This is a genomic window from Micromonospora sp. NPDC048898 (genome assembly GCF_043198035.1).
Classification (GTDB): Bacteria; Actinomycetota; Actinomycetes; order Mycobacteriales; family Micromonosporaceae; genus Micromonospora.
Genome location: NZ_JBICUF010000010.1, coordinates 173015 through 230559 on the forward strand (window position 1 = coordinate 173015; position 57545 = coordinate 230559).

Consider the following 57545-nt stretch of genomic DNA (forward strand, 5'->3'; position numbering starts at 1 on the left):
AACAGGTGCAGCTGTTTCACCACGAAGAAGAGCGGCACCAGGGCCAGGAAGACCGGGAAGGCCAGCCCGGAGACGAACAGGTAGTAGACCGCCCGGTTGCCCCAGAACCGGTAGCGGGCCAGCACGTACGCGGCCATCGAGCCGAGCAGCATGGTGAGGAACGTGCCGCCACCGACCACGATGACGCTGTTGAGGAAGTACCGGCCGACGTTCGCCTTGGTCCAGGCCCGGCCGAAGTTCTCCCAGCGCAGCTCCGCCGGGAGCGTCCACGGGCTGCTGAAGATCTCGCTGGTGTTCTTGAACGCGGCGAGGAAGGTCCAGAGGATCGGCACGATCACGATCACCGCCCACACGGCGAGCGCGATGTGCCCCAGGCCCGCGAAGAGCCGCACCTCCGAGCGGGGGCTCCGGCCTCCCCGCCCACCGGTGGCCTTCGGGTCGCCGGTCTTCGGCGGTAGCGCCGCCGGTGTCGGCGGCAGCGTCGACTGCGGGTTCATCAGTACTCCACGCTTTCCCGCTTGGTGAGCCGCAGCGTCAGCGCCGCGAACGTGATGGTGAGGAAGAACAGCGCCACGCCCATCGCCGAGGCGTAGCCGTACTTCGAGTAGACGAACGCGTTGCGGTAGATCTCCATCGCCAGGACGGTGGTGGCGCCGTCCGGGCCGCCACCGTCCACCGAGAGCACCGCCACGATGGCGAACGCGTCGAACGCGGCGATGCCGAGGTACACCCAGGCCACCTGGAGGGTGTCCCAGAGCAGCGGCAGGGTGACCCGGAAGAACAGCGTCACCCGGCTCGCCCCGTCCATCTCGGCGGCCTCGTAGATCTCACCCGGAATGGAGGCCATCCCGGCCGAGAACAGCACCACGTAGAAGCCGACCGCCTGCCAGACCAGCACCGCGATGATCGACCAGAGGGCCAGGCTCGGCTTGACCAGGAAGAACACCGGGTCCAGGCCGAACTTCATCAACACGCCGTTGATCAGGCCGGACTCGTTCGGCCGGTACACCATCTGGAACAGCACCGCGATGATGGCCACCGCCAGGACCTGGGGGAAGAAGAACACCACCCGGTAGAACTTCGCCCCCCAGACTCCCTGACGTTGGCCGCCACTGCTCTTGCCACCCACGTTGAGCAGGAAGGCGAAGAACAGCGCGATCGCGATGGTGATCAGCGGCAGGGCAAGCAGCAGTACGCCGTGGTGCTGGACCGCCTTCCAGAAGGTGCCGTCGTCGAGCAACCTCCGGTAGTTGTCGAAGCCCACCCACTGCGGGGCCGACAGCCCCCGCCAGTTGGTCATCGAGATCTGGAAGGCCTGCGCGTACGGCCAGATCACGAAGGTCACGTACAGCGTGACCGGGAGAAAGAGGAACCCGATCACGAATGGGTACTTGCCGTGCCGCATGACCCCTACGCTCCGATCAGCGCTTGAACTTGGTGACGGAGGAATCCTTCTTGATGGCGTCGGCGCGCTTCTGGATCCGCTCCACGAAGGCGTCGGCGTTGATCCGGCCGAACATCAGCTCGTTGGTGGCGGCCCGCGCCTCCGTGTCGAGCTCCTTGTACCAGCCGTCGAAGTACAGGTTGAACACGTCCTGGCCGGCGGCCTTGAGCGCGGCCTGCGAGCTGGCCACACCGGGCGGGAAGGCGAAGCCCTCCGAGCCGGCGGTGACCACGGTCGGGGCCTTGACCACCTCGGTGAAGCCCTTCGCGCCCGCCTTGGACAGCATCTGACGCATGTACTCCAGGCCGCCCCTGGGGTTCTTGCTCTTCGCCGAGACGAAGTAGCCCTCACCCGCGGTGGCCCGCAGTGCGGTCGCCGGCAGCTTGTCCGACGCGGTCAGGCTCGGCACCGGCATGAGCTGGTACTCGAAGCCGGCCGGGGTGTCCTGCTTCTGCTCGCCCTCCAGCCAGTCACCGCTGGGGTACAGGGCAACCTTGTTCTGGTTCTGGCGCAGCTGCACGTCGGTGTGCTTGAGACCCTCGAAGCTCTTGTCGCTGAACTTCGCCCCGACCTCGGCCCACGCCGTGGCGGCCTGCTTGATCGCGTCCTGCTTCCAGGCGCCGTCCTCCAGGTTGTCGATGTTCTTCAGTACATCGGTGCCGCCGATCTTGGCAGCCTGGGTGAGGATGACGTTCCACTGGTAGTAGGCCGCGTTCGCCCCGGCGTAGCCGTACGGGGTGATGCCCTTGGCCTTGATCTTGGTGAGCAGGGCGATGAAGTCGTCCCAGGTCTTCGCCGGCGCCCAGCCGTTGTCCTTGAACAGCTTGCCCGAGTACCAGATGCCGAAGACGGTGGAGACGTAGTACAGGACGTACGGCTTGCCGTTGAACGAGCCCGCCTCGATGGTGCCCGGCACGACCGTGTCGCGGACCTTCTTGGCCGGGTCGTCGACCGACGGGGCGTCCCACAGCTCGGTGAGGTCCTGGAGCTGGCCGTCGGCGACGAGCGCACCGAAGTCCATCAGCTTCTCGCCGGAGTTGTTCACGAACTCCGGCGGGTTGCCGGACGCGAACCGGGGCTGGAGCACCGTGGAGATGGCCTGCGTGGCCTGGTGCTTGACCTCCGCCTTGGGGAACGCGGTCTTGTAGAGCGGCTCGTGCACGTCGGTGGCGTACTTCTCGCCGTAACCACCGTTGAAGATGATCACCTCGATCGCGGCGTCCTCCTTGACGCCGAACGGGTTCTTCTCGCTCTTGGTGCCACCGGCGACCTGCTCGGTCTCCTTGTCGCCGCCGCTCGTCGCGCAGGCGCTGAGCAGGCCGATGGCCGGAGTGGCGAGCATGCCCACGGCGGCGGCGCGACGCAGCACCGTGCGACGGTCGAGTGCGGCCGGGTGTTCGGGGGTAATCGACATCGTCGTCTCTCCTTGGGAAATTCGGGTCAGGCGGTACGCCGGAGACGCCCGGCGTACCGCGACTCGAGGGCGATGTTGTGCTCGTCCCCGCCGGGGACGTTGGCGGAGAGGTAGATAGGGGGCACCTCTCCGGCCTGGTGGAACCGTCGTACGACCTCCGCGGTCAGCAACTGCGCCAGCAGCGCCGTGGTGACCGAGGAGACCGCACAGACCGCGCCGCCGCCCTCGAGCGGCAGCAGTGCATCGCCGTACGGCGCGCCGTTGTCCAGCACGACGTCGGCGAGGTCGGCGAGCCGCTGACCGGACGGGTGCCGAGGAACGACCCGTGCCGTGTGCTCGACCGAGGTGACCGCGATCAACGGATGACCGCGCTCGGTGACCAGCGCCGCCAGCTCGACCACCGAGCCGTTGATGCCGGACTGGGACGCCACCACGAACACGTCGCGCGGCTGGGGCGCCGCGAGCGCGTAGATCTGGTGGGCGATGGAGGGGTCGCGTTCCAGCTTCGGGTCGGCGAGCACGTCACGCGGGGCGTCACCGTGCAGCACCAGGTCCCGTACCGAGAGCCGGTTGGCGGGGACCAGCCCACCGGCCCGGGCCACCAGCTCGGCGGCGAACGCCTCGGAGTGCCCGGCGCCGAACGCCTGGAGCACCCCGCCGTCGCGCAGGCTGTCGGCGATCAGGTCGGCGGCCCGGGTGATCCCGTCGGCCTCCGAGTCGAGCAGTCGGTCGAGCACCGGGCGGACGGCGTCCGCGTACCCCTGGGCACTGATCATGACAGGACCCCCTTCGCGGCCTTGTGCCCGTCGACGGCCTGCGCGGTGCGCCGGAAGGCCGCGTGGGCGCGGTCGTGCGTACGTTGGGCGACGGCGATGTAGAGCAGGTCGAGCACCACCAACTGGGGGTGTCGGGCGGAGAGCGCGTCCGGCCGGAAGGTGGTCGCCTGGCTGGCCGTGAGCAGCACGATGTCGGCAAGCTCGGCCAGCGGTGAGCGCGGGAACCCGGTGAGCGCGAGCGTGGTCGCGCCCCGGCTGCCCGCCTCGGCGAGCATCTCGATCGTCTCCCGGGTCTGCCCGGTGTGCGAGATGCCGAGCGCCACGTCCCCGGCGCGCAGCAACGCGGCGCTGGCCAGCCCCTCGTGCACGTCGTTCCACGCCCACGCGGCCACGCCGATGCGGTGCAGGCTGAACTGCATCTCCTCGCCGACGAGGGCGCTGCCGCTGGCGCCGAAGATGTTCACCCGGCTGGCCCCGGCGATCGCCACGGCCGCGCGCTCCACCTCGCCGAGGTCGAGCAGGGTGGCGGTGTCGTGCATGGCCCGGGTGTCGGCGGCCATGATCTGGTCGAGCACCCGGGCGAGCGGGTCGCTCGGCTGGATCTCGCGTCCGATGTCGACGGTCCAACCGGCGGAGCGGGCCCGACCGGTCTCGGAGGCGATGCCCAGCCGCAGGTCGGCGTACCCCTCGAAACCCATCGCCCGGCAGAAGCGGGTGATGGTCGCCGGTGAGGTGCCGCTGCGCTCGGCCAGCTCGACGATTGTGGATCGGGCAGCGGCCTCCGGGTCGCTCAGCACGTGCTCGGCGACCCGCCGCAGGGCGCCGGTCAACTCGCCGAGCCCGTTGCGGACCCGGGCCAGCACCCCGTCGGAGGCGGAGTTTCGTCGATCGATCGCGTCGGCGTCGACCACCGCGGTCCCCGCGGCGGTGTCCACCTCGTGATCAACCATCTGTCGGCTCACCTTTCCGAAAAGCTTGTTAACTGTTAGTGGTAAAAGTTCTTACTGAACGCCCCTCCGTGTCAAGACTGTGGGCGAAGTTTTCAAACTGTTACCTGGCGCACAACCCGCTGCGCCCGCCGAAACTTGCCCCGCAACACGTCGCCGACCAGCATGAACAGGCCCAATCGCCGTACCAACCAAGGAGGCCCCGTGCCGATGCCCGACACCCTCGTGATCGGTCTCGATGTCGGCGGCACGTCCACCCGGGCGACCGCCCTGACCCTCACCGGGCACCGTGTCGGCACCGGCCGGGCCGGCGGTGGCAACCCCACGAGTCACGGCGCCGAACGGGCCGCCGCCGAGCTGTTGACCGCGCTCCGCGAGGCGCTCGCCGACCTCGACCCGACACGCGTGGTCGCCGGCACCATCGGGCTGGCCGGAGCCGGCCGGCTGCTCGCCGACCCCGCCGGCCGCGCCGCCTTCGACCGGGCCTGGCACGACGCCGGCCTACGCTGCCCGTACGCGGTCCACGGCGACGCCCTGGTCGCCTACGCCTCCGGCAGCGCCGCACCGGACGGCACCGTGCTCATCGCCGGCACCGGCGCGATCACCGCACAGGTCCACGACCTGCGGCTCGACCGGATCGCCGACGGCCACGGCTGGCTCCTCGGCGACACCGGCTCGGGCTTCTGGCTCGGTCGCGAGGGGGTACGCCGACTACTCGCCGACCTGGACGTCGGACGTCCGCCCGGGGCACTGGCCACGGCGGTGCTCACCAACCTGCTGGGCAGCGCCGAGATCGCCGCCCGCCCCCGAGACACAGTCGACGCCGTCATCCAGACCGTCACCCGACGAGCACCCATCGAGCTGGCCCAACTCGCACCACTCGTCGTCACCGCCGCCGGCCAGGGCGAACCCGTCGCCGTCGCCCTGATCGGCGAGGCCGCGACCCACCTCGCCGAGAGCGTGAGCCGAATCCGCCCCGCCGACGCGGCGACACCCCTCGTGCTCGGCGGCGGACTCCTCACCGCGGACACCCCGCTGGCCACCGCCGTCCGCGCCGAGGTCGCCCGACACTGGCCGGACGCGCCCCTGCGTACCGCAGGCGACGGTGCTGCCGCCGCGGCCTGGCTCGCCGCCCGCGACCTGCCCGAGGTCACCGACCCGGCGGCCCTCCACGCCCGCCTGTTCCCCACCACCTGACCGCCGCCCCTGCCACCACGCCCGGCAAGGCGAACCCGAACCCGCGACGCCGAGAGCCCTGGGCTCCGAGACGCCGGGACGTGATCACGCTCGATCGTGGATGTCAACGCCGTTGCGTTAGGCGGAATGACTGTCCGTCAACGCGCACTGCCTCGCCGATCATGGACCGTGACGGAAGACAAAGCGCCCGCAGAACGCCAAACCAGGCACCACAACTCCATGATCGCCAAGCCCGTCTCTCGATCTTGCACTTTCTGCCCCGACATTAGGGGCATTACCACTGAAGTCGGCGACAGAAGATGCAAGATCGACGCGATTCTCCTGCTCGACGCGGTCTTGATCTACAAGCCCCGATAGTCAGCAGCGGGTTGACCCGTCGGCCACCGCCCTAACGCAACGGCGTTGTCGTGGATGTCAGCGCCGTTGCGCTAGGTGGAACGGCCGTTCGTCGACCAGCACTGCCTCGCCGATCATGGAGTTGTGGTGGGTAACAGAACGCCCGCAAAACCCCCAAAGTCGGCACCACAACTCCATGATCGCCACGCCGGGCCCAACCCGCTCCCCGATCGGGCACTTCCTGTCCCGGGTTGACCCGCCGGCTACAGCCCTAACGCAACGGCGTTGTCGTGGATGTAGTCCCCAACTCACGCCGCGAGGCCATTACATCCGGGATCGAGCACGATCAAGGCATGCGCGGTCGCCCCCGCCCTCGCCGCACTGACACCCGCCGCTCGACCACCCACGAGCGATGCTGAAGATCTGCGCGGATCTTGGGCGCGCAACGGTGCGCGGGCGGGGCGGCGCCGGCGGGGCGGGGCGGGGCGGGCGGGCGGGCGGGCGAGGCAATCGGCCGCCGTGATGGTCATTATCGGACAGGCAGTTCGCGCGCCCACCGCCGGCCGATCCGGACGGACGGCCCCGCGCCGTGTCCGGTGGGTCGCTCAGCCGGCAGCCGGCAGCGCCGCGCGACGCCGGGCCGCGCCGCTGGCGATCGCCGCGTGCAGCGCCACCGCCAGCACCGCGAAAGCCACCCAGCCGGCCGCCAGCGCGGCGGCCGTCGAGGTGTCCTGCCAGACGTGGTACGCCGCCAGGAAGCCGACAAGCGCCAGGCTGTTGCGGGCGAAGTGCCGGGTGAACGCCACCAGGTCGCGGCGGCTTTCGATGGCCACCAGCACCCCGGAGTACGGGAATGTCACCACCATCGCGCGCAGCAGTTCGCCGAGCAGCCCGGTGAGCGTCGCACCCAGCAGGATCACCAGCAGTTTGACCGCCGCCGGCAGCCGGGTTCGCGGCCCCGCCTCCCCCACCGGCAGCCCGAGCGGCGACGGCGGCCCAGCCCCGACCGGCGGCACGGCCGGCGACGGCGGCACGGTCGGCGGCACGGCCGGCGACGGCGGCACGGTCGGCGGCACGGTCGGTGCGGGGTGTTGTCGGCGCAGCAGCAGCATCGTCACCGTCCAGAGCGCCACGGTGCCGGCCAGCGCGGGCCAGAAGGGCACCGGCACGGCGAGCAGACCTGCGCTGAGCGCCACGTACCCGATGATCCCGGCGGCGTCGGCGATCAGAATCGGCCAGCGCAACCGGTGGTGCGTGACCGCCACGATGACGAAGAACAGGTTGAGGCCGAGCACCCCGAGCAGTTGCGCGCCCTGCACCCGGTGCCCGGTGCTGACCAGGGCCAGCGTCATCGGCAGCGGGAGACTGTAGACAAGTGCGCGCATCCGCACCGACCGGATCAGGCTGACCGCCCAGACCACCGCGGTCACCAGCAGTACGGCTTGCACGGTCATCGGTGGCCCGCCCTCCCGTCGCGGTCAGTCGACGTCGTCGTCAGTCGACGAAGGTCTCAGTCGAGGAAGGTCGCCGCCTCGACGCAGACCTCGAAGACGTCGGTCAGCCGGGCCAGGTCGCCGGCGTTCACCGAGAACTGGTTCTCGGTGATCTCGCCGTGCGCGCTCATCCGGCCCTCCCAGCACGCCGTGTCGTCCCACAGGGTCAGGTTGACGTGGCGCGAGGCATCGACCACGCCCCACGGCAGCAGACCCACCCGTACCCCGGCCTCATGTTGGGCCCGCACCAACGCGGTCAGCTCGTCGGTCAGGCCGGCGTGCAGGAACACCCGGGTGATCCGTACGCCCCGGGCCAACGCCTCGGTGTTCGCCGCCCAGTAGTGCCGGCCGATCTCGCCACGCCACCAGCTCAGTTCGCCGCTGGCCCTCGGCATCACGTTCGTCACCGCGTCCAGTCGCCGTACGCAGTCGCGGGTGCCGCCGAGCAGGTCCTGGCAGTCGCCGCCGGGTCGGATGATCCGCCCGACGCGCAGCTGGTCGGTGTCGGCCCGAAACCGTTCGAAGCGACGCCGGGCCTCGTCGGCGACCCGGGTGTTGGGATGCCGCTCGACCGCCTCCCGGGTGCCGGTGACCACCTCCGGCACCGCGTGCACCAGCCAGTGTGGCCCCTCCAGCAGGGTGCGTAGGTGGAAGCGGCGCTCGGCGCGGGCCAGCGAGTCGACAAGCAGCGAGATGGTGGTGCCCATCAGCCCGGCGAGCAGCGACTCCACCCCGGTCGCCGCGTTGGTCAGGTCCAACGTCACGGAGAGCGAGATCGAGATCAGGATGCCGACGAGCGCGACCGGGTCGGTGTGTGCCAGCAGCCGGACGAAGCCACCCGCGGCGGCGATCCGGCCGGCGCGGGGTCGGCGGAGCAGATCGGACATCGACGTACCTCCCGGGCACCGGCTGAGGCCAGCGTACGACGGGACGACAACAGTGCCCCGGTACGATCCTGCGGTGCCCGAGCTGCCCGTACCGCTGCCCGTGGGTGCGCCGGACGACCCGGCGGCCGGCGTCGCCCGGTGGGTGGGCGCGGACCCGGTCCGCGGCCTGGTCGCCCGTTTCGGCGGCACCTGGCCCGACGGTGACCTGACCGAGGTGCTGCGGTTCCTCGACGAGTTCTCGGCGACACACTGGGACTTCCGGGGCGGCCGGGAACGGCCCGAGGCCCGGGAGCCGGACCTCGACCCCGACACCGCCGAGCTGGTGCTCGCCGCGGCGGCCGCGCTCGGCCTGGTCCGGCCGGTGCTGCCGACCCGATCGACGTACGCCCACCTGGTCGTCCTCGGCGGTCTCGGGCACGCCTGCGTGCGCCGGGTCGCCTATGCCGCGCACCTGCTGCGCACCGGCCTGCGGGTGACCGGCGAGGTCGCCGTGCTGGGCAGTTTCCGGCCGCTGTCGGACTGGGAGCGGCGCACGCTGGCCGGCGCTGGCCTGCCCGCCGACGACACCGAGGTGGACGTGCTGGACTCGGCGGTCCGTCGGGTGTTCGGGGCGACCGCCCCGGCGGAGCGGGCCGGCGTCGACGCCGGCCACCCGCACCACTCCTGGTCGTCGCGGACCTACCGGCCGGCGGGCCTGCCACCGGTACGGGTGCTGGCCGCGCCGTCGGGCGAACCGGATCGGCGGCGCGCCCACACCGCCGACACGCAACGGTTCTGGGCCGAGCACGCACGGGTCGCACCGGGTGACGAGATCCTGATGGTCACCGCGCCGATCTACGTGCCGTTCCAGCACTGCGACGCGCTGCGTACCCTGGCCCTGCCGTACGGGTGTGGCATCGACACGGTCGGCGTGGACCCGGCGCTGGCCGACCTGGCGGTGCTACCCGAGCAGACGCTCACCCCGGGGCGCTACCTCCAGGAGATCCGCTCGGCAATCCGCTCGATGCGCGCCCTGCACTCCCGGCTGCCCGCACGCTGACCGCGCCCGCCCGCCGGCGATGCCCGCCGCGCCGGGCTCAACCGGCGATGCCCGCCGCGCCGGGCTCAACCGGCGGTGCCCGCTGCGCCGGGCTCAACCGGCGGTGCCCGCGCGCCGGGCTCAACCGGCGGTGTCGGCGACGGCCTGGGCGAAGACCTCGGAGCGGTGCTCGAAGTTGCGGAACCGGCCGTAGCTGGGCGCGGCCGGAGACAGCAGCACCACCCCGCCGGACGGGGTCACCTCGCGGGACAGCCGGACCGCGTCCACCAGGTCGTCGACCAGTTCGGTACGCACCTTGGGCAGGCCGGCGAGCACCTCGACGATGCGCGGCCCGCTGTCCGGAATGCCGATCACGGTCAGCTCCCGCTCGGCCAGGTGCTCGGCCAGCGGCGTGTAGTCCAGACCCCGGTCGTTGCCCCCGACGATCACCGTCAGCGGCCGCCCGTCGTACGCGTCGATGGCGTGCATGGCCGCGTAGGGGCTGGTGGCCAGGGTGTCGTCGACGAACGTCAGCCCGGACGGGTCGGTGATCTCGGTGAGCCGGTGGGCCAGCCCCTGGAACTCGGCGACCGCGACGGCGAGGTGGTCCTTGCCGGCCACCACGTCGATGCCGAGCGCGTCGAGCACCGCGAGGGCGACGCACAGGTTGCCCTCGTTGTGCCGGCCGACCAGGGGCAGCACGGCGCGCGGAAAGAGCGGCTGGTCGCCGAGGTGGAACCAGGGCGTACCGTCGATGCCGGCCGCGACGTGGCTGCTGTCGGGCTGGCCGGCGCGCACCGCCGGCAACTCCCCCAGTTCGGCGGCGAGCCGGGGATCGCCGCCGTTGACCACGATCGTCTGCGGGTCGTGGGCCAGCAGGTTGAGCTTGTCCCGGTAGTACTCCCGCTCCCCGCCGTGCGCGTCCAGGTGCTCGGGGAAGAGCGCGGTGACCACCGCCACCCGCGGCGAGTCGGTGAGGTCGCTGCACTGGTAGCTGGACAGCTCCAGCACGTACAACTCCGCATCCGGCAGGTCGAGGGTCGGCACCCCGATGTTGCCGCCGAAGACGTTCGGCCGGCCCATCGCGGTGAGCAGGTGGCTGATCAGGCTGGAGGTGGTGCTCTTGCCCTTGCTGCCGGTGACCCCGACGGTGCGCGCGGCGTGGTCGGCCATCCACAGCGCGGTGCCCTGGGTGACCAGGACCCCGCGTCGGCGCAGTTCGACGAGCCACGGGTGGGTCTGCGGCACGCCGGGCGAGCGGACCACCACGTCGGCGGCGGCCAGCCGCTCGAATCCCGCCTCACCGGTGACCAGCGGTGCCGCCTCGGCCAGCGGCCCGTCCCAGGGCAGCGACAGGAAGTTGGCGCTGTCGTCGACGGCGACCAGCTCGGCGGGGCCGTGCGCGGCGATCGCCGTCACAGCGGCCCGGCCCTCCCGGCCGGTGCCCCAGACGGCGACGGTACGTCCGCGCAGGTCAGACAGGCGCACTGGGCTCTCCTCGGAGGTCGCGGCGGCGGCAGGGCGGGGCCCGGTCCGGACACGGCCGGACGAACCAGGGCCTAGTATGGCGTGTGCCCAACGAGCAGCTCCGGCGGATGGACGCCTTCACCTTCCCGTCCTACTCGATCGACTTCGCCACCGGCGAGGTGTTGTTCGACTACGCCCTGACCGGCCCGGCCGGTGAGCAGCGGTTCACCGAGGTGATCACCCTCCCGCTGCCGGCGGAGCCGCCCTCGGACGAGACGGTGGCGACCCTCGGCCGGGTGCTGGAGGTCCTGCACCTGGTCGCCGGGGTCAGCTACTACAAGGCCGCCGCGCCGCCGCGCCTCGTGCTGCCGGCGCCGCTGGGCGCGGCCACCGTCGACTACGTCACGGCCGTCTACACCAAGGGCCTCGCCGAGTACGCGTACCGCAACCAGCTGCCGCACGTGCTCCAGCTGCGTCCGGAGGTGCCGGCCGGCTCGCCGGACGCACCCCGGGTGTACGACGACTCGGAGCGTCGCCCGCTCTCGGCGGTCGGCGGCGGTAAGGACTCGATCGTCAGCCTGGAGGCGCTGCGCCGCGCCGAGCTGGACCCGGTGCCGTTCTCGGTCAACCCGAACCACGTGATCGTCTCCGTGAACGAGGCGTCCGGGTTGGTCCCGCTCGCCGCCCGCCGACGGCTCGACCCGGTGCTGTTCGACCTGAACGCGGCCGGCGCGCTGAACGGGCACATCCCGGTCACCGCGATCAACTCGCTGATCGCGGTGGCCACCGCGGTGCTGCACGGGCTCGGCCCGGTGGTGATGTCCAACGAGCGCTCGGCGTCCGACCCGAACCTGATCTGGAACGGTCACGAGATCAACCACCAGTGGTCCAAGGGCGTCGAGGCGGAGGGGCTGCTACGGGCGTCGCTGGCCGAGCACGCCGGCCTGACCGATCCGTATTTCTCGCTGCTGCGCTCGCTGTCCGAGCTGCACATCGCCCGACTGTTCGCCGAGTTCACCCGCTACGACGACGTGGTGACCAGCTGCAACGCCGCGTTCAAGCTGCGCGACGCGAGTGAGCGCTGGTGCCGCGACTGCCCGAAGTGCCGGTTCGTGTTCCTGGCCATGGCACCCTTCATGCCGCGGGAGCGGGTGGTGGGCATCTTCGGCGGTGACCTGCTCGCCGACGAGTCGCAGATCCCCGGCTACCGCGAGTTGCTGGGCGTGGACGGGCACAAGCCGTTCGAGTGCGTGGGCGAGGTCGAGGAGTCGGTGGTGGCTCTCGGCCTGCTCGCCGAACAGGCGCAGTGGCGCGACGCCCCGGTGATCCGAGCACTGGTCGACGCCGTCCCGGAGACAGCCTGGTCCGCCGTGGCCCACTCGGACGTCTTCACCCCAGGCGGCCCCAACCACATCCCCCCCACCTACGCCAAAGCCCTAAACGCCCTCACCTAACCGCGCCCACCTCACCCCTGACCGCGCCCGCGCCCGCGCCCGCCCACCCCCGCCCGCGGCGCACCCCCTGCCCCGCGCGCACCCCCGCCCGCGTCGATCATGGAGTTGTGGTGGGCGTAATGGGCGGCCTTGCGGCTTTTGTGAGGCACCACAACTCCATGATCGCCGGCGAGGGCGGGGCGGGGTTGGGGTTTAGGGGGTTCGGACTGCTTCCAGGGCCAGTAGGGCTACGTGTAGGGACAGGGAGGCCTCTACCGAGTCGAGGTCCACGTCGAGGATGCGGGCGATGCGGGCCAGGCGCTCGTAGAACGCCGGCCGGGACAGGTGCGCGGCGGCGGCGCCCGCGGTCTTGTTGCGCCCCTGTTCCAGGTACGCGCGCAGAGTGTCGAGCAACTGCTCCCGGGGGTGGCGGGCGTCGTACTCCAGCAGGGCGCCGAGTTCGCGTTCGACGAAGGTCTGCAACCGGGGCTCGTCGCGCAGCAGGTGCAGCAGGCCGGCCAGGCCGACGTGGGGCAACCGGAATACCGCCAGGTCACGCCGGTCCCGGGTGGCCGCCTCGGCGATCTGCCGCGCCTCGACGAGCGACCGGCGGGCCTCCCGCAACGTGCCCACCCCCGATCCAGCGGCCACGATCACGGCACCGGGGCCAACACCCCGGGCCCTCTCGACACCCGCCCGCACGGCCTCCACCCCGAACGCCGGACGGGACGGATCGGCACCGGGAGCCACGCGGGAGGACTCCGCGCCGGACGCGGAGCGGGACGCATCGGGGCCGGGGGTGGCCCGAGCCGGTTCGACACCGAGCCCCGGTCGGCCGGTGCCGGCGTCGAGGCGTACCCGACGAAGAGCGCTGGCGAACGCGGACAGCGCGCGGTCCTCGGCGGCCGGGTCGGTCAGCGCCAGCAGCGCACCCACCGAACTGTCGTCGACCGCGCTGGTCAGCGCGGTCAGCTTCGCCTCGCGCAGCGCCTGGCCGACGGCCTCGGACAGGTCCCGCAGCCGGGCCTGAGCAGCCTCCGGGCCCGTCTCCCCGACCGGGTCCTCAGGCCGGTGTCGGACCATGACGCCGACCAGGTGCCGACGGTCGAGCACCACGCCGAGCGCCTTGGCCCGCAGCGCGACCTCGTCCACCGGCCGGGAGTGGTCGAGGAGTGCGGTGAGCAGGGTGCGGTGGATCTGCCGTTCCAGCCCTTCGGCGTCGCGGCGGATCAGTCGGCCCAGCGCGAGGGTGGACGCGGCCCGCTCGATCAGGATCGTCAACCGGGTGGGCGGGCCGGCGGTCGGCCCGCTGGGTTGGGCGCTGGGCACGTCGCCGCTGGCCGGCCAGCGCAGCAACAGTCGCCCCCAGTCCTGTCCCCGCGCGCCCACGGCGGTGACCAGCCACCCGTTGTCCGGGTCGTACGCGGTGCGCCCGGTCGGCCGGACCCGCCGGGAGTGCTGCTCCCAGCCGTCGAGCAGCAGCTCGGCGCTCTCGCCCGCCGGGTCGTACCCGAGCACCTGGCGGGACAGGTTCTCCAACACCACCGGGCAGCCGGACAGCTCGGCGGCCTGCCGGATCACCTCGGCGGCGTCGCCGCCCTCGACGGACAGGTCGTTGAAGCGTTGGTGGATTTCCTCGGTGGCGCGCAGCTCGGTGAGCTGCGCGTCGACGATCAGCGCGTGCACCGCCTCGGTGATCCGCACGAACGGGGTGGCGCGGCGCAGCTCCACCAGGGGCAGGCCGCGCCGCTCGGCGGCGGCGGCCATCACCCGGGGTACGCCGCTGACGTAGCGGCGGCCCAACTCGACGACGAGCCCGGAGACACCCACGTCGGCGAGGTCCCCGATGAACGCGCGGAGCCCGGCGTCGTCGCCGGGGAGCCCGATGCCGGTGGTGAGCACCAACTCGCCGCCACCGAGCAGGGTGGCGATGTCCGGCACCTCGGCGACGTGCACCCAGCGGACCGGCCGGTCCAGCCCGGCGTCCCCGGCGACCATGCGCGGTGCGCCGTGGCGGACCGGGCCCAGGGCGAGGACCTCACGCACGGTAGGGAACACGGCCGACACGCTACCCTCCGTGACGCCGGATCTCGACATTCGCCGGGCGACGTCACGGAGGGGCCATGGGGGTCGCTCAGTCGACGCCGAACTCCATCGCGGCCCGGTCGAGCGCCTCGTCGTCGCCGGAGGAGACACCCCGGGAGGCGATCGCCTCCGCGCCGCCCTGCGGCATCGCGCCGATCAGACCGGTGGAGGCCGCCTGCGCGGCACCGACCATCCGCTGCGGGCTCGCCCCGCCGACCATGCCGAGGTTGGCGTACTGCTCCAGCTTCGCCCGCGAGTCGGCGATGTCCAGGTTGCGCATGGTGAGCTGGCCGATCCGGTCCGACGGGCCGAACGCCGAGTCCTCGGTACGCTCCATCGACAGCTTGTCGGGGTGGTAGCTGAAGGCCGGGCCGGTGGTGTCGAGGATCGAGTAGTCCTCGCCCCGGCGCAGTCGCAGCGTCACCTCGCCGGTGACCGCCGTGCCGACCCAGCGCTGCAACGACTCGCGCAGCATCAGTGCCTGCGGGTCCAGCCAGCGGCCCTCGTACATCAGCCGGCCCAGTCGGCGGCCCTCGTTGTGGTAGTTGGCCAGCGTGTCCTCGTTGTGGATGGCGTTGACCAACCGCTCGTACGCGGCGTGCAGCAGCGCCATCCCGGGTGCCTCGTAGACGCCCCGGCTCTTGGCCTCGATGATCCGGTTCTCGATCTGGTCGGACATGCCGAGGCCGTGCCGGCCGCCGATCGCGTTGGCCTCCAGCACCAGGTCGACGGGGCTGCCGAACTCCTTGCCGTTGATCGTCACCGGGCGACCCTGGTCGAAGCCGATCGTGACGTCCTCGGTCGGGATCTCCACCGCCGGGTCCCAGAACCGGACGCCCATGATCGGGTTGACCGTCTCGATGCCGGTGTCGAGGTGCTCCAGGGTCTTCGCCTCGTGCGTGGCGCCCCAGATGTTGGCGTCGGTGGAGTACGCCTTCTCGGTGCTGTCCCGGTAGGGCAGCCCGCGTTCGAGCAGCCACTCCGACATCTCCTTACGCCCACCCAGTTCGGTGACGAAGTCGGTGTCGAGCCACGGCTTGTAGATGCGCAGCATCGGGTTGGCCAGCAGGCCGTACCGGTAGAACCGCTCGATGTCGTTGCCCTTGAAGGTGGAGCCGTCGCCCCAGATCTGGACATCGTCGGAGATCATCGCCCGCACCAGCAGGGTCCCGGTGACCGCCCGGCCGAGCGGGGTGGTGTTGAAGTACGCCCGTCCGCCCGAGCGGATGTGGAACGCCCCGCAGGTCAACGCCGCCAGGCCCTCCTCGACGAGGGCGGCGCGGCAGTCGACGACCCGGGCGAGCTCGGCGCCGTAGCTGAGGGCGCGGCCGGGCACCGAGCCGATGTCGGGCTCGTCGTACTGGCCGATGTCGGCGGTGTAGGCGCAGGGGACGGCGCCCTTGTCGCGCATCCACGCGACCGCGACCGAGGTGTCGAGGCCGCCGGAGAAGGCGATGCCGACACGTTCGCCGGAGGGCAGGGAGGTGAGAACCTTGGACACGGGGAAAATTATGCAACAGACCGCATGGGCATGCAAGCTGAAGCGATCTACTCTCCGTCGAACGCCGGATCATCGCGACCCAGCTCCCAGAAGGCGACAGCCGCGGCGGCGGCGACGTTCAACGAATCCACCCCGCGGCGCATCGGAAGCCGCACCCGTACGTCACTGGCGCTCTGCGCGGCTCCGGTCAACCCGGGGCCCTCGGCACCGAACAGCAACGCCGCCCGCGCCCGCTGGTCCGGGGAGAGCCGCTGCATCGGCAACGCGTCCGCCGCCGGGGTCAACGCCAGCACCGTGAAGCCGGCCTCCCGCACCTGCTCCAGACCCGCCGGCCAGTGGCTGAACTTCGCGTACGGCACCGCGAAGACCTCACCCATGCTGACCCGGACGCTGCGCCGGTAGAGCGGGTCGGCGCAGGTCGGCGACAACAACACTCCGTCGATGCCGAGCGCGGCGGCGCCCCGGAAGATCGCACCGAGATTGGTGTGGTTGTTGATGTCCTCCAGGATCACCACCCGGCGCGCGGCGGCGAGCACCTCGGCCGCCGTCGGCAGCGGCCGGCGGTGGAACGACGCCAGCACCCCCCGGTGTACGTGGAAACCGGTGGCCCGTTGCAGCACGTCCTGCGTCGCGGCGTACACCGGTGCGTCCCCGGTGTCCAGGTCGGCGAGCTGGTCGATGCGCTTGGCGTCGACCAGGTACGACCGGGCCGGGTAGCCGGCACGCAGCGCCCGGCGCAGCACCAGCTCACCCTCGGCGATGAACAGGCCGTGCGGCGGCTCCCAGCGGGTGCGCAGCTCCACGTCGGTGAGCGCGCGGTAGTCGGCGATGCGGTCGTCGTCAGGGTCGGTGATCTCGTGGACGGGCACCCGACGATTCTGCCGGACGGCGCACCTCGCCCACCGATGCCCACCCGTGGGGTGTTTTGTCCGGAGGAGAAGGGGAACGACCGGTGGACTACCGGACCCGACGGGAAGGACCAGCCAGGTGAGCGCAGACCACACCGGAGCGGGCGAAGCCGGCGCTCTCCCCCGGCACCCCACCGTCGCGGACCACATCGTGTCGCGACTGCTGAGCTGGGGCGTGCACCGCTACTTCGGCTACCCCGGAGACGGCATCAACGGCCTCACGTCCGCGCTGCAACGCACCAACGGGCGCACCCAGTTCATCCAGGTACGCCACGAGGAGACCGCGGGCTTCGCCGCGTCGGCGCACGTCAAGTACGGCGGCGGGCCGCTGGGCTGCGCCCTGGTGACCAGCGGGCCGGGCGCGATCCACCTGCTCAACGGCCTGTACGACGCCAAGCTCGACCACCAGCCGGTGATCGCCCTGGTCGGGCACACCGCGACCACCGCCGAGGGCGGCGGCTACTACCAGGAGGTCGACCTGCTCGCCCTCTACAAGGACGTGGCGGCGGCGTTCCTCGCCCAGCTCGACCACCCCGCGCAGGTACGCCACCTGGTCGACCGCGCGTGTCGCACCGCGTTGGCCCGACGTACCGTCACCGCCCTGATCCTCCCCCTGGACATCCAGGACGAGCCGGCCATCCCGGACCCGCCCCACGCGCACGGCTACTACCAGACCAGCAACGTGCCGAGCAGCACCCCCACCGTGCCGCCGGCGGCCGACCTGCGGCGGGCCGCCGAGGTGCTCAGCGGTGGAAAGCGGGTGGCCATGCTTGTCGGGCAGGGTGCGCTGGGCGCGCAGGAGGAGGTCCGCGAGATCGCCCATCGACTCGGCGCCGGGGTGGCCACCGCCCTGCTCGGTTTCACTGTCGTCGACCACCGCGAACCATGGGTCACCGGGGCGATCGGTCTGCTCGGCACCCGGCCCAGCTGGCAGTTGATGACCGGCTGCGACAGGCTGCTGATCGTGGGCAGCAACATGCCGTACTCGGAGTTCTATCCCCCACCCGGGCAGGCCCGCGCGGTGCAGATCGACCTGGACGGCACGCAGCTCGGGCTGCGGTACCCGACCGAGGTGAACCTGACCGGGGACGCCCGCCCCACGTTGCGGGCGTTGCTGAACGAACTGGGCCCCGGCCCCGGGCCGACCGCCTGGCGGGCGGAGATCGCCGAGGCCACCTCGGCGTGGCGTCGTGTGCAACGCGACCTGGCCGAGCAGACCGCCGACCCGGTCAACCCGCAACTGCTCTTCCACACCCTCAACGAGCGCCTGCCCGACGACGTGCTGCTCGCCGTCGACTGCGGCACCACCACCGCCTGGTACGCCCGCCACCTCCAGGTCCGCCCCGGGATGCTCGCCAGCCTGTCCGGCACCCTGCTGTCCATGGGCGGTGCCATGCCGTACGCGCTGAGCGCCAAGTTCGCCCACCCGGACCGGCCGCTCGTCGCGCTGATCGGCGACGGCGCCATGCAGATGAACGGCGTCAACGAGCTGATCACGGTGGCCAAGTACTGGCGCAGCTGGGCCGACCCACGATTCGTGGTGCTGGTGCTCAACAACCGGGACCTGGCGTTCGTCAGCTGGGAACAGCGCTCCACCGAGGGGACGCCGATGTTCCCGGACAGCCAGCAGTTGCCGGACATCGCCTACCACCAGTGGGCGGAGGTGCTCGGGCTGCACGGTGAGCTGGTCGACGCGCCGGAGCAGGTGCCCGGCGTCTGGGAGCGGGCCCTCGCCGCCGACCGGCCGGTGGTCATCAACGCCCTGGTCGACCCGGCCGAGCTGATGCTGCCACCGCACTTCACCGTCGAACAGGCCCGCAACACCGCGGCGGCGGTGCTGCGCGGCGACACCGACTGGGCCGGCATCATCCGCCGCGGCCTCCCCGCAACCCTGGCAAGCTACCGCCCCCGCCGTCGCGAACGCTGACCCCGCCCCGGCGGTTAGCCTCGCCGGTTCAGCCAGCGGTCCAGCGGCGAGAGGCGGTTGTCGTTCTGGTTTTGCGGGCTCTGCGGGACCGTCGGGCGCTCTACTGGGCGGCGGGGGTCGCCGGCCAACTCGTGGCTGGGTGCGGCGAACGCCTTCTCCGGCTGGCCCTTGACGGCGGTGGCGATGACCCGGGCAACCGCGTCGATCACCTTGCTCTGCACCGCCGAGCCCACCGCGTCGGCCGGGTCGTCCGGGTTGGCGGCGATGCCGGCCACCGCGACCTGCGGGGTGAAGCCGACGAACGTCTCGGTGGAGTTCTGCTCCGAGCTACCCGTCTTACCGGCCACCGGCCGGCCGTCGAGGATGTCGTTCACGCCGGTGGCGGTGCCGCCGTTGCACTGCCCGAACGCCGACTGCTGGCCCACCGGGCAGCGCGCCGCGTCGGTCGCGGCACGGGCGACGTCCGGATCGAGGACCCGCTTGCAGGACGGCTCCCCGACCGGCACCTTCTCGCCGTTCGCGGCGGTCACCGAGCGCACCGGCACCGGCGTGCAGTAGGTGCCCTCGGCGGCCACCGTGGCGTACGCGTTGGCCAGGTCGAGCGGGGTGGTGGCGGCCACGCCGAGGGTGAACGAACCCCAGTTCGCGGAGTTGTTCTTCGCGAAGGCGGCGTCCGAGTCGGCCCGGAAGGTGATGCCGAGCCGCTGCGCCATCTCGACCACCTTGTCCTGCCCGACCTGTTCGGCCAACCAGACGAAGTAGGTGTTCACCGAGCGGCCGAAGCCGTCCCACATCATCCGGTACCCGTCCATCCAGTCCGGGTTGGCGTTGGCCGGGCACCAGTGGCCGTCGCAACTGCCCGGCCCCTCGGCGGCGTACCGGGTGGGCAGCTTGGCGGGCGCGTCGAAGCCGGTGGAGAGGGTACGGCCCGACTCCAGTGCGGCGAGCATGGTGAACAGCTTGAACGTGGAACCGGCCTGGTACCCGTCGACGCTGGCCCCGCCGGAGATCAGCGGGTTGACGGTGTTCGGATAGTTCGGCTGCCCGGCCGGGTTGTCGGCCAGGCTGTAGTGCCGGTTGACCGCCATCGCCAACACCTGCCCGGTGCCCGGCTGCACCGCCGCGATCGGCAGGGCGTGCTTGCTGCCGTAGGAGTAGACCTTGGTGGCCTGCTGCTGCGCGGTGGCCTGGATCTTCGGGTCCAGCGAGGTGACCACGGTGTAGCCACCCGAGCGCAGGGCCTGCTCGCGCTCCGCGACGGTGGCCCCGAACGCCGGCTGGGCGACCCACCAGCGCCGCAGGTAGTCGCAGAAGTAACCCCAGTCGTCGTGCCCCTGGGAGACGGCGGTGCAGCCGTTGGGCTGGGCGGTGGGGTGCAGGGCCAGCGGCTCCGCCTTGGCCTGGGCGGCCTGCGCGGCGGTGATCGCACCGGTGGCGACCATCGAGTCCAGCACGTACGACCGGCGGGCCAGGGCGTCGTTCTTGTTCCCGTCGATCGGGCTGTACGCGTCCGGGGACTGCACCAGGCCGGCGAGCAGGGCCGACTCGGCGAGGGTCAACTGCGCCGGAGGCTTGCCGAAGTAACGCTGGCTGGCCGCCGCGACCCCGTACGCACCGGAGCCGAAGTAGGCGATGTTCAGGTACCGGTCGAGGATCTCGTCCTTGCCGAGGTTCTTGTCCAGGGCACTCGCGTACCGGATCTCCTGGATCTTGCGCCCGACGGTGGGGTCCGTGGCGGCGGCGCGTTCCTCGGCGGTGCGGGTGGGGTCGGTCTTGAGGACGTTACGGACGTACTGCATGGTGAGCGTGGAGCCGCCCTGTTCGGTGCCGCCGCCCTTGACGTTGGCCACCAGCGCCCGGGCGAGGCCGCGCAGATCCGCGCCACCGTGGTCGTAGAAGCGCCGGTCCTCGGCCGCCACGATCGCCTGCCGCATCACCGGGGCGATCTCCGACAACGGCACGTCGGTGCGGTTCACGTCGTAGAACGTGGTGATCAGCGTCTTGCCGTCGTTGGCGTAGAGGTAGGAGCGCTGCGGAGTGGCCGGGGTCTTCAGCGAGGCCGGCAACGCGGCGTACGACCCGAGCGCGGAGCGGGCGGTGAGCCCGAGCAGCAGGTTGCCCGGCAGCGCGGCGACTGCCAGGGCAAGCCCGGCCAACACGCCGGCGAGCAGCACGGTGAACAGCCGCGACAGCGGCGAGCGGGAGGCGGCCATGCTCCCCAGGATTGCCACGAAGTGTGGAAATCGGCCAGCCTGGGCGGCAATTGTCAGGCAATTCACCGACAACCGGGGCAGCAGCCCGGCCGTCAACCACTCAGTACGCCGCTCCAGCGGATGAAGCCGGGCAACAGGAGCACGGCGCACACCAGCGCCAGAACCGTCATCGCCAACGGCAGCCGTGCGCGCCGCAACGCCCGGCGCAGGTACTCCTGGCGGATCTCCTGCTTCTCGGGCTCGCTGAAGTCACGGTCGATGTAGAGGTCGGCGTCCCGCTCGGCCGCCTGGAACAGGTGCGCCGCCCAGGTCAGGAAGCCGGCGGCGACCACCCAGAGCGCCGAATCCAGCGCGATCTTGCCGGTGGAGACGTCCGTGCCCGCCGGGCCGGTGGAGACGGACGTGAGCATGTTGATCCCGGCGCCGGCGAAGAGCCCGGCCAGGAAGTTCAGCGTCGACGGCGCGGGAACCGCGATGCTCACGAGCCTGCCTCCGATCCCGCGTCCGGCCACGGCAGGTCCGGCCAGGCGACGCCGCAGACCTGGCGCCCGAGCGCGTCGATCCGCTCCAGCAACTCTCGATCGGCATGCTCGTCAAGTCGGCCGGTCAGCTCCGCGAGGTGGGCTCGGTAGTCCAACTGCTCATTGATCACCTTTTCCACCGCCGGCGTCCGCATCGGCCCGTCGCGCTTGGCGATCCGTTCGCGGATCGTCCCCTCGATCTGCTCGCACCCCCGCTGCCAGGCACGCAGATTGCGCCGGGACAGGGACGCCCCGTTGGCGGACGACGTGACGGTCTGCGGCACCACGGCCACCTCCGAAGGCTCGGACGGCTCGGGCCGACCCTGGTTGATGACATGACCGAACAGTTTCAGGCTCTCCAGCTGCACGATCCGCCACACGATGTCGGCGAGTTGGGCTGCCACGAACGGAATGCGCAGCCGCTCCTCGGGCGCGGTGGACAGCAGTGTCGGGTTCTTCTCGGTGGCGATCCGCTGGAACAGCGCCCTGAGGTGTTCCTGGGTGCCGTTGGCGGCTCCGGTGCAGAGCAGCGTCGCCTCCAGCGCCTGCGCCATGTCGATCTCCCGCCCCGGGGTGGTCCACTCCCTCTCGCGCCCCATCAGCCAGGCGTGCGCGGTCTCCAACTCCGGCCGCGTCGGCGACACACCGGCGCGCACCAGCGCGCTGAGGCACATGGCGGTGGTGGCCTCGTCGCGGTTCCACGTGCCGGTGCCGCTGCGCCACCAGTTGTCGAACGGCCCGCCCGCGGACACCTGCCGCAGAAGCCAGTTGCAGGCGTCCCGGACCACCGGGTGGTCCATGCGCAGGTTGGCCTGCGTGAGACCGAGGACCACCCGCGCGGTCACCCACGGCACCCGCGCCGGGTAGAAGTAGCCGTCCTCGTGCTGGGCCTCGCGGGCCACCCCGATGAGGAGGTCGATGCGTTCCTGGTCCTGGTGGACGGCGGGCGCGGAACCCTCGAAGCCGAGCAGGAGACCGAGCACCCAGTTGCGGTACATCTGGTCGGTGTCCAACTCCTCGGCGCGCATCCCGGCCAGGTGCGGTGCCGCGCCGAGGAGGGCGTCCTCGGTGGCCATCGACTGCTGGATCTCCTCGAAGTCCTCGTAGTCGGCGGTCACACCACCCACCGGCACGGGCAGCTTGCAGCCGGGCGCCGCGTAGCTCCACCGGGGCCGCACCACACCGGCGATCTCCCACCAGGAGTCGACGTGGTTGAGCTGGTTCAGCGCGCTCGCGGCGAAGACGGCGGCACCGGAATTGTCCCCCCAGGACCTGTCGTCGCCGCTGCGCTTGCGCATCGTCCTGCCGAGCCGGATCAGCGTCTCCCAGGTGCTGAGCAGGTGCAGGGTGTCGGTGCGCGCCGCGTCCGGCGGGACCAACTGGTCGAGCCGGCTCAGTGTCGCCTTCATCAGGCGCTCCCCGCCGCGCTGCAGATGCAGCCACACGTTGCGCTCCGGGCTCTTCCACCGGCGATCGGCGTCCCAGTGCCGACGGGCGTGGTTCATCACCAGTTGCGCCCGACGGCGGGAGCCGATCAGGTAGGCGCCGTCGATCTGGTAGATGAGGCCGTCGTCGCGCAACCGCACGAGCGCCTGCCGCAACGGACCCGCCTCCCGGGTGGCCATCTGCAGCTCCAGCACGCCCAGGCAGGCCACCCGGTAGAGCACCTCCCGCTGGTCGTCGCTTGTCACCTGCCGGGTGTAATACGCCTCCAGGTCCGCCTCGGTGGGCACGGTGCCGTGCCGCCCGTAGAGGTGGATCGCCGTCAACGCGATGTGCACGTCGTCCTGTGCCAGTCGCCGGATCGTCTGCCAGTGCGCCTCGTCGATGCCACTGTCGACGAGCAGTTGGGTGACCAGCGGCCGGCCCTCGGCGAGAACCTGTCGCAGCTCACGAGTGGGTTCGCCACCGGCGAGGGTGGGGCCCGCCACCTTGTAGCTCGTCGCGAGCACCTGCACTTCGAGGCCGAAGTCCGAGCGCAGCCGGGTCACGCAGTCGAACAACTCGTTGAGCACCAGCGGGTTCGCGTGCAGGTTCTCCAGGACGACCAGGTAACGGCCGGAGCGACTCCGCTCCTGCTCCAGCAGGGCCAGCACGATCGACTCTGGACCGTCCGCCGGATCGGCGAGGTTGAGCCACACGACACCGTCGTCGGCGCGCCGCTTGTCGGCGATGTTGGCCACCAGCGCCGACTTCCCGCAGCCGTGCTCGCCGATCACCAGCACGTCCCGGCCGGCCTCGAGCTGCCGTTCCACCTGGGTGGAGGCCTCGGTCAGCCGGTCCAGCCGGGCGTAGTATTCCATCGCCTCGGCCGAGGGCGGCTCGGCGTGCCCGACCCGCCGCGGCTGCCAACGGAGACCGAACGGATCCTTCTGCAGGGCGTACGCGACAAGCACCAACGGTGTGACCGCGTGGGCCCCGTCCCCCTCGGTCGTGGTCCGGACGACGTGCTCGGAGAGCCGCACCTCGGCGGTGTGCCCCATCGACTCCACCCGGACGACCAGCTCGTGCCCCACGCTGTCGCGGAACTCCGCCGTCGCGCTGACGACCCGCAGCGCGGCGGGCCGCTCGTCGAGCATGGCGGTCTGGGAGGTGAGGTCCTTGTGGGCCGCCGTGAGCAACTCGTACGCGACCGGCTTGGGGCCGAGAGCCTTGACGGCCAACCAGGGTGAATAGTCGGGCACCGACCCCCCCTTCGGCGGTCACCGTGGGTCCACCAAGTCACCACGACAGGTAAATGCTAACCGCCAGTCCTCCCGCTGTCTCAGGGCAGGTCCACGCGCAGTTGGAGGTACTGGGTCCGGACCAGCTCCCCGTGGACGGACTTTACGTCCGAATCGGACACTTGGAAGCCACCCCGGTCGAACGCCGCCCGCACCTCGTCGGCGTCACCGAGGTCGTGGCTGGCCATCCGCGTCGCGTACCGGCGGGCGGCGTCGGCAAGCTCGTCCAGCTCCACCGAGAGCAGCCCACGCCAGCCGGCGGCCCGCTCCCGGAACCGCAGCTCGAAATCGTCCACGAGATCCGACACCCGGTGGCGGTCGTCCTGCTCCTCGTCGTCCTTCGGCCACTCGTTGCCCGGGTGCAGCCGGACGGTGGTGATCACCGAACCGCCCGGATTCAGCAGCGCGGACCAGCTGCCGATCACCGCGTCCGCCGAGGCGCGGTTGAACCGGGTCAGGAACGCGTCGGCCAGCACCAGGTCGAACCGGCCACCCTCGACGAGCCGGGCGACCGCGTCGGGGCAGGTCACGTCGGCCTGGTGCACCTCGACCCGGGCACCGATCTGCTTGGCGTACCAGTCGCAGGCCAGCAGTGGTGTCTGACACATGTCGAGCACGTGCACGTCCAGGTCGGGGGGAATGCCCCCGAGCGCCGACCGCACCGCCTCCAGGAGGAAGGCGAGGATGGTGTAGTCGGCGGTGCCACTGATCAACACCCGGCGCGCGCCCCGGCGAACCGCCTCGGCCAACTGCCCGGCGTAGAACTCCGCGTGCCACTGCGGGCTGCTGACCATGTCGAACAGCCGCAGGTACTGCCACGACCGGTGGTACCAGGAGCAGCTGCTCCGGTCCAGGTGCGACGGCCCGCAGGACATCGGCGCCATCGCGTACAGCATGTTGGCCGACTGGAGCAGCCAGCGGGTCAGCTCCGGGCCGGGCCGGCGCGGTCGGCCACGGTCGGGCAGGCACGACCGGCTCATCAGGCTGTCCCAGAGCAGGCGGGCCCGGGTCACCTCCTCGGAGTGGCCACTGACCACCCAGGACGCGAGGCCGTCCCCGCCCACCTCCTGCCGGACCACCACCTGACCGTCGATCAGCCACATGTCGGTCATCGGCACCAGGGGACGTTCGCCGGCGATGAACACCGGCACCATCACCGCGTCCAGATCGTGCGCACGGTCCTCCGCCAACTGCCTGTCGACCTCCCCCGAGCCCACGTCCTCCCCCGGCACGAGGTACATGCGGCGTACCGTCACGCGCCGCGCCAGTTGGCGGAACAACGCCCGGGAGAACGGATCGGCGGGACGCCCGGCAGTGGTGTACGGGACGATCTGGCACAGCTCGTCGTGCACCCCGGCGACCAGCCCCTGCACCAACTCGTCCATCGCCGCGCCGGGTAGCCGCACGGAGTTGGGGTCGGTCCCCTCGTAGGAGGCCCGATAGAAGAGGCTGGCCCGACGCGCTCGGTCGATCAGGTCGGCGGGCGTGACCCTCTCAGGCGCCCCCTTTCGATCGGTCATGTCCGCCACTCCCTCACCCTCGCGACGCCGTGATCACCAAATGGTGGCTTCCGGGCGCCAACTCTGCGTGCCGGATGCGCCAACCTGCGTCCCGGACGGCGGCAATGACGTCGGGATAGCTGAACCTGCGGGACTGGAAGCAGCGGATGCGATGGCCCGCCGGCAGCCGTGTGCCATCCAGGACACCCGGTCGGCGCAGCACCGCCTCGCCGGTCACCGTCGCGTCCTGCCAACGCAGCACGAAATCCAGGTCGGCCTCGGGCAGGCCGGCGGCGAGCAGCGGCTCCAGGGCCGCGCCGCGGAACTCCGAGCACCGGTACGGCGCCAGCACCGTGTCCGCCGGCTCGTCCGGCCGGCCCACGACCACACTCAGCACGAGCACGTCGCGCGGACGCAGTGAGGCCCGGATGTTGGTCAGGGCGGCGGTCGGGCATTCCAGGTTGCCGAGGGTGTGCCCGAGCAGGCAGGCGACCACCGGGTCGGGCCCGGGCCGCCACCGCTCGACCCCCTGGGAGGAGCCGGCCTCGATGTCCCACACGTGAGAGTCAACGCTCATCCGGCCACCCCCGAAGTGGGCCAACCGGTGACAGGCGATGGCGAGCAGGGTGGCGCTGAAGTCCAACGCGAGGTAACGCCGGCAGGGGTGGCCAAGGCTGGTCAGCCGGTTGAGGAAGGCGCTGCTGCGCTTGCCGTTGCCCGGGCCGATCTCCGCGACGGCCAGTGCCCCGGCCGTCAGCGTCTGAGCGGCCAACAGGGCTTCGGCTTCGTGGCGCGCGGAGGCCAGCATGCTCAGGTAGTCGTCGGTGCGGGCGTAGGCGTCGTGGGTGTGGGCGGCACTCCCGGCGTACGCGAACTTGAGGGGCAGCTGACCGGCGTGGATGGCCGCCAGCGCGGCGCGGCGATGTCGCTCACACTCGAAGTGCGGTGACCGGCACCGAGTCGCGGCACCCGTCGGACCTGATTGCGCTCGCAGGATGCCACCCGTGCCCGCCTCGCCGATCGTCTCTGCCACAACGTCCTCCGACGAAGTCAGAGTTACCGTCGGCCTGATAGTAGGGCAATGACGCAGGACAATGGCTCGTTTGCGCCCGGGTTGTTTCGCGATCTGTAAGCACCGCACCCCTTTTGCCAGGACTAGCAGACCGAAAAGCCAAACGTCACCGGCCGTCAGCCTGCACTATCCGAGCCGAACGGCTATCCCTGCGCCAGCAGAGCGCATTTCACCGGGGTGAGTTCAGTCCGGTCGACCGCTGCGGTTGCGCAACTGCTGCACCGCGGCCCGAGCCGCCGTGGTGAACGTGTGAGGGGTGAACTCGTGCCGCTGCCAGTCGCCGTGCAGCCCGCCGATGTCGTCGACCCCCTCCTCCACCAGCAGCACCATGTACTTACTGAACGCGAGGGCGGCACCTTTCTCTTCGATCAACCAGGCGCTGGTCGCGAACTTCTCTCCGGGCTCGGCAAATTGCCGCGACCGGGTCATCAACGAGACGAAGAACTCGCACTCCCGAATCCTGTTCAGAACCGCCATTCCCACGTACCCGTCCGCGGCCCGGCCGGTGATCACGGTGAAACCGTTGTCCTCCAACAACCCACTGAGGCCCCGGACGAACCCGTCCTCCTCCTTGAACCGGTACGACAGGAAGACGGTGTTGCTCGCGACCTTCGGCCGCACCAGACCCGAGTCGGGCCGGACGTTCTCCAGGATCCGTGCCTGGTCGACGTCGTCGACCAGCCGTTCCAACTCGTCGTCGCCGCTCGTGGTCGCCCGGTCGCGCACCTCGTCGAGGAGCCGATCCGCCTTGGACCTGCTGCTGGCGAGCAGCCGGAACGCCTGGCAGTTGGTCAGGACCACGTCGGCCTCCGCCGCCAGCATCTCCGGCGGCGTCCGCTTGTCGAGCGTGAACGCATCCCGCAGACGGCTCCGGTCACCGTGGTAGAACGCCACCGCATGTTCCTCCACCCGCGCCAGGTCGACGTAGAGCACCACGGCGGCCCCCTCGCCCGACTGGGACAGCGCGAACCTGCCGGCCTGCGCCAGATCGGTGCTGAACGGATCGACGACGATCACGTCGAATGTGCCCGCGCCCGCCTCCCGAACGGCGTCAGCGAGACTGCCGACCGCCATCACCCGCTCCACCAACGGGCTGGAGGTCAGTTCCTGGTAGAGCCGCCCCGCGGCGGCGTCATCACTATCGCAGAGCAGTATGGTCAATCGGGGAAGCGCAGCCACGATATTGCTCCATGAATGTCGACATCGGCGGGAATTGAGCACCAATGGTGGCACGGTCCATCGACGGGTCACCTCCACGTTGCGTCCCTCGACAATGACCAAACGGACCCGTCCCGCGCCGTTGGGATGGGGCGTCATGGGCTGTGTGCTTTCCGGGACCGCACCCCTGGGCCCGGGGTGGAGCCCCGCCCGGGGGAGTCGACGTCGCGGCTAGTGGACCGGCGTCCGGCTGCCGCCCGGGCGCGACCCGGGCCGTCGACCCACGCCCTCACCAGCAGCGGAGCGCCCTCCAGCGTCTCCGCACGTCGATGGCGTCGTCCGGTCGCGAACCCACCGACCGCCGCGGCGCTGACGACGGGTAGCGGTAACGACGTCGACAGCGGCACGCCGCGATTCGCGCCCGTCGGCGCGGAGGTCAAGGATCCGACAGTTCGGAGAACCACCATTCCCGTAGGCGCAGTTCCATGGACTCGGTCATTCCGTCATATGACCTGAACGTCGCCCAACCCCGTGGCCGGTTTGACGCCGCCAGCGGATTTTCGCCACGGCCGGTTGACGCCCGTCGGCTTTCGTCGCGACGACTCAGGCGGCGGAAACGGGACCCCCCGGGGCGGTGGGTGGCGGGGCCGGGGTGGAGAGACTGGCGCTGGCCGCGTCGCGGGCGGTTTCCCGGGGCATCAGGCGACCGGAACGGTAGCCGATGCCGATGCCGGCGATCAGCACGAAGATCGCGCCGAACGTCTGGAGCGAACCGATCAGAGCGCCCCCCAGGCCGAGAAGGGGCGCGGCGATGATCAGCATGACGCCGTCGCCGAGACTGAACATGCCCGAGCGGGCCACCGCCCACCCGGTCAGGAACCAGCCCACGCTGTAGAACGTCGCGCCGATCAGGACCAGCGACCGCGCGGTGGTCCCGAAGACCGGCGTCTGCTCGGCGAACCCGGCGAAGGGCAGCAGCAGCACGGTGCCGGCGATGCTGACCAGCAGCCCGGCGGCGGCGACCCGGCGACTGCGGGTCGCGGCCAGCAGCCCGGTGAGGGCCAGCAGCGCGAGCAGGCCGAGCCAGACCGCGGCCACCCAACCGATCAGGTACACCGCCCGGCCGTCGGCCGGATAGGGGTCGTTGCCCACCCCGCCGTCACTGGCCATCGCCACCGCGCCGTAGAGGATGGCGTACGCGGGAAGCAGCCACACGGCCGCCCGCGCGAACCGACGCACCGACCAGGCCCAGCTGGCGTTCGTGGCCGGGCCGCCCGGGGTCGGTTCACCGACGAACGGCAGTACGCCGAACCCGCCACCGGTGCTGCGGGACCCCAGCGGTGCGACCGGGTCGTGCGCGCCGGGCACCGGGGCCGAGGACCACATCCGATTCGCCGGATCCTTCATGCGTCACCTCGCTCGTCCGCGAGTGGTGCGGAACGCGCCGGGGCGCCCCGATTGCCTGGTCACCACCCGTCCTAGGACCGATCGTGGCAGGCGTCGGAGCGCCCCATGAGTCTTTCTCGCATTTATCCGGCCGGGCGGCCGGCGTCCTGGATCAGCCGCGCTCGCGCTGGTCGGCCGGGTCCTGGGTCAGGCTGGCCGAGGACACCGGCTCCGGCGCGGGCAGCCCCTGCGGCTTGTTGCCGCCGGCGGCCTGCGCCTCGGCGACGCGTACCTCGTCGTGGATCTGCTGGGCGGCGTCCGCCGCGGCCTGCGCCGCCTCCGCGGCCTCCCGTTCGACCTGGCTCGCGTGCTCGGCCGCCTCCGGCGCGGGAAGATCCCCCACCATCTGGCTCAACCCGCCGAGCGCGCCACCCATCCCCTCCAGGGCCTTGGTCAGCTCGGCCGGGACGATCCAGACCTTGTTGGCGCTGCCCTGCGCGATCTGCGGCAGGGCCTGCAGGTATTGGTAGGCGAGCACCTTCTGGCTCGGGTTCGCCTGGTGGATCGCGTCGAAGACCGTCCGGATCGCCTTCGCCTGACCCTCGGCCTGCAGGATCCGGGCCTGCCGGTCACCGTCGGCCCGCAGCACCGCGGACTGCTTGTCACCCTCGGCGGTGAGGATCACCGACTGCTTGTGGCCCTCGGCGGTGAGGATCGCCGCGCGGCGGTCCCGCTCGGCGCGCATCTGCTTCTCCATCGAGTCACGGATGCTGGCCGGCGGCTCGATCGCCTTGATCTCGACCCGGGTCACCTTGATGCCCCAACGGCCGGTGGTCTCGTCCAGCACACCGGATAGGTGCCTGTTGATCTCGTCCCGGCTGGTCAACGCGCGCTCCAGGTCCAACGAGCCGATCACGTTCCGCAGCGTGGTGACGGTCAGCTGTTCGATGGCCTGGAGGAAGCTGGAGATCTCGTAGGTCGCCCGGACCGAGTCGACCACCTTGAAGTAGAGCACCGTGTCGATCGAGACCACGAGGTTGTCCGAGGTGATCACCGGCTGCGGCGGGAAGCTGACCACCTGCTCCCGCATGTCGACCTTGGTGCGCACCGCGTCGATGAACGGCACCAGCAGGTTGAGGCCGGGGCTGAGGGTGCGCTTGTACTTGCCGAGCCGTTCCACCACATCCTGGCGTTGCTGCGGCACGATCCGCACCGCCTTGGCCAGCGTTATCACGGCGATCAACGCCACCGCGATCACCAGCACGCCGATTAAGGTCATCCCGTTCACCCTCTCGCTTCCGGCAGCTCACCGGCGGAAGAAATATCGTCCTGCCACACCAGGGCTGTCGCACCCCGGACTTTGATCACCCGAACCCGTTGACCTGGGTCGAACGTCTGCGTCGTGTCGTACGGGCGGGCACTCCACAACTCACCGTCGATCTTGACGAGGCCGTGGTCAGGGTCCACCCGCTCCAGTACCAACGCCGTGGAACCCTCGATCGCTTCCACACCGAACGGCTGCTCGCCGCTCTCCAGCGACGAACGCTGGTGCCGCCGAAGGGCTGGCCGGGCCACCAGCAGACTCAGCGCCGACACCACCGCGAAGACCAGCGCCTGCACCGCTACCGGCGCGCCCAGGGCGGCGGCACCGCCAGCGGCGAACGCACCGGCCCCGAACATGATCAGAAATAGCGTCGTCGTGAAGATCTCGGCGACGACCAGCAGTACACCCAAAATGATCCACACCACGGCGTCCACACCACGATCGTGACACGCGAACGCACGCGCGGCCTTCCCAGGAAGATCAGTAGGCTCGGCGAATCCCTTTCCGGCCCTGATGCGGTGGCTCCGGCCCTGATTCGGCGGCCCGACCCGAGGAGATCCCGTTGACCCTGCTCCCCGAGACCGCCCGACAGATCGACGCCCAGGTCGCCCAGGCGCAGCTCGACGGTCGTGCCCCGTCGCTGGTGCTGGGCGTGGTCCGCGACGGCGCGCTCGTCCACCTGGCCACCGCCGGTGAGCACCCCCGTCCGGACGTCGACCTGCAGTACCGGTTGGGCTCGATCAGCAAGACGATGACCGCGACCCTGATCATGCAACTGCGCGACGCCGGCCGGCTGGCCGTCGACGACCCGCTGGAGGAACACCTCCCCGGAACCGGCGTCGGCGCGCTCACCCTGCGCCAACTCCTCGCGCACGCCAGCGGACTCCAGCGCGAGCCCGAGGGCGACTGGTGGGAACGGGCCGCGGGCGTCGACCTGGCCACCCTGAGCGCCGGGGTCACCCCCGACAAGATCGCCTACCCGCCGCACGCCACCTACCACTACTCCAACCTGGCGTACGGACTGCTCGGCGGACTCCTCGAACGGCTCACCGGGACGCCCTGGGCCGACCTGCTCGACGAGCGGATCCTCACTCCGCTGGCCATGCGCCGCACCACGTACGCGGCCACCGAGCCGTTCGCCCGTGGCTACGTCGTCCACCCCTGGCACGACACCCTGCGCGAGGAACCGCGTACCGACACCGGAGCGATGGCACCCGCCGGGCAGCTCTGGTCGACGATCGAGGACCTGGGCCGGTGGGCCGCGTTCCTGGCCGACCCCGACCCGTCGGTGCTGGCCGCCGGGACGCTTACCGAGATGTGCTCCCCCGTGGTGATCAGCGACCTGGACGCCTGGACCCACGGGCACGGCCTCGGGGTGGAGCTCTTCCGGGAGGGCAACCGGGTGTACGTCGGTCACGGCGGTTCGATGCCCGGCTACGGCGCCTCGTTGGCCGTGCACCGCCCCACCCGTACCGCCGTGGTCGGCCTGGTCAACGCGTACACCCTGCGCACCGTGCACCTCGGCGCGCTCGGGCGACGGCTGCTCACCCTGGTGCTGGACGCCGAACCCGCCCCGGTCACCCCGTGGCGGCCGGCCACCGCCCCGCCGCCCGCCGAGCTGGCCGAGCTGACCGGCCCCTGGTGGTGGATGGGCACCATGATCCACGTGTACGCGGACGCCGCCGGCGACCTGCGCGCCGGACCGGTCGGCGCACCCACCCTCCGCTTCGTCGCCGAGGGCCCGGACCGCTGGCGGGGCCGGGCCGGCGTGCAGGACGGCGAGATCCTCACGGTGCGCCGCGACGAGCAGGGCCGGGCGGTCGCGCTGGACATCGCCACCTTCGTCTACACCCGCACCCCCGACCAGGAGCCCTGAGTAGCGCGCGAGCGCCTGCCGATGTCCGCGCGCGCGTGCGCGCGCCGACGTCCGCGCATGCTGCCAAGATCCGCGCAACTTGCCTGATGTTGCGCGGATCTTGAAGTGGGGCAGGCGCGGGTGGGTCAGGTGGGTTCGGTGACGAAGTCGATCAGGCGTTCCATCGCGTTGATCAGGGGCGTCTCCACGTCGGCGAAGCTGTCCACCCGGGACAGGATGTGCCGCCACATCGCCGCCGGCTCGGCCACCCCGAGGGCCGCGCAGACCCCCTCCTTCCAGGGCTGCCCCGGTGGCACCACCGGCCACGCCGCGATGCCCAGCGCCTTCGGCTTCACCGCCTGCCAGACGTCCACGTAGGGGTGGCCGGTGACCAGCACGTACGGCGAGTTGACCCGGGCGACGATCCGACTCTCCTTGCTGCCCGGCACCAGGTGGTCGACGAGCACGCCGAGGCGTCGGGTCGGGCCGGGGCCGAAGTCGCGTACCTCGGCGTCGAGGGCGTCGATGCCGTCCAACGGCTCCACGACCACGCCCTCGATGCGTAGGTCGTCACCCCAGATCCGCTCGACCAGCGCGGCGTCGTGGATGCCCTCCACCCAGATCCGGCTGGCCTTGGCCACCTGGGCGCGAACGTTGTCCACCGCCACCGAACCGGACGCCGTCCGTCGACGGGCCGCCGGCACCGGCGCGCGGCTCGGGCGACGCAGCGTCACCGGGCGACCGTCGAGCAGGAACGCCGCCGGCAGCAGCGGGAAGTTGCGTCGTCGGCCATGCCGGTCCTCCAGGACCACGGCGCCGGCCTCGAAGCCCACCACCGCTCCACAGAACCCGGAGTCGGCATCCTCCACGACGAGATCCGGCTCGGCGTCCACCTCCGGGGTGACCTTCCGCCGCCGCCAGTCTCCCGCCAACACGTCCTCGCCGTATCGCCCCGCCATGTCGATCACGCTAACCCCCATGCCCCCGCCCCCACCCCCGACACACCGTCCCTCGCCCCCTCTGCCGCTCCCCCGCCCGCACCCAACCCCCGAGCCCAGGGATTCGGGGCTAACGGGGCAGTTCGGGGCAGGCCGGGCGACCGGAGCGGCAGTCGAGACAGGGCCGGTCGTGACCACGTACCCTTTCGGCATGTCCACCCCCGCAGCGGGCGCGGCCACACTCACGCCGCGCCGGTCGAGCCGGTTCGTCGCCTGGGTGCGCGCGTGGCGCGCCGGTCTGGTGCCGTACGACGAGGTCGCCGACGCCATCGCCGGCGACGAGGAGCACCTCGTTGCGGATGCACCCGGCACCTGGACCGACGTCCCGCTGGGCGCCGCGCTACCCATGCTGGCCAAGCTCTCCCCGGACGACATCCGCCTGGTGCTGCCCGCGCCGGGCGACCCGCGGGGGCTGCCCGGCCCTGGCGACTTCGCCGGTGCGGCGTTGGTGACCGGCGAGGCGGTGGTCGCCGGCGGGCTCGGTCTGATCCCCCAGGTGCGGCTGCACACCTCTGGCTCGGGAGACTGTTTCGAGACGGTGCTCTGGCGGGTATACCCGCTGCCGGCCAACGCGCCGGCCGCCTCACTCGCACTGCCCGGTGCCGCCGAGGCGGAGGCCGAGTTGGCCGCCGCACTGGCCGAGACGACCGCCGCGCTGACCCGACTCGACGTGGCCCAGTGGCGGCCCGAGTTGGCCGGTGCGCTGGCCGCGTTGCGCCGCCCGGACGGCACCACCGACCTGCCACCGGGCTTCGACCCGCGAGCCCGACGGCTCTTCGCCCGCGCCGCGGTGCTCGACCGGGTGCTCGCGTTGGCCGGGCACGCCGCGCCCGGCGGCGCGATCAACAACCATGAGGCCCAGCAGCGCGACGCGGCTCTGCGCCCCCTCACCACGGCCTGCCGCCAGGCGCTGGTGGCCGCCTGCAACGCGCCACTGCGCCCCTGACCGAGCGACCCCGGGACGAGCCGCTGGGCGGGGCGGTCAGATCTCGTCGAGCAGGTCCGCGACCGAGTTGATGATCCGGGACGGGCGGTACGGGTAGCGCTCCGCCTCGGTGCGGCTGCTGATCCCGGTGAGCACCAGGATGGTCTCCAATCCGGCCTCCAGGCCGCAGAGGATGTCGGTGTCCATCCGGTCGCCGATCATCGCGGTGCTCTCCGAGTGCGCGTTGATCGTGTTGAGTGCCGAGCGCATCATCATCGGGTTGGGCTTGCCGACGAAGTACGGCTCCACACCTGTCGCCTTGGAGATCATCGCGGCGACCGAGCCGGCGGCGGGCAGGTCACCCTCCACGGACGGGCCGGTCACGTCGGGGTTGGTGCAGATGAACCGCGCCCCGTCGTTGATCAGGCGGACGGCCTTGGTGATCGCCTCGAAGCTGTAGGTGCGGGTCTCACCGAGCACCACGTAGTCCGGGGCGAAGTCGGTGAGCACGTAACCGACCGCGTGCAGCGCCGTGGTCAGCCCGGCCTCGCCGATGACGTACGCGGTGCCACCCGGCCGCTGGTCGGCGAGGAACTGGCCGGTGGCCAGCGCGGACGACCAGATCGACTCCTCCGGCACGTCCAGCCCCATCCGGCTCAGCCGGGCGGTCAGGTCGCGCGGGGTGTAGATCGAGTTGTTGGTCAACACCAGGAACGGCTTGCCGGAGGCGCGCATCCGGCTGATGAACTCCGGTGCACCGGGCACCGGCTGGCCCTCGTGCACCAGCACGCCGTCCATGTCGGTCAGCCAACTCTGCACGGGCTTGCGGTCATGCATGGGTGCTCCCAGCAGAGGTCGGGCGACGGGTCGGCACGCAACACACGGTCGCGCAGGTGTCCCACATGGGCAGCTCGCCCAGGCGGCGACGCACCTGCGCGCCGTCCGGGTCGGTCCGCTCGGTGACCAGCTCACGCACCATGGTCACGAAACGCGGGTCGGTGCCGGGGGTGGCGGCCCGGACGAAGTCCAGGCCGAGCTGCTTGGCCGTCTCCAGCGCCTCGGTGTCCAGGTCCCACACGACCTCCAGGTGGTCGGAGACGAAGCCGATCGGGCTGACCACCACCGAGGTGGTGCCGCCCTGCGCGAGGGTGGCCAGGTGGTCGTTGACGTCCGGTTCCAGCCACGGCATCTGTGGTGGGCCGGAGCGGCTCTGCCAGACCAGGTCGTACGCCAGGTCGGGGGCGGCGGCCGCGGCCACGAGCCGGGCGGTCTCGTGCAGTTGCGCCTCGTACCGGCCGCCGTGTGGGCCGGCGTTGGCCGCCATCGAGCTGGGGATGGAGTGGGCGGTGAACACCAGCCTGGTGGTGTCCCGCAACGCCTGGTCGAGCTGGCCCAGGGCCGCCCGGACCGCGTCGGTGTGCGGCTCGACGAAGCCGGGATGGTCCCAGAACTGGCGCAGCTTCTCGATCACCGGGGCGTCCGGGCCGACGGCGGCACGGGCGGCGGCGATGTCCTCCTGGTACTGCCGGCAGGACGAGTAGCCGCCGTACGCGCTGGTGACGAAGGCCAGCGCCCGGGTGACCCCGTCGTCGTGCATCCGGGTCACGGTGTCGGCGAGCATCGGGTCCCAGTTGCGGTTGCCCCAGTAGATGGGCAGGTCGACACCGTGCGCGGCGAAGTCGGCACGGACGGCGGCCAGCAACTCCCGGTTCTGCTGGTTGATCGGGGAAACCCCGCCGAAGTGCTGGTAGTGCTCGGCGACCTCGGCCAGCCGCTCGGGCGGCACGCCTCGACCCCGGGTCACGTTCTGCAGGAACGGCATCACGTCCTCGGGCCGCTCCGGCCCGCCGAAGGACACCAGCACCACCGCGTCGTACGACATGGGGTCATTCTTGTCCCTCGGCCGGGACCGCCCGGCGACGCCCCCTGGTCCGGACGTGTGGGTCACGTCCGCGGCGGTCGGGGGCGTCGTCGGGGGACCGTCAGGAGCCCATGGCGTGGTAGCCGCCGTCGACGTGGACGATCTCGCCGGTGGTGGCCGGGAACCAGTCCGACAGCAGCGCCAGGCAGGCGCGGGCGGCCGGCTCCTGGTCGGTGAGGCTCCAGCCCAGCGGTGCACGCTCGGACCAGGCCTCCTCGAACTGGCCGAAGCCGGGGATGGACTTCGCGGCGATGGTACGCAGCGGCCCGGCGGCGACCAGGTTGCTGCGGATGCCCTGCTTGCCCAGGTGCAGCGCCAGGTAGCGGGACGCGGACTCCAGGCCGGCCTTGGCCACGCCCATCCAGTCGTAGACCGGCCACGCCTTCGTCGCGTCGAAGGTCAGGCCGACCACCGCGCCGCCGGGCGACATCAGCGGCAGTGCCGCCATGGCCAGCGACTTGTACGAGAAGGTGGAGACGTGCAGGGCGGTTGCCACGTCCTCCCAGGGGGCGTCGAGGAAGCCGCCACCCAGGCAGCTCTGCGGGGCGAAGCCGATCGAGTGCACGACACCGTCGAGGCCGTCGACGTGCTCGCGTACCCGGTCGGCGAGGCCGGCCAGGTGCTCGGTGTTGGTGACGTCCACCTCGATGACCGGGGCGGGCTCGGGCAGCCGCTTGGCGATCCGCTCGACCAGGGAGAGCCGGCCGTAGCCGGTGAGCACGACCTGCGCGCCGTTCTCCTGAGCGATCTTCGCCACCGAGAAGGCGATCGAGGCGTCGGTGATGACACCGGTGACGAGCAGCCGCTTACCGGCGAGCAGTCCGGACATCGCAGATTTCCTCCGTAGTCAAAAGGGTTAGTGGCCCATGCCGAGGCCGCCGTCGACCGGGATCACGGCGCCGGAGATGTACCCGGCGCTGTCCGAGGCCAGCCAGGTGACCACCCCGGCGACCTCGTCGGGGCTGGCCATCCGGCCGGCGGGGATCGACTTGCGGATCTCCGCCTTGCGGTCGTCGGGCAGCCCGGCGGTCATGTCGGTGTCGATGAAGCCGGGTGCCACCACGTTCGCGGTGATGTTGCGGCTGCCCAGTTCCCGGGTGATCGAGCGGGCCACGCCGACCAGACCGGCCTTGCTGGCGGCGTAGTTGACCTGCCCGGCACCACCGGCGAGACCGACCACCGAGGAGATGAAGATCATGCGGCCCCACCTGGCGCGCAGCATCTTGCCGGAGGCCCGCTTGGCGACCCGGAACGCGCCGGTGAGGTTGGTGTCCACCACGCCGGTGAACTGCTCCTCGGTCATGCGCAGCAGCAGCGTGTCGGCGGTCATGCCGGCGTTGGCGACGAGCACCTCGACCGGCCCCAGCTCGGCCTCCACGGCGGTGAACGCGGCGTCGATCGAGGCCGCGTCGGTGACGTCGGCGCGTACGCCGAACAGCCCCTCGGGCGCCTCGCCGCTGCGGTGGGTGATCGCCACCCGGTCGCCCTGCTTGGCGAAGGCCTGGGCGATGGCCAGGCCGATCCCCCGGTTACCCCCGGTCACCAGCACGGTACGGGCCACGGTTCCCCCTTGCTCAGCTGATCTCAGTCGCAGGCGAGCCTAGGCGTTACCGGCAGGTAAGCGCTAACGGGAGCCGCGTCACACCGGGGTACGACACCGGGATCAACCCCTGGTGGCACGCCTCGTGGCGGGGTCGCCCGTAGCCTGCGGGTGGTGAACCGGCAACCGATCGTCGTGGCCCTGCGGGCGCTGCGGCAGACCCTGCTGAGCCCGGACGCCCCGGTCGAACGGCCGCTGCTGACCCGTTGGCCCACGCTGGCCCCGTACGCCGCCCCCGTCGGGCTGCTCGCCGTGCTCGGCCTCTTCCTGATCACGCTGAACGTGGAGAGCGGGTGGGGCCTGCCGATGCCGGTCGCGGTGCTGTTCGCCGCGATGACCGTGGCGCCGCTGCTGGCACTGCCCCGGCGTCCGCTGCTGGCCTGGCGGCTGATCGTGCTGGCCCTGCTGATCTGCACGTTCAACGCGCCGGACGACCGGTCCTGGCCGTGGACCCCGCCGCTGGCGCTCGGGTCGGTCGCGGTGGTCGCGGTGGTCGTCGCGCGGGTCGACCGGCCGGTGCTGCTCTGGGTGGTGACGATCACCACGGTGCCGGTGCTCACCCTGGTCCATCCCGCCAACCGGGTCCCGGTCCTGCTGCTGCTCGGCGCGTTGGCGATCGTCGGCGACCTGATCCGCCGCAACCGGCTGTCCCGGCACGCGCTGGCGGCGCAGGCCGAGCTGAGCGAGCGGGAGCAGGAGCGCCGCGCGGTGTTGGAGGAACGCACCCGGATCGCCCGGGAGCTGCACGACGTGGTGGCGCACCACATGTCCCTGATCGCGGTGCAGGCGGAGACCGCCCCGTACCGGCTGACCGACGTGCCGGCGCCGGTAGCCGCCGAGTTCGTCGCCATCGCCGCCTCGGCCCGCGACGCGCTGACCGACATGCGGCGGCTGTTGGGGGTGCTGCGCAGCGAGTCGAGCGGGCCGCAGACCGCGCCGCAGCCGGACCTGACCGACCTGGGCGCGATGGTGGACGCGGCACGCCGGGCCGGCCTGCCGGCCACCCTGGACGCCGCCGGGGTGCACGACGGGCAGGTGCCCGCGCCGGTCGGGCTGGCCGCGTACCGCATCGTGCAGGAGGGCCTGGCCAACGCGGCCCGGCACGCGGCTGGGGCCACGGTGCGGGTCACCGTCCGCACCGGTCCGTCCGGGCTGGGGGTACGCGTCGAAAACTCCCCGGCCGACGTCCGACCGACCACCGACGGCGGCTCCGGGCACGGCCTGACCGGTATGCGGGAGCGGGCCACCTCGCTCGGCGGTACGTTCACCGCCGGGCCCCTGCCCGACGGGGGCTACGCGGTGGCGGCCGAGTTGCCGTACGACGCGGAAGGCGGGGACGTGTGATCAAGGTGCTGATCGCCGACGACCAGGCAATGGTCCGGCAGGGTTTCGGTGCGCTGCTCGCCGCCCAACCGGACCTGCTGGTCGTGGGTGACGCCGCCGACGGCGCGCAGGCGGTCGCCGCCACCCGCCGGCTGGACCCGGACGTGGTGCTGATGGACGTGCGGATGCCGGTCATGGACGGGCTGGAGGCCACCCGCAAGCTGCTCGGTGACCGGTCGGCGCAGCGACCCCGGGTGCTCATCCTCACCACCTTCGACCTCGACGACTACGTGTACGAGGCGTTGCGCGCCGGGGCCAGCGGCTTCCTGCTCAAGGACGCCCCGGCGGCCGATCTGGTGCAGGCGGTGCGGGTGGTGGCGGCCGGGGACGCGCTGCTCGCCCCGGCGGTCACCCGTCGCCTGATCGCCGAGTTCGCGGCCCGCCCGGACCGTCGCCGCCCCCGCCCCACCGACCTGGCCGGGCTCACCCCCCGGGAGACCGAGGTGCTGCGGTTGATCGCCCGGGGTCGCAACAACGCGGAGATCGCGGGTGACCTGGTGGTGGCCGAGCAGACCGTGAAGACGCACATCGGGCGGATCCTGGCGAAGCTGGGCCTGCGCGACCGGGCCCAGGCCGTGGTGCTGGCGTACGAGACGGGTCTGGTGGCCGCCGGCGAGTAACCCGGCGGAGCCAGCCCACGGACGGCTCCCCGGTACGACGACCACGCACCGCCCACCCGCGCACTGTGCCTCCGGACGACATTCCGGAGGGAGAACGACATGCGACGACGAGGTGCCGGTCGGGTGGCACTGGCCGCACTGCTCGGCGTGAACCTGGTCCTGCCGAGCCGACCCGAGCCGGTGGCGGCAACGGGTTTCGTGGAGGCGTACCCGGTCACGGCGGCGGCGATGCGCGCGGCCGGCCCGCCGTACGCGGACTGGGCGGCCGACGGACGGCGGTTCCTGTCGTTCGATACGCGTGGCGACGGCCGCGCGGTCGAGGTGCTGGGTGACCTGGCCGGCGCGGACCGGATCGCGGTGCTGGTGCCGGGGGTGGGCAGCACCCTGGCCGACTTCGACCGGGGGCTGGGCGGGGTGGCCCGGCGGGCGCCGGCGGTGCAGGCCGGGCAGCTCTACCGGGAGGTGCGGGCCGACGATCCGGCGGCACGGGTCGCGGTGCTGGCCTGGCTCGGCTACGACCCGCCCGACGGGGTGTTGATGGCCGCCGGCGGCGTCAGCGCCCGGCGCGGTGCGGCCGGGCTGGCCGTGCTGCTGCGCGAACTGGCCGCGCGACGTCCGGCGGCGACGATCACGCTGGTCGGGCACAGCTACGGGGCGCTCGTGGTGTCGCTGGCGGCGGCGGACGCCCCGGCCCAGGTCACCGACGTGGTGAGCCTCGGCGGCGTCGGTGCCGGGGTGCAGCGCGCCGACGACCTGCCCGGCGGGCGGCGGTTCTGGGCGGCGGAGGCGCCCTCCGACTGGATCCGCCTGGTTCCGCCGGCCCGACTGCCCGGCCTCGGCTTCGGCCGCCGCCCCGCTGACCCGGCGTTCGGTGCCCGCCCCCTGCCGGTGGGCGGTGTGTCCGGGCACGACGGCTACCTCGCCCCGGGCAGCGCCACGCTCGTCGCGACGGCGGCTGTGGTGCGGGGCAGTGTCGACGCCGACCGGGCCGGGGACGCGCGATGAGCCGGGACCGTACCGTCGACGCGCTGCGGGCGTACGCCATCGGCGGGGTGGTGCTGGGGCACTGGCTGGTCACCGGGCTGGTGCTGACCGACGCTGGCGGGTTGCGCCAGGCCAGCCCGCTGACCGCGATGCCCGGGCTGGCCCCGGTGACCTGGGTGTTGCAGACGCTCGGGCTGTTCTTCTTCACCGCCGGGTTCGGCTCGGCCCGGTCGCTGGGCGGCTACCGGGGTGGGCCGGGTCGCTGGCTGGCCCGTCGGCTGCGTGGGTTGCTGCTGCCGACGGTGGCGCTGCTGGGGGTGGGTGCCGCCGTGCTGCTCGCCGCCACCGTCGCCGGCACCCCGGACGACACGCTCGCCGTCGCGCTGCGGCTCGCGATCAGTCCGTTGTGGTTCCTGTTGCCGCTGGTGTTCCTGATCGCGATGACCGGCCCGCTGCGGGCCGCCGTACGCCGGTGGGGGTTGGGCCGCTGCGTCGTACCGGCGGTGGCGGTTGTCGCCGCGGCGGACCTGGCGGTACGTCTACTGCCGGCCGGCAGCCGCCTGCCACCGGTCACCGTGGTGGCGGCCTGGTCGGTGCCGTACCTGCTGGGCGTGGCGCACGCCGACGGGCGGCTGGCCGGCCGGCGGGCGGCGGGCACGCTCGCGGCCGGCGGGGTGGCAGCGTTGGTCGCGTTGCTGGCCCTGGGTTACCCGGTGAGCGCGGTCGGCGTGCCCGGGGCCGGGGTCTCCAACCTGAATCCGCCGTCGCTGCTGGCCGTGGCGCTGGCGGTCGCCCAGGTGGGGCTGGGGCTGCTCGCCCGGCCGTCGCTGGAGCGGCTGCTGTCCCGGCCGGTGCCGGGCCGGGCGGTTACCGAGGTGAACCGCTGCGCGTTCCGGATCTACCTGAGTCACCAGCCGGTGCTGGTGGGGGTGACCGCGCTGACCGCCCGCGGCGGGCTGGCCCTGCCGGGACTGCACACCGGGCCGGACGACCCGGGCTGGGTGCTGGCGCGCTTCTGCTGGCTGCCGCTGCTCGCCGCGGTGCTGGTCACGGTCGTGCGGACCGGCCGGTCGAGATCGCCTCGCCACCCGAGCGGTGGAGGGGTCGCCGACCGGTCGGCCGAGTGCGTCTCGTCGGCGCCGCAGGTGTACGCTCATCGACGTTCCGGCCCGCCCGACTTGCAGGAGGTGATCGCTGTGCGAGATAGCGATCCTCCCAGTCGTGGCCGGGCCGATGGTCAGCCCCGCTGAGCCACGACTCAGTCTGGTGAGCTGACCCCGCTCCGCTCCCCCACCCCTCGGCACACGCCGAGGTGTGTGTCGCGCCGTCCGACTCCGGACGGTCGCCGGGAGCCGCCCGGTCACGACTTCGTGTGCGCGTCCCTGCCCCCCTGCGGTCCGCCCCCGCACGCGGACCGTCCAGCCGCCACCCGGAGCCGTCCATGAGCCGCTACGTCGCCCCACTGGGCTTCACCCTCGCCGCCGTCTGGGTGGCCATCGTCTTCGTACTGGCCGGCGGCGGCCACTGAGCCGGGTGCCGGCCGGCCGCCACCGAACCCCTGGCCGGCGGCCACTGAGCCGGCGGCGGTCGGTGACCGCCGCCGGTCCACCGCTCAGAGCATCCGTGACGACCACAGCAGGCTGAGCGCGCCGGCGCAGAGCGCCAGCAGCAGCGCCAACCCGGCGTACCACTGGGTCACCTCACGCGGCTCGGTCCGGAAGCCGATCGAGCTGCCCATGTCCTGGTAGACCTGCTTCAGCTCGCTCACCGAGGCCGCCTCGTAGAAGTAGCCCTCGGTGGTCTCGGCAAGCTCGGCCAGCGCCAACCGGTCCACCGGCACCCGCTGGAGCGTTCCACCGATGTCGACCTGGCCGGTGTCGGTGCCGAACGCGATGGTGGAGACCGGAACGTTGGCCGCCTGGGCCGCCGCCGCCGCCTCCTCCACCGCCCGCCCGGAGGTGCGGAACCCGTCGGAGAGCAACACGATCCGTGCCGGCGGAACGCCCGCCGCGCCGTCGGCCGGCACCGACCGGATCGCTTCCAGGCAGGTGAACACCGCCTCGCCGGTCGCGGTCGCCTCGGCCAACACCAGGCCGTCGATCGCACTCGTCACCGCGTCCCGGTCCTTGCCCGGCGGCACCAGCACGTTCGCCGCCTTGGCGAACGACACGAGGCCCAGGTTGTAGCTCTCCGGCAGCTCACCGACGAACTGCTTGGCCGCCTCCTGGGCCGCCTCCAGCCGGTTCGGTGCCACGTCGTCGGCCTGCATCGACAGCGACACGTCGATGGCGAGCATCACGGTGGCCCGCTCCAGCGGCTCCCTGGTGTCCACCGCCGGCCGGGCCAGTGCCGTGGCCAGCACCAGCAGGCAGAGCAGGAACGCGGTCGCCGGGACGTGCCGACGCCAGCCCAGGCCCTTCGGCGCCACCGTACGCAGCAGGTCCACATTGGTGAACCGCATCGCGAAAGCCCGGCGGTGCAACTGCCGCCACACGTAGAACGCCGCGAGGGCGAGCACCGGCAGGACGGCCAGCAGCCACCACGGTTGCATGAAACGGATCATCGTGTCGTCCCCCGGGTACGCGCGTGCCGCTGCGCGGCCACGAATCGCACCATGTCCAGCAGCCAGTCTCGGTCCGTACGCAGACGCAGGTGGGCCGCGCCGGCGCCGCGCAGGGCGGCGGCGATCGTGGCCCGTTGGGCGGTCGCGGCCTCGGCGTAGCGCTGCCGCAGCCGTGGATCGGCGGTCTGCACCTCGTGCAGCTCACCGCTCTCCGGGTCGACCACCGGCAGCACGCCCACGTCGGGCAACTCCAGCTCGCGCGGGTCGATCACCTCGATCGCGAGCACATCGTGGCGGACCCGCAGCTTGCGCATCGGCCGGGCCCACTGCTCGGCCGGTGCGAGGAAGTCCGAGATCACCACGGCCACCCCGCGCCGGCGGGGCGGACGGTTGAGCATCTCGACCAGGGCACCCAGGTCACCGCGACCCGGCTGGATGGTGGTGCCGGCGACGGTCCGCAGCAGCCCCTGCGCCTCCTTGCGGCCGGAGCGGGCGGGCAGCCGGGTGAGCACCCCGGGACCGGCCGACGGTGGTGGCCGGCCGCGCCAGCGGCGGGCCGGTGCGGACACGCCGCCGCCGGTGCCGATCACGGCGCCGATCCGGTTGCCGCCGCGCACGGTCAGGTGGGTGATGGCAGCCGCGGCGGCCACCACCACCTCCCGCTTGAGCCACTGCCCGGTGCCGAAGTCCAGGCTGGCGGAGAGGTCCAGCGCGAGCCAGGTCTCCAACTCCCGGTCGGCCACCGTACGCCGCACGTGGGGTGTGGTGGTCCGGGCGGTGACCGGCCAGTCCATCCGGCGCACGTCGTCACCGGGGCGGTACTCCCGGGACTCGCCCGCCTCGCTGCCCGGTCCGGGCAGCAGACCGGCGTAGTCGCCCTGCAGCAGGCCGTCGAGTTTGCGGGTGACGAGCAGTTGCAGCCGGGACAGCACGGCCTCGCTGCGGTCGGAGGCGGGACGAGGGGTGGGTGAGGTCACGGCCGCTGCCCGGGCCAGCCAGCCCCCGGCGGCGGCGCGGTCGGCGACGGAGTGGCCTGCTGGCGGGGAGCGACCGCCGGCAGGGGGATCGTCGACATCACCCGGTGCACGATGTGGTCGGCGGGCACGTCGTCGGCGAGCGCGTCGTAGCTGAGCACCAACCGGTGCCGCAGGATGTCCGGGGCGATGTCCTGCACGTCCTGCGGCAGGGCGTAGTCGCGCCCCCGCAACAGCGCCAGTGCCCGCGTCGCCCGTACCAGGCCCAGCGAGGCGCGCGGGCTGGCCCCGTACTGGATCAGTTGCGCGACGTCGGGCATGCCGTGCTCGGCCGGGGCACGGGTCGCCAGCACCAACCGCACCGCGTAGTCGACAAGGGCGTTGTGCACGAAGACCTGGTCCGCCTTGCGTTGCAGGGCGATCAACTCGGGTGTGTCGAAGACCGCGGTCGGCTCGGGAGCGGCCACCCCCATCCGGTAGACGATCTCGCGTTCCTCCGCGTCGGTCGGGTAGCCCACCACGATCTTCATGAGGAACCGGTCCCGCTGCGCCTCCGGCAGGGGGTAGACGCCCTCCTGCTCGATCGGGTTCTGGGTGGCCATCACCAGGAACGGATCGGGCACCCGGTGGCTCTCGCCGCCGATGGACACCTGCCGCTCGCTCATCACCTCCAGCAGCGCGGACTGCACCTTCGCCGGAGCCCGGTTGATCTCGTCGGCGAGCAGGAAGTTGACGAAGACCGGGCCCAGCTCGACGTCGAACTTCTCGCTGGACTGCCGGTAGATGCGGGTGCCCATGATGTCGGCCGGCACCAGGTCCGGGGTGAACTGCACCCGGGCGAACGACCCGCCGACGACCTTGGCGAGAGTCTCCACCGCCAGGGTCTTGGCGACCCCGGGCACCCCTTCGAGTAGGCAGTGACCACGGGCGAGCAGCGCGACGAACATCCGCTCCACCATCCGGTCCTGCCCGACGATCACCTTCTTGATCTCGAACAGGCCCTTCTCCAGCAGGGTGGCGTCCTGCGCAGGTGTGGTAACCGGCGCAGGTGCCGCTCCGTTCGGCGTCGGGGCGTCGGGCATGGTCGGCTGGGCCACCGGTCCTCCACAGCGTTTGTCGGTCGTCGCGGCTCGTGCGGTATCAAGACTCGCATGCCTTCCTGAGTGTCGAGGTGGGGAGAAGCCGATTTTCGCCGCGTCGCCCCGGGCAGCCGAATCGCGCACCGAGGGTGTACAAAGACCGGGTTGCCGCGTGTACGATTCACCCCGTCGCCGGGCGGCTCCCCCCGTGGTCGCCCGGCGCTCTAACTCTCCGTCTGGCCACCCTAGACTGGCCGGGATGAGCACTCCCTCCAGCGCCGACGACCCCCTCGTCTGCTCGGCCCGCGGCTGCCGAGCCACCGCCGTGTGGGCCCTGGAGTGGAACAATCCCCGGCTGCACCACGTCGACCGACGCAAGACCTGGCTGGCCTGCGCCGAGCACCGGACCAGCCTCGGTGACTTCCTGGACGCTCGCGGCTTCCTGCGTGCCGTCACTCCGGTGCCCGGATCGCCTACGCTCGACATGTGACCACCCCCGGCGCCCCACCGCCTCCCGGATCCGACGCCTCGACGGCTGCACCGGCGGGCCGGGGGCCGCTGGAGCCCTGGCCCGACACGGTCCGCTGGCAGCCGATCTCCACCGATCTGATCTGGGTCGAGCTGATCCGCCTGGCGATCGTCGTCGCCATCGCACTGGCGGCGACCGGGATCGGCTGGGTGTTGAGCGACCACTGGCTGTTCGGGCTCGCCCTCGCCGTCGTGCTGCTGCTCGGCGGGTGGCGGGCCGTCGCGATCGGCCGCGCGGTGCGGGCCTGGGGGTACGCCGAGAGGGAGACCGACCTGCTGGTCCGGCACGGGCTGCTGGTCCGCCGGCTCTCCATCGTGCCGTATTCGCGGATGCAGTTCGTCGACGTCAGCGCCGGCCCGTTGGAGCGCGCCTTCGACCTTGCCACCGTCCAGTTGCACACGGCCGCGGCGGCGAGCGACGCCCGGGTGCCCGGGCTGCGCCCGGCGGAGGCAGCCCGGCTACGCGACCGGCTCACCGCCCTCGGCGAGGACCGGGCGGAGGGGCTGTGAGCGCTGCGGCGGGCTGGTCGGGGTGGCACCGCGGCAGACCGGGTGCGTCCGGCGCGGAGCACCGACCGCGCCGAGGGCCGGCCCGATGAGCGACGGTCCTGCCGAGCCGAGCACCGTGCCACCCGTGGGCCCACCGCCGCACGGGCAGATGCCGCCGGCCGACGCGGCCCTGCACGGGCCGGTGCCACCCACCGACGCGGGCCTGCACGGGCCGGTGCCACCCACCGACGCAGGCCTCCACGGGCCGGTGCCACCGGCAGAGCACGCCGCGTGGCCGGCGCCGCCGGGCGGTGGCGAGGGTGAGCCCCGGCAGCGGCTGCACCCGCTCAGCCCGCTCCTGCACGGCGCCAAGTCGCTGTTCGTGGTCATCGCCGGGTTGTCGTGGTCGACGCTGTCCCGGGTCGGCTTCGGCTGGTTCGCCGCCATGGTGGGGGTGCTGGCGCTGGGCGCGACGGTGCTGTCGGTGATCAGTTGGTACAACACCGGCTACCACGTGGTGGGTCGCGAACTACGGGTGTACGAGGGGCTGCTCTGGCGGCGTACCCGGGCGATCCCGTTGGAACGGCTACAGGCCGTGGAGGTGGTCCGCCCGCTGCTCGCCCAGCTCACCGGCCTGGCCGAGCTGCGCCTGGAAGTGGTCGGCGGCGGCAAGACCGAGGCGCCACTGGCGTACCTCGGGGTGGCCGACGCGGCCCGGCTGCGCGAGCGGCTGCTGGCGCTGGCCGGCCGGGTGACGCAGCAGACCGGGCCGGGCCACGCGGCGCCCGCGGTGGTCCCGGGGGCTGCGGCGCCACCGGTGGCCGCGCCGGGCCGGCCACTGCACGCGGTACGCAACCAGAACCTGCTGGTCAGCCAACTGCTCACCCCGCAGGCGTTCCTGCTCCCGTTCGGTGTGGCCTTCGTCGTGGTGCAGTTCGTCACGGCGGGGTCGTGGTCGTTCGTGGCGGTGGCGAGCACGCTGACCGCGATGGCCGGCGTGCTGCTGCAACCGATCCGCCGGGTCCTCGACGACTGGAACTTCCGGTTGGCCCGCGACGGCGGCACGCTGCGGGTGCACAACGGCCTGCTGGAGACGCGGGCGCAGACCGTGCCGCTGGCGCGGGTGCAGACCGTGCGGGCCACCTGGCCGCTGCTCTGGCGGGTGAAGGGCTGGCTGCGGCTGCGCCTGGAGGTGGCGGGATATTCCGTCGCCGAGGCCGACGACCGCAACCGGGCCGACCGGCTGCTGCCGGTCGGTGACCTGCCGACGGCGACGATGATCGTCGCCGAGGTGCTGCCCGGGGTACGCCTCGACACGCTGACGCTGAGCCCCCCACCGCACCGGACCCGGTGGCTGCACCCGCTGGGCCGCCGCGCGCTCGGTGCGGAGCTGTTCGAGGAGGTGTTCGCCACCCGGTCGGGGCGGGTCACCCGGCAGTTGGTCCTCGTGCCGTACGCCCGCATCCAGAGTGTGCGGGTGGTGCAGGGGCCGGTCCAGCGTCGCCTGGGGCTGGCCTCCGTGCACGCGGACACCGCGGGCGGTTCCGGTGCCACCGCCCAGGACCGCGACCTGGCCGAGGCGTGGGCGATGGCAGCCGAGCTGAACGCCCGAGCCCACCAGGCCCACACCCAACCCTGACCCCACCCCTCCCCCGTCCGCCCGCCCGCGGCGGAGCCGGGCCGGACCCGGGTGGGTGGGGTGTTAGTGGTCGGCGGGGACTGCGGGGTGGGTGGTGGTGTCTGGATCCCGTGATGTGGGGGGGTCAGCGGGCTTCGGTGGGGGTTCCGTGGCGGCCTCGGCGCGCGGGTGGCGGACGCGCCACGCAGCCCAACCACGCTCCGCCAGGCCGACCGCCAGGAAGGTCAGCCCCACGTACGCCCAACCGACCAGCACGTCGATCACGTAGTGCTCACCCGAGTAGACCAGGGTGAAGGTCATCGCCAGGGGGTACGCGAGCAGCAGCGGCCACCAGCGGCGGCGGGTGCTGGTCAGGAAGAACAGCACCACGAACAGCGCCCACGCGGTGTGCAGCGACGGCATCGCGGCGACCGGGTTGGACGCGATCTGGCCGGCGTTGAGCACGTTGCCGGCACCGTGCATGCCGAACGCCTTCCAGCCCCGGGTGGAGATCCGGGCGACCTCGGTGAGCAGGCCGTTCTGCGCCGCCCACCAGGGCGGGGCGGCCGGGTAGATGAAGTAGGTCACCAGGCCGGCGGCGCAGAGGAAGCCCCAGCGCCGCATGTACGCGGCCCAGCGGTGCCGGTCACGCAGCCACAGCACCGCCGCGGCGGTCAGCGCGACGACGAAGTGCGAGAAGTACACCCAGCTCGCGGCGATGTCCCACCAGTGCACCTGCGGGTGGTAGAGGTGCTGCTGCAACCAGACGGTGGGCACCTCGCCGCCGGTGGCCCAGCCGAACATGAACCGGTCGGCGACGATCAACTCCATCGCGTGCGGGGTGGCCCCGTTGTCGGCGAACCCGCGCGACAGGTTGTAGACGACGAACAGCAGCACCACCGGCACCCAGTCCCGGGCGAAGCGCAGGTGACTGCGCCACGGCCGGTCGCTGTTCCAGGCGATTGTCGCCGCCCAGATCCAGACGAAGGCGTACGTGGGGTCGGTGGGCAACCCGATCGCCAGCCACGCGGCGACGAAGGCGACCGCCCACACGCTCATGGCGACAACGCGCCGACGACCTCCGTCGCCGGGCGCGGGCGGGTCGGTCCGGGCGGGGGGCTGGGGGTCAGTCACGACGGCCATCGGGGTCAAGGTTAACGACGGGTACGGCATCGACAGACGGGGACCACCCGGTGGTCGTTGCGGGCGGGTGCGCCCGGATCGCCGGGCGCGTGCCCGACGCGTCCAGCGAGCACCTAGGCTGGCGAGCATGCAGGAGCAGCCCGAGCCGGCCTTCGCGCCGGGTCTGACGGCCCAGGTCGAGTTGACCGTCACCGAGGCGGACACCGCCCAGGCGGTCGGTTCGGGGGACGTACCGGTGCTGGGCACTCCCCGGGTGCTCGCGCTGGCCGAGGCCGCGACGGTCGCGGCGACGGCGACCCGGATGCCGGCGGGGTCGACGACTGTGGGAACGCGCGTCGAGCTGGAGCACCTGGCGCCGACCGTGGTGGGCCGGACGGTCCGGGCGCAGGCCCTGCTGGCGACGGTCGACGGTCGCCGGCTGTCGTTCGAGGTCACCGTCAGCGACGGTGACCAGACGGTGGCCCGGGGGCGGGTGGACCGGATCCTGGTGGACCGGCAACGCTTCGTCGAGCGGGCCGGGCGGGCGTCGTGACGGCCGGCTTCGTCGAGGTCGCCGACCGGGTGTACGTGCGACGCGAGCCACTGTTGCGGGTCAACGTCACACTGGTCGTCGGCGACGACGAGGCGCTCCTGGTGGACACGCTCTCGTCGGCCGCCCAAGCCGCCGAGCTGGCCGCCGCCGTCCGGGCGGTCACCGGCCGTCCGTTGACGCTCGTCAACACCCATCACCACTACGACCACTGCTTCGGCAACGCGGTCCTGGCCGGTGAGCCGCCCCGCCCGGTGTACGCGCACGAGCTGGCCGCCACGGCGTTGCGCACGGACCCGGAGCGGCTGCGCCGGGAGGCGTACGAGGAGCTGCGCGCGGAGCACCCCAGCCTCGCCGCCGAGCTGGCCGACACGCCACTGCTCGCCCCGACGCACACCGTGCGGATCGAGACGTCGCTCGACCTGGGTGGCCGGCGGGTGCTGCTGCGCCATCCGGGGCGGGGGCACACCGAGGCCGACCTGGTGGTGCACGTGCCGGACGCCGACGTGTTGATCGCCGGGGACCTGGTGGAGCAGAGTGGCCCGCCCGCCTTCGAGGACTCGTACCCCCTGCGGTGGCCGGACGCGGTCGCGGACCTGCTGCGGCTGACCACCGCGCGCACGGTGGTGGTGCCGGGTCACGGCGATCCGGTGGACGTCGATTTCGTCCGCGCCCAACACGCCGACCTGGTGCAGCTGGCCTGGCTGATCCGGGCCGCGCACACCGGCAGCGCGCCGCCGGAGAGGGTGGCCGCCGAGGCACCCTTCGGTGCCCGCGCCGCCCTGATCGCCGCCCGCCGCGGCTACAACGAGCTGAACGGCACCCCCTAGCCCTCGCCTCGCCTCGCCTCGCCGATCTTGCACTTTGTGCCGTGACAAAGATAGACAAGTTCCACCAAAACCCCGACAGAAAGTGCAAGATCGGCGCGTCGGGGCCGCGCGGGAGCGCGTCGGGGCCGCGCGGGAGCGCGCCGGGCCGCGCGGGAGCGCGCCGGGCCGCGCGGGAGCGCGCCGGGCCGCGCGGGAGCGCGCCGGGCCGCGCCGGGGCCGCGCGGGAGCGCGCAGGGGTAGCACAGCTAGCGCGCGAAGCGGCGTTCCACGTCGGCGCGGGTGGGCATGGCGGTGGCACCGCCGGGGCGCTCGCAGACCAGGCCCGCCACCCGCAGGGCGAACGCGACCCGGTCGACCCAACCTGCCGGTGAGTCAGGTTCGCCGTCGGTGAGCAGGTCGGCGATCAGCGCGGCCAGCACCGAGTCGCCGGCGCCGGTGGCGTCGATCGCGTCGACCTTCGGGGCCGGCACCCGGACCGGGTCCGCGTCGGCGGCGGCCAGCACCGCACCCGCCGCGCCGAGCGTCACCACCACCGTGGCGGCACCCAACTCGCGCAGGTACGCGGCCACCCCCTCGACCGGTTCGCCCGGGTAGAGCAGCGCGGCGTCCGCGGCACTCAGCTTGACCAGGTGCGCGCCAGCGGCGAACTCGGCCACCAGCTCGCGCAGCCCCTCCAGTACGGCCGGCCCGTCCAGCAGCCGGGGGCGCACGTTCGGGTCGAAGACCCGCAGGCCGATGGCGAGCGACCAGGCGCGTCGGGCGGCGGCCAGCGTGCCGTGCTGGAGCAGCGCGATGGAGCCGCAGGAGAGCACGTCGGCGCCCTCGACCAGCGCGAGGTCCAGATCGTCGGGGCCGAGCAGGCCGTAGGACGCCGGTTCGCCGTAGAAGCGGAAGTCGGGTTCCGGCCCGGCGTAGGTGACCACCGCGAGCGTGGTCGGCGCCGGCACCGTCACCGCCCCGGCCACCCCGACGTCGGCCGAGGTCAGGAAGTCGCGGATCCGGCCGCCCAGCGCGTCGTCGCCGAGCGAGCCGACGAACTGTGCCGCACCACCGAGTCGGGCCACCCCGACGGCGACGTTGAGCGGCCCGCCGCCGATCGCCTGCCGGTAGACCCGCTCCCCGTCGCGCTCGCTGTCGAGCAGGTCGACGAGCGCCTCGCCGAGCACCACCGCGTACCCCATGCCGTTCCTCCCGTCGTCGCCCACCACCGCACCGAGCCGATCGCCGTGCCACCAGGCTGGCACAACGCACGGCCCGCCGGGCGCCGAAGGCGGCGCACCGCGCGCTACCCCGGCGGGTGGACCGGCCCATCGAGCGCGGCGAGGGGGCGGCCGCTGCCGCCCCAGCGGGCCGCGACGATCTGCGCGGCCACACTCACCGCGGTCTCCTCCGGGGTACGACCACCGAGGTCCAACCCGATCGGGGACGCGAGCCGGGCGAGTTGCGCCGCACTGAGCCCTGCCTCGCGCAGCAGCTTGTGCCGCTCGTCGTGGGTGCGCCGCGAACCCATCGCACCGACGTACGCCAACCGGTGGCGCAGCGCCACCTCCAACAACGGCACGTCGAACTTCGGGTCGTGGGTGAGGACGCACACCACCGTCCGGCCGTCGGCCCGGCCCGCGTCCAACTCCGTCCGCAGGTACTGGTGCGGCCACCGCACCACCACCTCGTCGGCCTCGGGGAAGCGCCGTGCGGTGGTGAAGACCGGCCGGGCGTCGCAGACGGTGACCCGGTAGCCGAGGAACGCGCCGATCCGGGCCACCGCGGCGGCGAAGTCGATCGCCCCGAAGACGATCATCCGGGGTGGGGTGGCGTACGCGGTCACGAAGAGGCTGACGCCGCTGCCCCGCCGCTGCCCGTGGTAGCCGTACCGGAGCATCCCGCTGTGCCCGGCGGCCAGCAGCCCGAGGGCGTCGACGCGGGCGGCGTCGTCGAGCCGGTCGGCACCGAGCGAGCCGATCGTGACCGGTGGCCGCGCGGTGGTCGTCGGCGCGGCCGTCGGCCGTTGGCCGGTCAGCACCAGCCGCCGACCCAACCGGCGAGCCGGATCGGTCGGCACCGCGCCCGGTGGGTCGCCGGCATCGGCCGCCACGCAGGTGACCACTGCCGCCGGTTGGCCGAAGCGGCGGGCGGCGGCGATCGCCTCCACCTCCGGCAGCGCGCTGCCGTCGACGCGTTCCACGAACACGTCGAGGACGCCACCGCAGGTCAGGCCCACGGCGTACGCGTCGTCGTCGCCGATGCCGTAGCGGATCAGCTCGGGTGTGCCGGTGTCCAGGACGCGGCGCGACCGTTCGTAGAGGTCCGCCTCGACGCAGCCGCCGGAGACACTGCCGGTGACGGTGCCGTCGGCGGCGACCGCCATGGTCGCGCCGGGTGGCTGTGGGGCGGAGCGCCAGGTGGCCACGACGGTGGCCAACGCGACAGGTTCACCTTCGCGGCACCGGCGGTGCACCTCGTCGAACACGTCCGGCACCGCCGCCGCCCCTTCGTCGCATCGTCCCCGTCCGCAGGATATGGCGTTCGAGGGTGGCCGGTGGGTCAACTCATCCATCGAGGAACGGCTATTGCGCCGAAGCCGCGTGGCGTGGTGGGATGAGGTGTACCGGGCGGTGCGAGGGCTGCGGCGCCGCCGGTTGCCGGGTTCGTCACACGCGAGGGCGCCGGTCCTGACCGGACCGTTGATGGCGCACGTCCACCGGCCGGTTTCCTGCCGGGGCACGTCCGCTGTGCTCACCGCACCGCTCACATCAGCGGGGCGAGCAGGCCACATCCCACCCGATCGCGACGGGGCGGCTCGAGCAGCGCGCCTCGCGAGTCAGGAGAACCCGTGAATCGTTCCCGTACGGCCGCGTTGCTCACCGCGGCCATGACCTTCGCGCTGGGCGCTGTCGCCCTGGCGTCCAGTCCCCAGCCGGCCGCCGCGCACGGCGCGGCGATGACGCCGGGCAGCCGCACCTACCTGTGCTGGCAGGACGGCAAGAGCCAGACCGGTGAGATCAGGCCGAACAACCCCGCGTGCTCCGCCGCGGTGGCGCAGAGCGGGGCCAACTCGCTCTACAACTGGTTCAGCGTGCTGCGCTCCGACGCTGGCGGCCGCACCACCGGCTTCATCCCGGACGGGCAACTGTGCAGCGGCGGCGCCACCGGTTTCCGCGGCTACGACCTGCCGCGCACCGACTGGCCGCTGACCCACCTGACCGCCGGGGCTCGGCTGGACTTCAAGTACAGCAACTGGGCGCACCACCCGGGCACGTTCTACTTCTACGTGACCAAGGACAGCTGGAGCCCGACCCGGGCCCTGGCCTGGAGCGACCTGGAGCAGCCGTTCCTGACGGTGACCAACCCGCCGCAGCGCGGTTCGGTCGGCACCAACGACGGGCACTACTACTTCAGCGGCAACCTGCCGTCGGGTAAGAGTGGCCGGCACATCATCTACTCCCGCTGGGTCCGCTCGGACTCGCAGGAGAACTTCTTCGGTTGCTCCGACGTGACCTTCGACGGCGGCAACGGTCAGGTGACCGGGGTGGGCCCGGGCACCGGTTCGCCGTCGCCCGACCCGACCACGCCGCCGCCGGACCCGACCACGCCTCCGCCGGACCCGACCACCCCGCCGCCGAACCCGACCACGCCACCGCCGGGCGGTGACTGCATGGCGGTCTACAAGGTGAGCAGCACCTGGCAGGGTGGCTTCCAGGGCGAGGTCACGATCATGAACCACGGCAGTACGCCGTTCAACGGCTGGACGGCGAGCTGGACCTGGCCCAACGGGCAGTCGATAAGCCAGATCTGGAGCGCCACACAGACGTCGTCCGGCTCGTCGGTGACGGCGACGAACGTCAACTACAACGGCACAGTCGCACCGGAGGGCAGCACCACGTTCGGCTTCCTGGCCAGCAGCACAGGGACGAACGGGCTCCCGACGGTCACCTGCGCCCGCAAGTAGCCGCCACCACCCAGTGAAATGACCAAGAGGTTTGCGTCATCCGGAGCAGTTCCGGTGACGCAAACCTCTTGGTCAACAGGGTGTCAGCGGACCATCGAACCGACCACCGGCTTCGTGAGCAGGGCGGACTGGTTGCGCTGGATGCCCGGGTCGAGGGTCTTGGCCACGAAGATCGCGTGCCAGATGCAGAAGATCAACACCGTCCACACCTTGCGGGAGTGGTCGGCCTCCTCCCGCTTGTGCTCGTCGAGCAGCCGCAGCGCGTACGACAGGTCGAGCAGGTCACCCGCACCCGAGGTGCTCAGTACGTGCCGGGCCCACTCGTACATCTCGCCGCGCAGCCAGACCCGGGTGGGGGTCGGGAAGCCCAGCTTCTTGCGGTTGACGATGGCCGGCGGCACGACACCCTGCAACGCCTGGCGCATCGCGTACTTCGTGGCGTCGGAGCGCGGCGGCAACTTCAGGTCCACCGGGATCTTCGCCGCGACGTCGAAGACCTCACGGTCGAGGAACGGCACCCGCACCTCCAGCGAGTGCGACATCGAGATCCGGTCGGCCTTGACCAGGATGTCGCCCCGCAGCCAGGTGTAGAGGTCGACGTACTGCATCTTGGTGACGTCGTCCAGCTCCGTGCACTCGGCGTAGATCGGGGCGGTGACGTCGGTGTAGCGCACCGAGGGGTCGTAGCGCCGCATCAGGTGCTGCTTCTCCTCCTCGGTGAACATCCGCGCGTTGCCGTAGTAACGCTCCTCGATCGGGGTGGTGCCACGCTCCAGGAAGCTCTTGCCCTTGACCCCCTGCGGGATCGCCTTGGAGACCGCGCGCAGGCCCTTCTGCACCCCGCCGGGCAGACCGTTGACGGTGCCCAGCGACAACGGCTCCCGGTAGATCGTGTAGCCGCCGAAGAACTCGTCCGCACCCTCGCCGGAGAGCACCACCGTGACGTGTTCGGCGGCCTTCTTGGCCACGAAGTAGAGCGGCACCAGCGCCGGGTCGGCCACCGGGTCGTCCAGGTGCCAGACGATCTTCGGCAGCGCGTCGATCATGTCCTGCGGACCGATCTTGGTGGGGATGGTGGTGACGTCCAGGTGCCGCGCCGACTCCTGGGCGACGTCGATCTCCGAATATCCCGGTACGTCGTAACCGACGGTGAAGGTGAGGATGTTCGGGTTGAACTCCCGGGCCAGCGCGACCACCGCCGTGGAGTCGATGCCGCTGGACAGGAACGAGCCCACCGGCACGTCCGAGCGCATGTGCATGCGCACGCTCTCCCGCAGCGTCTCCCGGATCTCGTGGTACAGCTTCTGCTCGTCGTCGACCGGCGCCGGCCGGAACACCGGCCGATACCACCGCCGTACGTCGATCCGCCCGCCCGGCGTCCAGGTCAGGTACTCCCCCGAGCCGATCCGGCTGATGCCCTTGTGCAGCGTGCCGGGCTCCGGCACGTACTGCAGCGTCAGGTAGTGGCTGAGGTTGGCCGCGTCGACACCCGCGTCACCCTGGTAGTTGCTGTGCGCGAACGGCAGCAGCGCCTTCTTCTCCGACGCCAGGTAGAGCCCGTCGGCGGTCTCCAGGTAGTGCAGCGGCTTGATGCCGAAGTAGTCACGGCCACCGAAGGCGCGCCGCTCCTGCCGGTCCCAGATGACGAAGGCGAACATGCCGCGCAGCCGGGTGAGCACCTGCTCGCCCCAGAAGTGGTAGCCCGCGACGATCACCTCACCGTCGCCGGCGGTGGCGAACTGGGCGCCGAAGTTCCTGATCAGCTCCTCGCGCAGCTCGATGTAGTTGTAGATCTCACCGTTGAAGGTGAGCAGGTAACGGCCGTTCGCGTACGGCAGTGGCTCGTGGCTCGACGCGACGTCGATGATGGCCAGCCGCTTGTGGGCGAACACGCCGTCCGCGTACCGGCCGGAGGCGTCGCCGACCACCTCGACCCCGGTCTCGTCGGGGCCGCGGTGGTGCAGGCATTCCAATGCTCCGGCGATGTGGTCGCGATGCGCTGCGGCGTTGCCGTTCGCGCTGAAGAAGGCCAGGAGTCCGCACATGGTGGCCATCTTTCCACGCGCGTTGTCGACCCGTCGCAGCCGTCCGTCGATCCACCCGGCCCCGGCGGAGGCCAGCGCGAACGAGCCAGCTCCCGGCGGGCGTGAGACCACCCGGCCCCCGCCGGGCGGCTCCCCGCGGGCTGGACCGGGCGGCTCCCGGCGGGCTGGACCGGGCGGCTGCCGGCGGGCCGCAGCGGGAACCGGGCTCGCGGTACGGTCGGGATCAGCAACGAAGCGGAGGGAGCGGCGCAATGACCGAGGGACGCACCGACGGTACGCCGACAGGCGGCACGGAATCGCACGATCCGGACTTCCCGGAGGCGTTCCTGTCGTTCATGCGGCAGGGTTGGCGCGACACCGCGCTTCCCGTGTCGCCCCGGCCGGAGACGCCCAACTACGCCAAGAGGCGTGCCGCGCTCTCCGCGGCCTTCCCCGGTGAGACGCTTGTCATCCCCACCGGCACCGAGAAGGTCCGGGCCAACGACACCGACTACCCGTTCCGCCCGGGCAGTGACTTCGCCTACCTGACCGGCGACCACGACGCCGACAGCGTGCTGGTGCTGCGCCCGAACGGCTCGGGGCACGACGCGATGCTGTACATGCGGCCCCGGTCGTCCCGGGAGACCGACGAGTTCTTCCGCAGCCGCAACGGCGAGCTGTGGGTGGGCCGGCGGCACACGCTCAGCGAGAAGTCGACCGAGCTGGGCCTGCCCACCGCCGACCTGACCGGCCTGGAGGCGACACTCGCCGACCTGGCGCCGGGGCGTACCCGGGTGTTGCGCGGTT

At 72.1% G+C, this 57545-nt stretch carries 50 protein-coding genes (2 of these 50 running past the window's edge); 18 read left to right on the top strand and 32 right to left on the bottom strand.

The features are described 5' to 3' along the window. The 5 genes in view from ACGFIQ_RS24425 to ACGFIQ_RS24445 are tightly spaced (at most 26 nt apart) and all read right to left on the bottom strand, a layout consistent with a single transcriptional unit that may run on beyond the window. Positions 1 to 497, bottom strand: partial view of a carbohydrate ABC transporter permease gene (locus tag ACGFIQ_RS24425; RefSeq protein ID WP_393247208.1) — the 5' portion only. Its footprint begins 430 nt before the window's first position; 497 of the gene's 927 nt are visible here — the first part of the coding sequence; the start codon lies at positions 495 to 497; its stop codon lies off the left edge, out of view. Beyond that, positions 497 to 1405: a carbohydrate ABC transporter permease gene (locus ACGFIQ_RS24430; RefSeq protein WP_393247210.1), complete on the bottom strand. Its 909-nt coding sequence runs from the start codon at positions 1403 to 1405 to the stop codon at positions 497 to 499. Before ACGFIQ_RS24430 ends, ACGFIQ_RS24425 begins: the two co-directional genes overlap by 1 nt. 16 nt (positions 1406 to 1421) lie before the next feature. Further along, the gene (ngcE, locus tag ACGFIQ_RS24435) at positions 1422 to 2858 is read right to left on the bottom strand and encodes an N-acetylglucosamine/diacetylchitobiose ABC transporter substrate-binding protein (protein WP_393247212.1); all 1437 of its coding nucleotides are present in this window, start codon (positions 2856 to 2858) and stop codon (positions 1422 to 1424) included. Positions 2859 to 2884: 26 nt separating this feature from the next. Then, on the bottom strand, positions 2885 to 3634 hold the full coding sequence (locus ACGFIQ_RS24440; RefSeq protein ID WP_393247214.1) for a sugar isomerase domain-containing protein: 750 nt from the start codon (positions 3632 to 3634) through the stop codon (positions 2885 to 2887). After that, complete coding sequence (locus ACGFIQ_RS24445; RefSeq protein WP_393247217.1) at positions 3631 to 4584, bottom strand: MurR/RpiR family transcriptional regulator; 954 nt, start codon at positions 4582 to 4584, stop codon at positions 3631 to 3633. Before ACGFIQ_RS24445 ends, ACGFIQ_RS24440 begins: the two co-directional genes overlap by 4 nt. Before the next feature lie 207 nt (positions 4585 to 4791). Between ACGFIQ_RS24445 and ACGFIQ_RS24450 the strand changes: the two genes are divergently transcribed. Further along, positions 4792 to 5778: an N-acetylglucosamine kinase gene (locus tag ACGFIQ_RS24450; RefSeq protein ID WP_393247219.1), complete on the top strand. Its 987-nt coding sequence runs from the start codon at positions 4792 to 4794 to the stop codon at positions 5776 to 5778. A gap of 941 nt (positions 5779 to 6719) precedes the next feature. Here ACGFIQ_RS24450 and ACGFIQ_RS24455 read toward each other — a convergent pair. After that, on the bottom strand, positions 6720 to 7568 hold the full coding sequence (locus ACGFIQ_RS24455) for a hypothetical protein (RefSeq protein WP_393247221.1): 849 nt from the start codon (positions 7566 to 7568) through the stop codon (positions 6720 to 6722). Between the two features lie 56 nt (positions 7569 to 7624). Then, a complete protein-coding gene (locus ACGFIQ_RS24460; protein WP_393247223.1) occupies positions 7625 to 8494 on the bottom strand; it encodes a hypothetical protein in 870 nt (289 codons plus the stop codon). Between the two features lie 73 nt (positions 8495 to 8567). Between ACGFIQ_RS24460 and ACGFIQ_RS24465 the strand changes: the two genes are divergently transcribed. After that, the gene (locus ACGFIQ_RS24465) at positions 8568 to 9533 is read left to right on the top strand and encodes a hypothetical protein (protein ID WP_393247225.1); all 966 of its coding nucleotides are present in this window, start codon (positions 8568 to 8570) and stop codon (positions 9531 to 9533) included. Between the two features lie 120 nt (positions 9534 to 9653). Here the strand turns inward: ACGFIQ_RS24465 and murD are convergent, their stop codons facing one another. Further along, positions 9654 to 11000, bottom strand: a complete 1347-nt coding sequence (gene murD, locus ACGFIQ_RS24470; RefSeq protein WP_393247228.1) for a UDP-N-acetylmuramoyl-L-alanine--D-glutamate ligase — start codon at positions 10998 to 11000, stop codon at positions 9654 to 9656. Positions 11001 to 11083: 83 nt separating this feature from the next. On the opposite strand from murD, the gene ACGFIQ_RS24475 reads away from it, so the two are divergent. After that, a complete protein-coding gene (locus tag ACGFIQ_RS24475; RefSeq protein ID WP_393247230.1) occupies positions 11084 to 12433 on the top strand; it encodes a hypothetical protein in 1350 nt (449 codons plus the stop codon). A 192-nt stretch (positions 12434 to 12625) separates the two neighbouring features. Here the strand turns inward: ACGFIQ_RS24475 and ACGFIQ_RS24480 are convergent, their stop codons facing one another. The 3 genes from ACGFIQ_RS24480 to ACGFIQ_RS24490 are packed head-to-tail and all read right to left on the bottom strand — an operon-like array spanning position 12626 to position 16981. Beyond that, positions 12626 to 14509, bottom strand: a complete 1884-nt coding sequence (locus ACGFIQ_RS24480; protein WP_393247232.1) for a PucR family transcriptional regulator — start codon at positions 14507 to 14509, stop codon at positions 12626 to 12628. 37 nt (positions 14510 to 14546) lie between these two features. Further along, positions 14547 to 15998 carry an argininosuccinate synthase gene (argG, locus tag ACGFIQ_RS24485; protein WP_393247234.1) on the bottom strand — a complete coding sequence of 484 codons (1452 nt, stop codon included), beginning with the start codon at positions 15996 to 15998 and terminating at the stop codon, positions 14547 to 14549. 47 nt (positions 15999 to 16045) lie between these two features. After that, the gene (locus ACGFIQ_RS24490) at positions 16046 to 16981 is read right to left on the bottom strand and encodes a TrmH family RNA methyltransferase (protein ID WP_393247393.1); all 936 of its coding nucleotides are present in this window, start codon (positions 16979 to 16981) and stop codon (positions 16046 to 16048) included. Between the two features lie 4 nt (positions 16982 to 16985). On the opposite strand from ACGFIQ_RS24490, the gene ACGFIQ_RS24495 reads away from it, so the two are divergent. Continuing rightward, positions 16986 to 18833 (top strand): thiamine pyrophosphate-requiring protein, encoded by a 1848-nt coding sequence (locus ACGFIQ_RS24495; RefSeq protein WP_393247236.1) that lies wholly within the window; start codon positions 16986 to 16988, stop codon positions 18831 to 18833. 14 nt (positions 18834 to 18847) lie between these two features. Here ACGFIQ_RS24495 and ACGFIQ_RS24500 read toward each other — a convergent pair whose 3' ends face one another. The 9 genes from ACGFIQ_RS24500 to ACGFIQ_RS24540 form a co-directional block, all read right to left on the bottom strand. Further along, positions 18848 to 21112, bottom strand: coding sequence for a transglycosylase domain-containing protein (locus ACGFIQ_RS24500; RefSeq protein ID WP_393247395.1), 2265 nt, complete (start codon positions 21110 to 21112; stop codon positions 18848 to 18850). A gap of 26 nt (positions 21113 to 21138) precedes the next feature. Beyond that, positions 21139 to 21528 (bottom strand): hypothetical protein, encoded by a 390-nt coding sequence (locus ACGFIQ_RS24505; protein ID WP_357558014.1) that lies wholly within the window; start codon positions 21526 to 21528, stop codon positions 21139 to 21141. Continuing rightward, positions 21525 to 24251 carry a hypothetical protein gene (locus ACGFIQ_RS24510; protein ID WP_393247238.1) on the bottom strand — a complete coding sequence of 909 codons (2727 nt, stop codon included), beginning with the start codon at positions 24249 to 24251 and terminating at the stop codon, positions 21525 to 21527. The genes ACGFIQ_RS24505 and ACGFIQ_RS24510 overlap by 4 nt, the downstream gene beginning before the upstream one ends. A gap of 80 nt (positions 24252 to 24331) precedes the next feature. Further along, positions 24332 to 25810, bottom strand: coding sequence for a class I SAM-dependent methyltransferase (locus ACGFIQ_RS24515; protein WP_393247240.1), 1479 nt, complete (start codon positions 25808 to 25810; stop codon positions 24332 to 24334). Between the two features lie 13 nt (positions 25811 to 25823). Next, a complete protein-coding gene (locus tag ACGFIQ_RS24520; RefSeq protein WP_393247242.1) occupies positions 25824 to 26822 on the bottom strand; it encodes an L-histidine N(alpha)-methyltransferase in 999 nt (332 codons plus the stop codon). A 222-nt stretch (positions 26823 to 27044) separates the two neighbouring features. Then, complete coding sequence (locus ACGFIQ_RS24525; protein ID WP_393247244.1) at positions 27045 to 28040, bottom strand: hypothetical protein; 996 nt, start codon at positions 28038 to 28040, stop codon at positions 27045 to 27047. Between the two features lie 582 nt (positions 28041 to 28622). After that, positions 28623 to 29426: a hypothetical protein gene (locus tag ACGFIQ_RS24530; protein ID WP_393247246.1), complete on the bottom strand. Its 804-nt coding sequence runs from the start codon at positions 29424 to 29426 to the stop codon at positions 28623 to 28625. A 151-nt stretch (positions 29427 to 29577) separates the two neighbouring features. Next, positions 29578 to 30684, bottom strand: a complete 1107-nt coding sequence (locus ACGFIQ_RS24535; RefSeq protein ID WP_393247248.1) for an SPFH domain-containing protein — start codon at positions 30682 to 30684, stop codon at positions 29578 to 29580. 5 nt (positions 30685 to 30689) lie between these two features. Next, positions 30690 to 31163 (bottom strand): NfeD family protein, encoded by a 474-nt coding sequence (locus ACGFIQ_RS24540; RefSeq protein WP_393247250.1) that lies wholly within the window; start codon positions 31161 to 31163, stop codon positions 30690 to 30692. A gap of 128 nt (positions 31164 to 31291) precedes the next feature. On the opposite strand from ACGFIQ_RS24540, the gene ACGFIQ_RS24545 reads away from it, so the two are divergent. Further along, the gene (locus tag ACGFIQ_RS24545; protein ID WP_393247252.1) at positions 31292 to 32605 is read left to right on the top strand and encodes a serine hydrolase domain-containing protein; all 1314 of its coding nucleotides are present in this window, start codon (positions 31292 to 31294) and stop codon (positions 32603 to 32605) included. A gap of 125 nt (positions 32606 to 32730) precedes the next feature. Here ACGFIQ_RS24545 and ACGFIQ_RS24550 read toward each other — a convergent pair whose 3' ends face one another. Next, a complete protein-coding gene (locus ACGFIQ_RS24550; RefSeq protein ID WP_393247254.1) occupies positions 32731 to 33543 on the bottom strand; it encodes a DUF3097 domain-containing protein in 813 nt (270 codons plus the stop codon). Positions 33544 to 33733: 190 nt separating this feature from the next. On the opposite strand from ACGFIQ_RS24550, the gene ACGFIQ_RS24555 reads away from it, so the two are divergent. Further along, positions 33734 to 34528, top strand: a complete 795-nt coding sequence (locus ACGFIQ_RS24555; protein ID WP_393247256.1) for a hypothetical protein — start codon at positions 33734 to 33736, stop codon at positions 34526 to 34528. Positions 34529 to 34564: 36 nt separating this feature from the next. Here ACGFIQ_RS24555 and ACGFIQ_RS24560 read toward each other — a convergent pair whose 3' ends face one another. From ACGFIQ_RS24560 to fabG, 4 genes are all read right to left on the bottom strand, one after another. After that, positions 34565 to 35344, bottom strand: a complete 780-nt coding sequence (locus ACGFIQ_RS24560; RefSeq protein ID WP_393247258.1) for an HAD-IIA family hydrolase — start codon at positions 35342 to 35344, stop codon at positions 34565 to 34567. Continuing rightward, on the bottom strand, positions 35337 to 36389 hold the full coding sequence (locus ACGFIQ_RS24565; protein WP_393247260.1) for a ferrochelatase: 1053 nt from the start codon (positions 36387 to 36389) through the stop codon (positions 35337 to 35339). The genes ACGFIQ_RS24560 and ACGFIQ_RS24565 overlap by 8 nt, the downstream gene beginning before the upstream one ends. Before the next feature lie 100 nt (positions 36390 to 36489). Beyond that, positions 36490 to 37257, bottom strand: coding sequence for an enoyl-ACP reductase FabI (gene fabI, locus ACGFIQ_RS24570; RefSeq protein ID WP_393247262.1), 768 nt, complete (start codon positions 37255 to 37257; stop codon positions 36490 to 36492). A 27-nt stretch (positions 37258 to 37284) separates the two neighbouring features. Next, positions 37285 to 37989, bottom strand: a complete 705-nt coding sequence (gene fabG / locus ACGFIQ_RS24575) for a 3-oxoacyl-ACP reductase FabG (protein WP_393247264.1) — start codon at positions 37987 to 37989, stop codon at positions 37285 to 37287. Positions 37990 to 38142: 153 nt separating this feature from the next. Between fabG and ACGFIQ_RS24580 the strand changes: the two genes are divergently transcribed. The 5 genes from ACGFIQ_RS24580 (at position 38143) to ACGFIQ_RS24600 (ending at position 42543) form a co-directional block, all read left to right on the top strand. Further along, positions 38143 to 39372, top strand: a complete 1230-nt coding sequence (locus tag ACGFIQ_RS24580; protein ID WP_393247266.1) for a sensor histidine kinase — start codon at positions 38143 to 38145, stop codon at positions 39370 to 39372. Then, a complete protein-coding gene (locus ACGFIQ_RS24585; protein WP_393247268.1) occupies positions 39369 to 40031 on the top strand; it encodes a response regulator in 663 nt (220 codons plus the stop codon). The genes ACGFIQ_RS24580 and ACGFIQ_RS24585 overlap by 4 nt, the downstream gene beginning before the upstream one ends. Before the next feature lie 99 nt (positions 40032 to 40130). Next, on the top strand, positions 40131 to 41036 hold the full coding sequence (locus ACGFIQ_RS24590) for an alpha/beta hydrolase (protein ID WP_393247270.1): 906 nt from the start codon (positions 40131 to 40133) through the stop codon (positions 41034 to 41036). Then, a complete protein-coding gene (locus ACGFIQ_RS24595) occupies positions 41033 to 42265 on the top strand; it encodes an acyltransferase family protein (RefSeq protein ID WP_393247272.1) in 1233 nt (410 codons plus the stop codon). The genes ACGFIQ_RS24590 and ACGFIQ_RS24595 overlap by 4 nt, the downstream gene beginning before the upstream one ends. 122 nt (positions 42266 to 42387) lie before the next feature. After that, positions 42388 to 42543, top strand: coding sequence for a hypothetical protein (locus ACGFIQ_RS24600; protein ID WP_393247274.1), 156 nt, complete (start codon positions 42388 to 42390; stop codon positions 42541 to 42543). 84 nt (positions 42544 to 42627) lie between these two features. On the opposite strand, the gene ACGFIQ_RS24605 is transcribed toward ACGFIQ_RS24600, so the two are convergent. Genes ACGFIQ_RS24605 through ACGFIQ_RS24615 form a run of 3 tightly spaced genes read right to left on the bottom strand, consistent with a single transcriptional unit; the run spans position 42628 to position 45649 of the window. After that, the gene (locus ACGFIQ_RS24605; protein WP_393247276.1) at positions 42628 to 43578 is read right to left on the bottom strand and encodes a VWA domain-containing protein; all 951 of its coding nucleotides are present in this window, start codon (positions 43576 to 43578) and stop codon (positions 42628 to 42630) included. Then, entirely contained in the window at positions 43575 to 44573 is a 999-nt protein-coding gene (locus ACGFIQ_RS24610; protein WP_393247397.1) for a DUF58 domain-containing protein, read from the bottom strand. The genes ACGFIQ_RS24605 and ACGFIQ_RS24610 overlap by 4 nt, the downstream gene beginning before the upstream one ends. After that, positions 44552 to 45649 carry a MoxR family ATPase gene (locus ACGFIQ_RS24615; protein WP_357077988.1) on the bottom strand — a complete coding sequence of 366 codons (1098 nt, stop codon included), beginning with the start codon at positions 45647 to 45649 and terminating at the stop codon, positions 44552 to 44554. Before ACGFIQ_RS24615 ends, ACGFIQ_RS24610 begins: the two co-directional genes overlap by 22 nt. A gap of 241 nt (positions 45650 to 45890) precedes the next feature. On the opposite strand from ACGFIQ_RS24615, the gene ACGFIQ_RS24620 reads away from it, so the two are divergent. The 3 genes from ACGFIQ_RS24620 to ACGFIQ_RS24630 all read left to right on the top strand — a co-directional run bounded on the left by ACGFIQ_RS24620 (position 45891) and on the right by ACGFIQ_RS24630 (position 48287). Then, positions 45891 to 46121, top strand: a complete 231-nt coding sequence (locus ACGFIQ_RS24620) for a hypothetical protein (RefSeq protein ID WP_393247279.1) — start codon at positions 45891 to 45893, stop codon at positions 46119 to 46121. Next, positions 46118 to 46669: a PH domain-containing protein gene (locus tag ACGFIQ_RS24625; RefSeq protein WP_393247281.1), complete on the top strand. Its 552-nt coding sequence runs from the start codon at positions 46118 to 46120 to the stop codon at positions 46667 to 46669. Before ACGFIQ_RS24620 ends, ACGFIQ_RS24625 begins: the two co-directional genes overlap by 4 nt. Positions 46670 to 46754: 85 nt before the next feature. After that, complete coding sequence (locus tag ACGFIQ_RS24630; RefSeq protein WP_393247283.1) at positions 46755 to 48287, top strand: PH domain-containing protein; 1533 nt, start codon at positions 46755 to 46757, stop codon at positions 48285 to 48287. 63 nt (positions 48288 to 48350) lie between these two features. Here the strand turns inward: ACGFIQ_RS24630 and ACGFIQ_RS24635 are convergent, their stop codons facing one another. Beyond that, a complete protein-coding gene (locus tag ACGFIQ_RS24635; RefSeq protein WP_393247285.1) occupies positions 48351 to 49409 on the bottom strand; it encodes a phosphatase PAP2 family protein in 1059 nt (352 codons plus the stop codon). Positions 49410 to 49536: 127 nt separating this feature from the next. On the opposite strand from ACGFIQ_RS24635, the gene ACGFIQ_RS24640 reads away from it, so the two are divergent. Next, complete coding sequence (locus ACGFIQ_RS24640) at positions 49537 to 49941, top strand: thioesterase family protein (RefSeq protein ID WP_393247287.1); 405 nt, start codon at positions 49537 to 49539, stop codon at positions 49939 to 49941. Continuing rightward, positions 49938 to 50768 (top strand): MBL fold metallo-hydrolase, encoded by an 831-nt coding sequence (locus ACGFIQ_RS24645; RefSeq protein ID WP_393247289.1) that lies wholly within the window; start codon positions 49938 to 49940, stop codon positions 50766 to 50768. Before ACGFIQ_RS24640 ends, ACGFIQ_RS24645 begins: the two co-directional genes overlap by 4 nt. Positions 50769 to 51013: 245 nt before the next feature. Here the strand turns inward: ACGFIQ_RS24645 and ACGFIQ_RS24650 are convergent, their stop codons facing one another. Continuing rightward, positions 51014 to 51949 (bottom strand): PfkB family carbohydrate kinase, encoded by a 936-nt coding sequence (locus ACGFIQ_RS24650; protein WP_393247399.1) that lies wholly within the window; start codon positions 51947 to 51949, stop codon positions 51014 to 51016. 104 nt (positions 51950 to 52053) lie between these two features. Then, the gene (locus ACGFIQ_RS24655; RefSeq protein ID WP_393247291.1) at positions 52054 to 53244 is read right to left on the bottom strand and encodes an XdhC family protein; all 1191 of its coding nucleotides are present in this window, start codon (positions 53242 to 53244) and stop codon (positions 52054 to 52056) included. Between the two features lie 393 nt (positions 53245 to 53637). Here ACGFIQ_RS24655 and ACGFIQ_RS24660 point away from each other — a divergent pair, with 393 nt between their 5' ends. After that, a complete protein-coding gene (locus ACGFIQ_RS24660) occupies positions 53638 to 54714 on the top strand; it encodes a lytic polysaccharide monooxygenase (protein ID WP_393247401.1) in 1077 nt (358 codons plus the stop codon). Between the two features lie 83 nt (positions 54715 to 54797). Here ACGFIQ_RS24660 and asnB read toward each other — a convergent pair whose 3' ends face one another. After that, positions 54798 to 56759 (bottom strand): asparagine synthase (glutamine-hydrolyzing), encoded by a 1962-nt coding sequence (asnB, locus tag ACGFIQ_RS24665; protein WP_357077967.1) that lies wholly within the window; start codon positions 56757 to 56759, stop codon positions 54798 to 54800. 251 nt (positions 56760 to 57010) lie between these two features. Between asnB and ACGFIQ_RS24670 the strand changes: the two genes are divergently transcribed. Beyond that, positions 57011 to 57545, top strand: the 5' portion of a protein-coding gene (locus ACGFIQ_RS24670; RefSeq protein ID WP_393247294.1) for an aminopeptidase P family protein. The gene runs 947 nt beyond the window's last position; 535 of the gene's 1482 nt are visible here — the first part of the coding sequence; the start codon lies at positions 57011 to 57013; its stop codon lies off the right edge, out of view.

Coding starts and splice junctions, on each gene's coding strand:
- ACGFIQ_RS24440 (WP_393247214.1), bottom strand. CDS start 3,634: ATGATCAGTGCCCAGGGGTACGCGGACGCCGTCCGCCCGGTGCTCGAC.
- ACGFIQ_RS24660 (WP_393247401.1), top strand. CDS start 53,638: ATGACCTTCGCGCTGGGCGCTGTCGCCCTGGCGTCCAGTCCCCAGCCG.
- ACGFIQ_RS24445 (WP_393247217.1), bottom strand. CDS start 4,584: ATGGTTGATCACGAGGTGGACACCGCCGCGGGGACCGCGGTGGTCGAC.
- ACGFIQ_RS24630 (WP_393247283.1), top strand. CDS start 46,755: ATGAGCGACGGTCCTGCCGAGCCGAGCACCGTGCCACCCGTGGGCCCA.
- ngcE (WP_393247212.1), bottom strand. CDS start 2,858: ATGTCGATTACCCCCGAACACCCGGCCGCACTCGACCGTCGCACGGTG.
- ACGFIQ_RS24535 (WP_393247248.1), bottom strand. CDS start 30,684: ATGACCTTAATCGGCGTGCTGGTGATCGCGGTGGCGTTGATCGCCGTG.
- ACGFIQ_RS24460 (WP_393247223.1), bottom strand. CDS start 8,494: ATGTCCGATCTGCTCCGCCGACCCCGCGCCGGCCGGATCGCCGCCGCG.
- fabI (WP_393247262.1), bottom strand. CDS start 37,257: ATGTCCGGACTGCTCGCCGGTAAGCGGCTGCTCGTCACCGGTGTCATC.
- ACGFIQ_RS24650 (WP_393247399.1), bottom strand. CDS start 51,949: ATGGGGTACGCGGTGGTGCTCGGCGAGGCGCTCGTCGACCTGCTCGAC.
- ACGFIQ_RS24555 (WP_393247256.1), top strand. CDS start 33,734: ATGTCCACCCCCGCAGCGGGCGCGGCCACACTCACGCCGCGCCGGTCG.
- ACGFIQ_RS24640 (WP_393247287.1), top strand. CDS start 49,537: ATGCAGGAGCAGCCCGAGCCGGCCTTCGCGCCGGGTCTGACGGCCCAG.
- asnB (WP_357077967.1), bottom strand. CDS start 56,759: ATGTGCGGACTCCTGGCCTTCTTCAGCGCGAACGGCAACGCCGCAGCG.
- ACGFIQ_RS24560 (WP_393247258.1), bottom strand. CDS start 35,344: ATGCATGACCGCAAGCCCGTGCAGAGTTGGCTGACCGACATGGACGGC.
- ACGFIQ_RS24450 (WP_393247219.1), top strand. CDS start 4,792: ATGCCCGACACCCTCGTGATCGGTCTCGATGTCGGCGGCACGTCCACC.
- ACGFIQ_RS24620 (WP_393247279.1), top strand. CDS start 45,891: ATGAGCACTCCCTCCAGCGCCGACGACCCCCTCGTCTGCTCGGCCCGC.
- ACGFIQ_RS24590 (WP_393247270.1), top strand. CDS start 40,131: ATGCGACGACGAGGTGCCGGTCGGGTGGCACTGGCCGCACTGCTCGGC.
- ACGFIQ_RS24605 (WP_393247276.1), bottom strand. CDS start 43,578: ATGATCCGTTTCATGCAACCGTGGTGGCTGCTGGCCGTCCTGCCGGTG.
- ACGFIQ_RS24565 (WP_393247260.1), bottom strand. CDS start 36,389: ATGTCGTACGACGCGGTGGTGCTGGTGTCCTTCGGCGGGCCGGAGCGG.
- ACGFIQ_RS24515 (WP_393247240.1), bottom strand. CDS start 25,810: ATGACCGATCGAAAGGGGGCGCCTGAGAGGGTCACGCCCGCCGACCTG.
- ACGFIQ_RS24430 (WP_393247210.1), bottom strand. CDS start 1,405: ATGCGGCACGGCAAGTACCCATTCGTGATCGGGTTCCTCTTTCTCCCG.
- ACGFIQ_RS24550 (WP_393247254.1), bottom strand. CDS start 33,543: ATGGCGGGGCGATACGGCGAGGACGTGTTGGCGGGAGACTGGCGGCGG.
- ACGFIQ_RS24595 (WP_393247272.1), top strand. CDS start 41,033: ATGAGCCGGGACCGTACCGTCGACGCGCTGCGGGCGTACGCCATCGGC.
- ACGFIQ_RS24455 (WP_393247221.1), bottom strand. CDS start 7,568: ATGACCGTGCAAGCCGTACTGCTGGTGACCGCGGTGGTCTGGGCGGTC.
- ACGFIQ_RS24530 (WP_393247246.1), bottom strand. CDS start 29,426: ATGAAGGATCCGGCGAATCGGATGTGGTCCTCGGCCCCGGTGCCCGGC.
- ACGFIQ_RS24635 (WP_393247285.1), bottom strand. CDS start 49,409: ATGGCCGTCGTGACTGACCCCCAGCCCCCCGCCCGGACCGACCCGCCC.
- ACGFIQ_RS24480 (WP_393247232.1), bottom strand. CDS start 14,509: ATGTCGAGATCCGGCGTCACGGAGGGTAGCGTGTCGGCCGTGTTCCCT.